The sequence below is a fragment of the Candidatus Poriferisocius sp. genome (assembly GCF_965202595.1).
In the GTDB taxonomy this organism is placed as follows: domain Bacteria; phylum Actinomycetota; class Acidimicrobiia; order Acidimicrobiales; family Bin134; genus Poriferisocius.
In genome coordinates, this window is sequence record NZ_CBDBBH010000001.1 from 1 (window position 1) to 57,671 (window position 57,671).

General features: G+C 64.8%; 46 protein-coding genes (1 of these 46 running past the window's edge). 5 read left to right on the forward strand and 41 right to left on the reverse strand.

Annotated features, from left to right (window positions below):
- The 10 genes from ACOGXC_RS00005 to ACOGXC_RS00050 all read right to left on the reverse strand — a co-directional run.
- On the reverse strand, positions 1–3,570 hold a 3,570-nt coding region (locus ACOGXC_RS00005), incomplete at its 3' end, for a hypothetical protein (RefSeq protein ID WP_419917437.1).
- Between the two features lie 3 nt (positions 3,571–3,573).
- Positions 3,574–8,928, reverse strand: coding sequence for a hypothetical protein (locus ACOGXC_RS00010; protein ID WP_419917438.1), 5,355 nt, complete (start codon positions 8,926–8,928; stop codon positions 3,574–3,576).
- Positions 8,928–9,293, reverse strand: coding sequence for a hypothetical protein (locus tag ACOGXC_RS00015; RefSeq protein WP_419917439.1), 366 nt, complete (start codon positions 9,291–9,293; stop codon positions 8,928–8,930). Before ACOGXC_RS00015 ends, ACOGXC_RS00010 begins: the two co-directional genes overlap by 1 nt.
- 47 nt (positions 9,294–9,340) lie before the next feature.
- Positions 9,341–24,202, reverse strand: a complete 14,862-nt coding sequence (locus tag ACOGXC_RS00020) for an Eco57I restriction-modification methylase domain-containing protein (protein WP_419917440.1) — start codon at positions 24,200–24,202, stop codon at positions 9,341–9,343.
- 123 nt (positions 24,203–24,325) lie between these two features.
- Positions 24,326–25,912 carry a hypothetical protein gene (locus ACOGXC_RS00025; RefSeq protein WP_419917441.1) on the reverse strand — a complete coding sequence of 529 codons (1,587 nt, stop codon included), beginning with the start codon at positions 25,910–25,912 and terminating at the stop codon, positions 24,326–24,328.
- Positions 25,913–25,914: 2 nt separating this feature from the next.
- Positions 25,915–26,154, reverse strand: coding sequence for a hypothetical protein (locus ACOGXC_RS00030; protein WP_419917442.1), 240 nt, complete (start codon positions 26,152–26,154; stop codon positions 25,915–25,917).
- Positions 26,155–26,156: 2 nt separating this feature from the next.
- Positions 26,157–27,767 carry a tail fiber domain-containing protein gene (locus ACOGXC_RS00035; RefSeq protein ID WP_419917443.1) on the reverse strand — a complete coding sequence of 537 codons (1,611 nt, stop codon included), beginning with the start codon at positions 27,765–27,767 and terminating at the stop codon, positions 26,157–26,159.
- Positions 27,768–27,811: 44 nt separating this feature from the next.
- Positions 27,812–28,384, reverse strand: coding sequence for a 2OG-Fe(II) oxygenase (locus ACOGXC_RS00040; protein ID WP_419917444.1), 573 nt, complete (start codon positions 28,382–28,384; stop codon positions 27,812–27,814).
- Complete coding sequence (locus tag ACOGXC_RS00045) at positions 28,384–28,716, reverse strand: hypothetical protein (RefSeq protein WP_419917445.1); 333 nt, start codon at positions 28,714–28,716, stop codon at positions 28,384–28,386. Before ACOGXC_RS00045 ends, ACOGXC_RS00040 begins: the two co-directional genes overlap by 1 nt.
- Positions 28,709–29,059 (reverse strand): hypothetical protein, encoded by a 351-nt coding sequence (locus ACOGXC_RS00050; RefSeq protein WP_419917446.1) that lies wholly within the window; start codon positions 29,057–29,059, stop codon positions 28,709–28,711. The genes ACOGXC_RS00045 and ACOGXC_RS00050 overlap by 8 nt, the downstream gene beginning before the upstream one ends.
- Before the next feature lie 69 nt (positions 29,060–29,128).
- Between ACOGXC_RS00050 and ACOGXC_RS00055 the strand changes: the two genes are divergently transcribed.
- On the forward strand, positions 29,129–29,503 hold the full coding sequence (locus ACOGXC_RS00055) for a hypothetical protein (RefSeq protein WP_419917447.1): 375 nt from the start codon (positions 29,129–29,131) through the stop codon (positions 29,501–29,503).
- Here the strand turns inward: ACOGXC_RS00055 and ACOGXC_RS00060 are convergent.
- The 24 genes from ACOGXC_RS00060 to ACOGXC_RS00175 all read right to left on the reverse strand — a co-directional run bounded on the left by ACOGXC_RS00060 (position 29,473) and on the right by ACOGXC_RS00175 (position 51,779).
- A complete protein-coding gene (locus tag ACOGXC_RS00060; protein WP_419917448.1) occupies positions 29,473–30,039 on the reverse strand; it encodes a hypothetical protein in 567 nt (188 codons plus the stop codon). The genes ACOGXC_RS00055 and ACOGXC_RS00060 overlap by 31 nt on opposite strands.
- Complete coding sequence (locus tag ACOGXC_RS00065) at positions 30,036–30,278, reverse strand: hypothetical protein (RefSeq protein ID WP_419917449.1); 243 nt, start codon at positions 30,276–30,278, stop codon at positions 30,036–30,038. Before ACOGXC_RS00065 ends, ACOGXC_RS00060 begins: the two co-directional genes overlap by 4 nt.
- A gap of 13 nt (positions 30,279–30,291) precedes the next feature.
- A complete protein-coding gene (locus ACOGXC_RS00070; RefSeq protein WP_419917450.1) occupies positions 30,292–31,062 on the reverse strand; it encodes a hypothetical protein in 771 nt (256 codons plus the stop codon).
- Positions 31,063–31,755, reverse strand: a complete 693-nt coding sequence (locus ACOGXC_RS00075; RefSeq protein WP_419917451.1) for an SDR family oxidoreductase — start codon at positions 31,753–31,755, stop codon at positions 31,063–31,065. It lies immediately after the preceding gene.
- A 10-nt stretch (positions 31,756–31,765) separates the two neighbouring features.
- Positions 31,766–32,152, reverse strand: coding sequence for a fibronectin type III domain-containing protein (locus ACOGXC_RS00080; protein ID WP_419917452.1), 387 nt, complete (start codon positions 32,150–32,152; stop codon positions 31,766–31,768).
- Entirely contained in the window at positions 32,109–32,303 is a 195-nt protein-coding gene (locus ACOGXC_RS00085; protein ID WP_419917453.1) for a hypothetical protein, read from the reverse strand. Before ACOGXC_RS00085 ends, ACOGXC_RS00080 begins: the two co-directional genes overlap by 44 nt.
- Positions 32,304–32,313: 10 nt before the next feature.
- Positions 32,314–35,217: a fibronectin type III domain-containing protein gene (locus tag ACOGXC_RS00090; protein WP_419917454.1), complete on the reverse strand. Its 2,904-nt coding sequence runs from the start codon at positions 35,215–35,217 to the stop codon at positions 32,314–32,316.
- Between the two features lie 9 nt (positions 35,218–35,226).
- Complete coding sequence (locus tag ACOGXC_RS00095) at positions 35,227–37,098, reverse strand: putative Ig domain-containing protein (protein ID WP_419917455.1); 1,872 nt, start codon at positions 37,096–37,098, stop codon at positions 35,227–35,229.
- Between the two features lie 6 nt (positions 37,099–37,104).
- The gene (locus tag ACOGXC_RS00100; RefSeq protein ID WP_419917456.1) at positions 37,105–37,743 is read right to left on the reverse strand and encodes a hypothetical protein; all 639 of its coding nucleotides are present in this window, start codon (positions 37,741–37,743) and stop codon (positions 37,105–37,107) included.
- The gene (locus ACOGXC_RS00105) at positions 37,743–38,444 is read right to left on the reverse strand and encodes a DUF6682 family protein (protein WP_419917457.1); all 702 of its coding nucleotides are present in this window, start codon (positions 38,442–38,444) and stop codon (positions 37,743–37,745) included. Before ACOGXC_RS00105 ends, ACOGXC_RS00100 begins: the two co-directional genes overlap by 1 nt.
- A 6-nt stretch (positions 38,445–38,450) precedes the next feature.
- Positions 38,451–38,729 carry a hypothetical protein gene (locus tag ACOGXC_RS00110; protein ID WP_419917458.1) on the reverse strand — a complete coding sequence of 93 codons (279 nt, stop codon included), beginning with the start codon at positions 38,727–38,729 and terminating at the stop codon, positions 38,451–38,453.
- Positions 38,726–39,577: a helix-hairpin-helix domain-containing protein gene (locus tag ACOGXC_RS00115; protein WP_419917459.1), complete on the reverse strand. Its 852-nt coding sequence runs from the start codon at positions 39,575–39,577 to the stop codon at positions 38,726–38,728. Before ACOGXC_RS00115 ends, ACOGXC_RS00110 begins: the two co-directional genes overlap by 4 nt.
- A gap of 21 nt (positions 39,578–39,598) precedes the next feature.
- Positions 39,599–40,111: a hypothetical protein gene (locus ACOGXC_RS00120; protein ID WP_419917460.1), complete on the reverse strand. Its 513-nt coding sequence runs from the start codon at positions 40,109–40,111 to the stop codon at positions 39,599–39,601.
- Positions 40,112–40,139: 28 nt separating this feature from the next.
- Positions 40,140–40,307, reverse strand: coding sequence for a hypothetical protein (locus tag ACOGXC_RS00125; RefSeq protein ID WP_419917461.1), 168 nt, complete (start codon positions 40,305–40,307; stop codon positions 40,140–40,142).
- 62 nt (positions 40,308–40,369) lie between these two features.
- Positions 40,370–41,653 carry a DUF4043 family protein gene (locus ACOGXC_RS00130; RefSeq protein WP_419917462.1) on the reverse strand — a complete coding sequence of 428 codons (1,284 nt, stop codon included), beginning with the start codon at positions 41,651–41,653 and terminating at the stop codon, positions 40,370–40,372.
- Positions 41,654–41,656: 3 nt separating this feature from the next.
- Entirely contained in the window at positions 41,657–42,754 is a 1,098-nt protein-coding gene (locus ACOGXC_RS00135; protein ID WP_419917463.1) for a hypothetical protein, read from the reverse strand.
- Positions 42,755–42,806: 52 nt separating this feature from the next.
- Entirely contained in the window at positions 42,807–44,993 is a 2,187-nt protein-coding gene (locus ACOGXC_RS00140; RefSeq protein WP_419917464.1) for a hypothetical protein, read from the reverse strand.
- On the reverse strand, positions 44,994–46,493 hold the full coding sequence (locus ACOGXC_RS00145; protein WP_419917465.1) for a terminase large subunit domain-containing protein: 1,500 nt from the start codon (positions 46,491–46,493) through the stop codon (positions 44,994–44,996).
- Complete coding sequence (locus ACOGXC_RS00150) at positions 46,490–46,897, reverse strand: hypothetical protein (RefSeq protein WP_419917466.1); 408 nt, start codon at positions 46,895–46,897, stop codon at positions 46,490–46,492. The genes ACOGXC_RS00145 and ACOGXC_RS00150 overlap by 4 nt, the downstream gene beginning before the upstream one ends.
- An 8-nt stretch (positions 46,898–46,905) precedes the next feature.
- Positions 46,906–47,868: a hypothetical protein gene (locus ACOGXC_RS00155; RefSeq protein WP_419917467.1), complete on the reverse strand. Its 963-nt coding sequence runs from the start codon at positions 47,866–47,868 to the stop codon at positions 46,906–46,908.
- On the reverse strand, positions 47,868–50,036 hold the full coding sequence (locus ACOGXC_RS00160) for a hypothetical protein (protein WP_419917468.1): 2,169 nt from the start codon (positions 50,034–50,036) through the stop codon (positions 47,868–47,870). Before ACOGXC_RS00160 ends, ACOGXC_RS00155 begins: the two co-directional genes overlap by 1 nt.
- On the reverse strand, positions 50,036–50,824 hold the full coding sequence (locus ACOGXC_RS00165) for a hypothetical protein (RefSeq protein ID WP_419917469.1): 789 nt from the start codon (positions 50,822–50,824) through the stop codon (positions 50,036–50,038). The genes ACOGXC_RS00160 and ACOGXC_RS00165 overlap by 1 nt, the downstream gene beginning before the upstream one ends.
- Positions 50,825–50,835: 11 nt before the next feature.
- Complete coding sequence (locus tag ACOGXC_RS00170) at positions 50,836–51,555, reverse strand: PD-(D/E)XK nuclease family protein (RefSeq protein WP_419917470.1); 720 nt, start codon at positions 51,553–51,555, stop codon at positions 50,836–50,838.
- Entirely contained in the window at positions 51,555–51,779 is a 225-nt protein-coding gene (locus tag ACOGXC_RS00175; RefSeq protein WP_419917471.1) for a hypothetical protein, read from the reverse strand. Before ACOGXC_RS00175 ends, ACOGXC_RS00170 begins: the two co-directional genes overlap by 1 nt.
- A 120-nt stretch (positions 51,780–51,899) precedes the next feature.
- Between ACOGXC_RS00175 and ACOGXC_RS00180 the strand changes: the two genes are divergently transcribed.
- From ACOGXC_RS00180 to ACOGXC_RS00195, 4 genes are all read left to right on the forward strand, one after another.
- Entirely contained in the window at positions 51,900–52,079 is a 180-nt protein-coding gene (locus tag ACOGXC_RS00180) for a hypothetical protein (RefSeq protein WP_419917472.1), read from the forward strand.
- Between the two features lie 101 nt (positions 52,080–52,180).
- Positions 52,181–52,369 (forward strand): hypothetical protein, encoded by a 189-nt coding sequence (locus ACOGXC_RS00185; protein ID WP_419917473.1) that lies wholly within the window; start codon positions 52,181–52,183, stop codon positions 52,367–52,369.
- Positions 52,370–52,387: 18 nt separating this feature from the next.
- Complete coding sequence (locus tag ACOGXC_RS00190; RefSeq protein ID WP_419917474.1) at positions 52,388–53,428, forward strand: hypothetical protein; 1,041 nt, start codon at positions 52,388–52,390, stop codon at positions 53,426–53,428.
- 188 nt (positions 53,429–53,616) lie between these two features.
- Positions 53,617–54,231 (forward strand): crossover junction endodeoxyribonuclease RuvC, encoded by a 615-nt coding sequence (locus ACOGXC_RS00195; RefSeq protein WP_419917475.1) that lies wholly within the window; start codon positions 53,617–53,619, stop codon positions 54,229–54,231.
- Positions 54,232–54,384: 153 nt separating this feature from the next.
- On the opposite strand, the gene ACOGXC_RS00200 is transcribed toward ACOGXC_RS00195, so the two are convergent.
- The 7 genes from ACOGXC_RS00200 to ACOGXC_RS00230 all read right to left on the reverse strand — a co-directional run.
- Positions 54,385–54,819 (reverse strand): DUF6197 family protein, encoded by a 435-nt coding sequence (locus tag ACOGXC_RS00200; RefSeq protein WP_419917476.1) that lies wholly within the window; start codon positions 54,817–54,819, stop codon positions 54,385–54,387.
- 189 nt (positions 54,820–55,008) lie between these two features.
- The gene (locus tag ACOGXC_RS00205; RefSeq protein WP_419917477.1) at positions 55,009–55,593 is read right to left on the reverse strand and encodes a hypothetical protein; all 585 of its coding nucleotides are present in this window, start codon (positions 55,591–55,593) and stop codon (positions 55,009–55,011) included.
- 57 nt (positions 55,594–55,650) lie between these two features.
- Positions 55,651–56,004, reverse strand: coding sequence for a DUF6197 family protein (locus ACOGXC_RS00210; protein ID WP_419917478.1), 354 nt, complete (start codon positions 56,002–56,004; stop codon positions 55,651–55,653).
- Between the two features lie 11 nt (positions 56,005–56,015).
- Positions 56,016–56,441, reverse strand: coding sequence for a DUF6197 family protein (locus ACOGXC_RS00215; protein WP_419917479.1), 426 nt, complete (start codon positions 56,439–56,441; stop codon positions 56,016–56,018).
- 118 nt (positions 56,442–56,559) lie between these two features.
- Positions 56,560–56,742, reverse strand: coding sequence for a hypothetical protein (locus ACOGXC_RS00220; RefSeq protein WP_419917480.1), 183 nt, complete (start codon positions 56,740–56,742; stop codon positions 56,560–56,562).
- A gap of 67 nt (positions 56,743–56,809) precedes the next feature.
- Positions 56,810–57,565, reverse strand: a complete 756-nt coding sequence (locus ACOGXC_RS00225; RefSeq protein WP_419917481.1) for a hypothetical protein — start codon at positions 57,563–57,565, stop codon at positions 56,810–56,812.
- Between the two features lie 64 nt (positions 57,566–57,629).
- Positions 57,630–57,671: the end of a hypothetical protein gene (locus ACOGXC_RS00230; protein ID WP_419917482.1), read on the reverse strand. It continues 381 nt past the right edge of the window; 42 of the gene's 423 nt are visible here — the last part of the coding sequence; its start codon lies beyond the right edge, outside the window; the stop codon is at positions 57,630–57,632.

Here is a 57,671-nt window from a genome sequence, read left to right on the forward strand (position 1 = left end):
AATGACCTTTGAGTGAGAATCGGTCTGGTAGTCGATCGTGATCGTGACTGAGCCGCTCGGAAAGTTCTCAGTCAATATTTCGTCGTCTGGACTGACCGCGATCAGGCGAAGCTTCAGCTTGTCTCGTGTCAGAGACCCGAACACTCCTTGCTGGAACCGATAGGAATAGGTGTTGAATGGGTGCAGAATAAAGTTCTCATTTCCATTCTTATAGATGTTGCTCCACACCCCTTCAAGGTTCTGATACTGCCAGCGCAAGCGGGCATTGGCGAGGTTGATATGGATGTCGCTGATCGTAACGAGAAGGTCCGTGCTGTCTCCCCACCAGCCCATGAAGTTCCCGCTGGCATCATGCAGTTCCGTGATGCCGGTCTCGGAGTCGAGCGGGACATACACATTGTAATCCGCGTAGGCGTCCACATACGCGCCGCGAGCCGCGCCGAGGCTGTTGGTAAGCCTGATCTGCCCCCAGAACTCGTCGATCGTCTCGCCCGGCGCGAGGCCGATGGGATACCGTCGCGAGATCTCGAAGCCGTAGGGCTCGTTGACCGTGAGCGATGGCTTCCAGCGCTGCCACGCGAAGTTGTCAGGAAACTTGAATCGGAACCGCAGTTCGAGTGGGTAATACGGATTGGCTTGATGATAGAAGTTCAGCAGGTCAGCACCATTGGGCACATCGATGGCGTAGGGCTCGACATTAGCTCCGTTCATACGAAGGACATATTCAGCATCGTGGCTCCTGATGGCGATCTCGCCGAACTTCTCGAACTCCTCCGTGAATCGCGGCCCAGGATCGTCCCATCGATTGCCGGCTGTGTCTTCATTACTCGCCGATAGGCGGATTTGCACCTGCCTTTTGCCATCGGATACATCAACATCGAAGTCCATCAGGTAGCCAGCTTCTAGAATGCGAGAGTTCCTCTTGAACTCTTGCCCCTGCCTGGAGTTGATTGCGATCCCGAAGTTGTCACCCGACTTTGACACATGCTCCGCACCGAAGGTAATGACCTCCTGATACTGGACATCGAGGTCCTCGTCCTTGAGGTGCCCGATGGTGGTAAGCGGAACAAAGCGTCCATCCAGCGTGTCAAGGTGATGCCTGGCGTAAAGCGTCTCGTTCGTGAAGCCGCTGTTCCCTATGAAGGCAGGCGTGAACCAGCCTCTATCCAGCTTGTCCCCCTCATTGGGAATCCCATACACGGGCCTGAGCGCAGTATGAATGTTCGGCTCTGCCTCGGTCGGTGCCGGCACCCCGTGCTGCCAGGTGAAGTTGTCTGGATACGGCAGAATGATATCGACGACAAAGGCGAGATTGCCTTCGGCGGCGTCAACCGCGTCAAGGAACTCGAAAATCAAATCCCGCTGCGTGGTGCTTTGCGGGCTCGCCGTGTAAGGCGTCTGCGTGTCACCGTGGAACGGGATTGAGAGGAACCGGTTCTCCCAATAGATCTCTACCCTTCCATACTGCCCGAAGCTGTCAATCAGCGAAGCGGACTGACTGCGGTCTGCCGTGTTCTGAGCCGAGGACACATAGAGAGTGGCGATGCCACGATTGGCACCTGAGTCATGGATCGAAAACTCCCAGAAGAACAGGCCCTCGCCGAATCCATCATTCAGCGCGGGGCGGTCCCGGCCCTGCGGTGCGATGATCAGATCGGCGGTGTTGTTCGCCTTGAAGGCTGACTTCGCGGCGGTGAAGTGAAATCGCTGGTAGATCTGTTCATCGTAAAGATGGGCATCGCGAAAGCCCCAGGAATCCTGCGGGTAAAGTGAGACAGGAAGGTCGCGAGACTTATACCGGCAGAAGATCTGCTCGAAGCCTCCACCCGCCGAGGGAGAGACGATCTCGAAGATCTCCAGCTTGAGCCCCGCCGCGTCGGGGATGGCGCTGTTCAGAACGCTAAGCTGGTCATTGTCATTGTAGTGAAGGGTGACCTTGCTGGTCTTCGCGTCGTTGAAATTGACCTGGATATTGCGCCAGCTTTCAGGCCCGAAGAGAACATTGGTCTCGTCAAACGCCACGCCGTTCACGCTGCCGACAACCTTGAAGCCGAGCACCTCGGGGGCGCGTGGAGTCATCCCCAACTCGATCCTCGATCTGACCGAAGACAGGCTGTAATGCGCAGTAATCTCGGGGCGAGGACCGATCGTCCAACTCGCGTTGTCGAGCGTTTGCTCAAGGTCGTCTAGCTCGGCGACCTTCAGTCCCTTCGGATTGCTGACCCGCGAGTAGTACGGGGGGTCAACGGCCTCCGCGACGTAATCATGAATGGCCTTGGGAGCGTAATGGCGAGGCAGGGCATCGGGATCACCCTTCCGCAGATCCTCCACCGTTCCCGCGTCCTGCCACTCCAGCGTCTCCCACGCCGTGCCGAGCAGCATCTTGTTCTCGCCGGCCTCGCTTGGCGTGTCGAAGAGCTCGAAGAAATGATGCGTCTGCGGGGAAGCCATCGTGTACCACGACCAGTCGGTGCCAGACCAGACAACCTGTAGGGCCGTGCGCCGGTCATTGATGTCGTGATTGCGGAGGCCGTCGGCGACCGAGAAGATGCTGGCCGGGTTGCCGTCGGACAGGTTCATCGCCACGAAGTCGATCTTGTCGCTCGAGGTCAACCCCGATGTCGGCAGGTTCAACCGCCCGTTGGCGGAGCCGATATACCAGACAAACTTGCCGTGATACGCCCGCGCCTGAGCCGCATCCAGCGTCGTCGTCTCGGTGAGGATTTCCACGTCCGAATGATCGAGGAAGCCACTGATCTTCGATGCCGGGATCGTGGGAAGACTGGCGAGCGGAATGGTCGCCACGCTGCCGACGGTGTTCTCGGTCGCGTCCACCAGCAGGAACTGGTTGGCCCGACCCTCGAACGAGTTGAAGGTATCCGTCAGGCCGGTGAACGTGGTGGACCCCGGCGACTGGCCGCTAAGCCCCCCGGAACGCATCCGGTAGATGCGGAACTGGGGTTCGTCCCACACGACAAAGGCCTGTTCCCCACTGTTTTCCAGGGTCAACTGGTGGGTCGTTGCAACCCCCCTGCGATTGCCAACGATCGTGACGTTCTGGTCGCCGGTCTTCGCGTTCATCACGACGCAGCGGAAGTTCGTGCCGCTCGTCGGTGCCGGCAGGGTGATCGTGGACGCCGAATCGCCCGTAACCTGCAACGTGCGGTCGTTCAGGCCGGGCAGTTCCGATGCGGTGTAGGTCTTGGTGGCGTCGCTGATGGCGGGTTGTTCGGCGATCCACGGGATGCCCGCCCAGCTTCCGGTGGTCGTGTAGCGGTAGAACCGGCGCTGATCCTCCGTGACGGCCCATGCCATCCGGTGGCTGGTCTCTCCTCCTGCCTCGAACGTGGTGCCCTCGAACATGGCGATCTTCTGCATGAAGATGCCACTGCCAACTGGTCCGTTCGTGTGCGATGCCCCGTAGATGTAGACGCCGGGAAGGACATCGGTGTTCACGTCGTAGTCGGCATCGGTGCGCGGCATGGGCCACGCTTCCTGACCGAGGATGCGAAGAACGGTTTCGTCGATTACCGCCGCGTGGCGGGTGGAAAAGGGAGTGAAGGCAACCATGGACTAGCTCACTGCTCGTTCAACGGTGAAGATGATGCCGCCCGAGACGTTGGAGCGGGCGCGAAGCGTCGAGACCAGATACTCGTAATCGGTGCCGCCGATCTCGACGGTGCCCCGCCGGTATCCGGAGGTCTGATCCACACCTCCGGCCAGAAGCTTGGACATGTCCCGGACTGCGGCCGGTTGCACAAAGACCAGGTAGCGCTGACCGGACCAGGTAAGGGGCATGGAGATCTGCTGCGAACCTTCGGAGGCGGGAATGTCCACTGCGGTCAACCCCTCCAGGCTCGTGGGGGCGGCGGCTGTAATGGCCCCGAAGTGGAGATCGTGGTCGGCGTGTGGCGTGAACGTGCCGCCCGTCAGGGCCCCCACGTAGTCTGCGAGCATCTTGGCGCTCCATCCTCTGATTGCGGTGTCGGTGCCGGCCGCCAGCAGGGCCGCCGTGCCGGGGACTGCCCCGCCGGCCTTGGCGAGGTAAAGCTTGATGACGTGGCCTTGCGGGTTGCCGGCAGTGTCAACCTTGTCAAGCCACATGGCCGAACGGGTGTTCTCGACGGCGTAGAGAACCTGAATGCGGCCTCCGCCGATCTGGAGATAGCCGCCTTCGCCGCCGGGGGTGCCGCTGGCCGCACTCCCCCACGGCATGAAGACCTCGTCGACCTCGTCGCCGCTCGCGTTCTCGGCCACGGCCCAGATGCCGGTCGTGTCGGTGTAGGGGCGAAGCTCGGGAACAACCACGGTCTCGGTGGAGACGCTGAACCCGGTGAGCGCCGTGTCCTTGGTCCAGCGGGCCCCGTTGAGCGTTCCGCTGCCTGTCTGGCTCGGCAGGCTGTTCGACGTGAACACGATCTCGCCGCGAGAGTTGCCGTCGTCCGTATCGGGGGCGCCGAGCTCTTCCTTGAGCGTCTCGCCGGTGATGTACTTCAGCGGGTCGTTCGTGGAATCCTCGTCGGCGAGGAAGATCCGGGCGTTGTCCGGCAGGCTGTCGATCTCGACGTTGATGCGGTCCCGCAGGTTCGAGATCTCGGAGAACTCCCAGCGGTTCGCCCCGCCGTCCCAGATGATGGCCGCCCCGGTTCCGGCCCCGCGCAGGACCGTGTCGGCCCCGTGGAGGTTCTGGATGTTGCCGCCGGTCAGGGTGACGGTGCCGGAGCCGACTCGCGAGTGGTTCCAGACGTTGAAGGTTACGTTGTCGCCCGCGCTCAGTGCCGGCAGGGTGATCGACATGTTGAGCGGGGCGTAGCAGTAGATTGTCTTGCCGTGCAGGTCCCGCGCTCCTGAGGCGAGGTAGACCGTGCTGCTGGTCAGGACGCTGGCAGGATTAAGGAATTCACTAAGAAAATCAAGGGTTGTGAAACCCAGTTGGCCGTCATCTCCAGAATCGGTAAAATAGAAACGTAGATTGCTCTGTTCACTCGCACTCAGATCGGAAGCGGTTTTCTGCCCACCAATAGTCAGATTAACCAGCGCTGAACGAAAAAATTGTCCTACCTCCATAAATACATTCGGGTCACCCGATGTTAGTTCATCCGACAGGAGCAGACGGTCGGTACTGGAAACGGAATCAATCCTCGTCGTCACATCGTCATGCAGGTCAAACGTGCTGGCACTGCCGAACAGCGTTTTCAGCGTTCCAATGGTGGTGTGCTTGAGCGGGTCGTTGGTCTCGCTTTCGTCGGTCAGGAAGATCCGGTCGCTGTCGTTGATGCCGGCCCTGGCCAGCGCCGTCATGGCGTTCGTCCGCAGCGTGCTGATGATCCATGCGGCGAGCGTCTGGAGCGTGGCGAAGCGGTTGGGGTCGCCGGCCACGTTCTCGTCGGACACGAGCACCCGGTCCTGCGTGGCGAGGGCCGTGACCTCGGTGGTCACGTCGTCGTGCAGGTCAAAGCCGCTGCCCCCGCCGCTGCTGGCGAAGACGGTTTTCAGGTCGCTGATCGTGGCGTGTTTGAGATTGCCTGAGTCGGACTCGTCCGTCAGGAACATCCGGTCGGCGTCAGCAATGCTGCCGGAGGCCAGGCGGGTGGCGAAAAAGCTTCTGAGTTGGCTGTAGACGTAAGAGAGGAAGTTTCCTACCGTCGCATAGGCATTCGGGTCTCCGCTCGCGCTTTCATCGCTGAACAGCATCCGGTCAGTACCTGCAAACGAATTGCTCGCCAACTCAAGCGATACATCGTCGTGGAGATCGAAGTCGCCGCTGCCTCCGCCGCCCGATGGCAGGGTGAGATCAAGCGTCGTATCGTCTTCGCGAGTGAGCGTCAGCGTGTTGCTGGCGATGGCCGCACCCTTGAACAGGCTCTCGATGTTGTCCGAGGAGATGACCTGTGCGCCGTCGCGGATCGAGATAAGGGAGCCGTTTGCGACATCGGTAAACGCACGAGGAAGGTCAATTGAGAGACCCCAATAATTGCTACTCGTCCGCGTTAGCCTGTTAATTCTCGCTCCGACATAAAGTATGTCGTTGATATAGAGATCTCTCGTTTGTCCAACTGCTGTGCCAAAGCGGTTTCTTTCTGCCTCAGTCAAAAAAGAAAAACTAAGCACTGGGGTAGCAGCGTTCCTCGCGTCCAGAACGATGGCTGTAAGACTGTTAGGCGGCACGGTCTGCCCGCCAGAAGTAAGACGATTGCGGCTGACCAATTGAGTGCCCGGCATGTCGTCGCCCTGCGTGGGCGTCCGGGCGGTGAAGGTCAGCGTGTTCCCACTATCATCGTGTGTGATGGTGAGGTAGTCGCCTGCGCGAACGAACCCAGCAACAAGGTCGCGGACCTGCTCCTGCGTCAGCCCGCCGCCTCCGCTACTGCCCGCCGCCGCGATAGTGAGAGTGTTCGCAGTGTCGTTGTGCGTCAGGGTGATATTGTCACCCTCGGTAAGGAAGGCGGCTATGGTGTCCCTGATGAACTCGGCGTCGGAGGTGACTGTGAGAGTTCCGGCGTCATCGTCATAAACGCCGTTGATCCCGTTCCCCCAGCGGAATAGCGCGGCAACAGCATCCTGCACAGCTTCCAAATTAAGCCCAATTGCAGAAGCCAGAATGGAGACGGTAAGCGTGCCCGCACTGTCGTTGTAGACAATATCGATTCCGGTTCCGCTTCTGATGAAGTTTGAGACCTTGTCCTGAAGCTGCTCGTCGGTAAGTCTGCCCCCACCTCCAGCCGGCGCATCAATCGCAGCCCAAGCCCCGCTTTCCTCCCCGAGGATCTTCCCGCTAACCGGCGCCGGCAGGGCCCGCGCCACCTTCAACGGGCTGGCCGTGGTGCCCAGCCCCGTCAGCGTCGCATCGGACGTGACCTGCTCCAGCCCGGCCACGTCCGCAACACCAAGCCCGCTGATGCCGACCCATTCAAGATCAAGATCACGAGTAGCAAGGTCCCAATCACCTGCCGCAACGGAACCCTGGTTCTCGAACGGGAACGCTCCCTCACGCAGGTTGAAGAACACATCCTGGGCGCCAGTGGGAAGGCTGGCGAAGACATCAAAAGCGGAAGGGTTCACCCCCGCGTACGTCGCAATCGGGTGATCCAGCTCATTCACATCGCCGAAGAAATCAACCGGCAGGTATCTGGTTCCTCCAATCGTGATCTGGTCGGTTGTCTGAAAGCCGGTTACTGGAATGGTTTCACTGATTGTTTCAACCCCGTTGCCAACATCGGCATCGGTCGTCCAATTGATATACCACTGCTCCGCTGCGGGTCGCCCGGCTCTCCTGTAAGCCGCCAGGAACCGGTCACGCAATGTGCGATTGGCTCTGCTGGCTATCCACATCACGCGGAGAATGATGGCATTGTCGCCGGTGACAATGCGAGCATTGCCAGGGCTGATCGGTTGCACAACACCGCCGATTGTGGCTCCAAAGGCGCGCTCGATGCTGCGAGCCGCCACCCGCTCCACACTCTCGACATTGGCAAACTCGCCCGTGCTCAGCTTCTTGAGCACGATGCGATCGTTCGCGGGGGCGGCTGCGATCTTCGTGGCCAAAGCGGCCGCGGAAGCTGCCGCAGTCGGGTCAGTGGACTTCGCTGGGAACTGGATGTAATACCGCTCGGTCCCTTTGACGATCCCCGCAGTTGCGCGAATGTCCGTTATCTCGGTCGCATCATCGAAAACCGTCTCATCGTCATAGCCCCGCTCGTGCAGATACTGCGCGACCATCGAGGGCGGCGAGGCATTCGGCGAGACAAGGCGAATGAAGTGCAAGCTGTCAGCAAGATAGTCATCAACCCAAGCGACATTTGCGCGATCGTTCGCGTGCGCGTCACGCTTGGCTACGGCAGTTTCGCTGCCATCCGCGATAAACGTGTTGGGCTCCGGCCCGAGGCGGAACGAGTCGTGTTCGTGATCCTCGTCGGCCCCGCCGCCTGAGCCGCCGCTCTCGATCCACGAGTGTGACTGGTCGCGATCGGCGAGCTTCCAGGCACCGGCGGCGAGCCGGGACTCCACGGCCACCGTGCCCTGCGGGCCCATCACGAAATAGAGTCTGCTGCTCGTGATCTGCCGGGCGCTGATGTCGAAGTTGGTGATGTCGCCGAAGCCGTGCGAGTAGGACGCACTCGCCAGCACGATGCGATAGTAGAAGTGGCTGCCGAGGAGGATCTCCCGCGTCATCGACTCGATGTTGTATCCCACGGAAGTTCCGTCGGGAGCGGTGAACGAGAGCACCCACGGGTGACTTTCCTGAACCTCGTTGAAGGCATTGACCGTGTTGCCGATGCGCTCGGAGTCGATGTTGATCCCCCCGTCGGGGAGGATCACGACCAGCCGGCCGCCAACGTCGGTGATTTCGGGATTGTGATTGTTGTTCTGCGGGGCCCGCCCGATCGTGAACCCGTCGAAGGTCTGCCCCCAGATCGAGGACGGCAGCCTCGTGTCGAACCGGCGGGCGTCCTCGATCACCTGCCTGACCGTGTTCGCGCCTTTCGTGAACTCGATGTACGGCGGGTCGAAGCGGCGAATCCCCTGCCGGACCTTGTCGATCACCCGGTCAATCGAGGTGATATTCAGCGGGATCGTCTGGTAGATGTCCTTGCCGAGCTCCGGGTTCTCGCCGCCAGTCAGCGAGACGGCATCGAGCAACGTGCGCGAGGCATCCCCGGTCGGCAGGAAGTCGTCCCACTCGATATCGATGGCCTCGTCGTAGGCCGAGAACACGAACAGGTTGTTGGTGGTGTCCTCAAGGATCAGGACGGTGTTGACGCTGTCCTGATAGGGCCGGAGCCAGCCCGGCCCGGCGCTGCCGGCCTGCTGGTCGCGCAGCAACCTCGCCGCTTCGAGACTCTCGGCCCGGAAATAGTTCGGTGCCGGGCCCAGGCGAATCGCCCGGCCCTGGTCAGACCCTCTGCGGGCAAACCCCCCGGCCGGCATCAGGACAGATCCACGGTGAACTTGGCGGCCGAGGACACCACGACATCGACCGAATGGCCGGTATTGCGGAACCGCAGCCGCTCCTGACGGTATTCCTCGGCCCCGTCAGAAGGCTGCGTCACCGGCGATATCAGGTCGGGCACCCAATACCCGCCGTCTTTGGCCAGCGAATGTTCGACATCGACGGAGTAGACGTTCTCGGCGACATTGGCCGGGGTGATCGTCCATGAGACCCCGCCGTCCCCCCATGGGACGGAAGCCATGCGCTTGGCGGCAAACCTGATCGTGGCGGTTTCATTGTCATCCAGCCGGATGACGCGGATATCCAGGCCCTGGGAGCCTGACAACTGATTGACGGTCGCCAAGTTTCGCCCCTGCGAAATGCCGGGCCGAAATCCATACTAGCAGCAAACTATCTCGGGTTGAAAATCTCTTGTGCCCGGTCTCTGGTCTCCATCATCCCCTCAAGAGCCCGTTTCGTCCGGTCCTCGTAGACCCTCCGGCTGATCCGGTTCCTCGAATGATCGAGGGCGGCCTGCCGGGCCTTCGAGCGCCAGCCCTGCAACTCCCGCTCGATGTCGAACATCCGGTAGGTGCGCTGCGAATCGAGGTCGAACGGGTAGACCTTCGGGCCGAAGGAGCGCACCGCCGCCACCGGGAGCGAATACTCCCGCCCGAACATGTCGGTCTCGTCGGAACCGGCCTGAATGAGGCGCTTCTGGTCCCACGAACCGGGGATCCAGAAGGCGTTGGGCATGGTGGAGCGCCAGATGTAGCCGAAGTTCTTCTCGAACTGCTCCCTCGCCGTGTCCGACGGCTCGCTGATCGGCTGGTCGATGAAGGTCTGGCGGTTGAACATGACCTCGAACGCCGTGGTGATCGGCCCTGACACCATCAGCCATTCCGGCATCGCCCCGGTCGGCCCCTTGTCGAAGTCCATCATGCCGCCGCCGGGCAGCACCCGGGTCAGGTTGATGTAGATCGGGTCCCCGTCCGACTTGAAGGGAGTGCGGAACATCTTGGGCAGCCCGGCCCAGGTGTAGCCCTTGTCGCGGTCGGACATGGCCGCCCGTTCGCGCCGCTCGAGCTCGGTCTGCTCGAACGGGTTGGCCACCCGCAGCCAGTCCACACCCTCTTCCTCGTCGTCCATCTCGTAGGCCAGCGCTTGCAGCACGTAGCCGATGGTGAAGATCTTGGCGAGCTTCCACGGCTTCTGCGTGACCGCCTTGAGCCATTGCGGCACAAAGGCGTAGGTGTAGGCGAGGAAGGGCAGGACCGTCCGGCGCAAGGCGTTCGGCCACGGGGCCCGGATGTCGTAGTTCAGGAAGCGGTTGATGGCGTTGGTGGCGGCCTCCTCCCGGTTGGCCCCCCGGTTCCGGTCGCGCATGTAGCTCATGAGCCGGAACGCCTCGTCCTCCCACCGGTAGGCCCGCTGCATCCCCCGGTCGAGGCGCTGGAACACCTCGAACACCCGCCGGCCGGGGCTCCGCTTGATCTCCTCGGAGGCTTCGACCTCCTGCACGATCTTGTCGATGATGTTGTCGAGGTCGCCGCGATTGAGTTCCGTCCGGACGTAGCCGCCGTCGAACACCCCGTCCTGCACGGCTTCCTGATACATCTGGCCGCGCTTGGCGAACTCGAACAGGCCGCGCTTGATGTCGCCCCACGTGAGGTCGTAGAGCTCGGCGAGGATCACGTTGCCCATCGTGTTGTTGAAGTGGACGCCGGGCGACCGCGTGGTCTTGTTCTTCTTCCACTCCCGGAGCATCCAGGCCCACACCCCCGGCCGCTGCATCCGGTCGAGCTCGTTCAGGTCGCGCCAGATGGACGCCTTGACGTAGCCGCCGGCGAGGGCCCCCCACCGCTTCGCCGCACTCTTCGGGATCTTCGAGTCGGGAACCTTCACCCAGTCGGCATTGGCCACGTTGCCGCCCATGCGGGTGATCTCGGCCGCGTCGATCACCATGCCGGAGGCCGGCTCCTTCTGCGAGAACCACGCCGGGTTGTCGGCGATGTCCTCGAAGAAACGCCCGGTGGCGATGTCGTGCGCCAGCAACTCGTAGGTCTTGATGAGGTTGTAGCGGGCGTCGCGGATCTCGCCCATCTCCAGCCGCTCGTTCTCGGTGTAGTCGCGCCACAGGTAGGTCTTCCCGCCCTTGCCCTGCGGGTGCTTCTCGTGGCGCAACTCCCATGTGCCCCGGCTGACCCATCCGGTGACCGGGATCTCGATTCGGGTTTCGACCCCGACCGGCCTGTAGATGCGCTTCGAGACGCGCCCGGACGGGGCGATCTTGTCGAAGATCTCCCACTGGCTGGCGCGGGCGGCCGTCCGCTTGAACTGCCGGGGCACGTGCTTGAGGAGTCGCTTCATTTCGACGCGGTGCCGCCGGCCCCGCTGCATCAGTTCGTCGCCCCGCAGCGCCCGGCGCCGGCCCTGCGCCCGGCGCCGCCCCCACTTGACCATGGGCGGGGCGTCAAACTCGTATTTGCGGTAGGACCGGTGCAGGTATTTGCCGAGGTTGCGGAGATACGCATCCTTCGGCAGCAGGCCCATGTCCACCAGTTCGGCCCCGTAGGCGTCGAGCTTCTCGCGGATCGGCTTCGCCATGCGCGACAGGCGGCCCTCGTTCAGTTCCTTGCCTTCGAGCACCTCCTGCAAGGACCGGGCCTCCTCCATCCGCAGCCCCTCCTCGGAGAGGGATTCGAGGAAGCGGACAAGCTCCTGCGTGATCTCGTAGGTGTCCGAGAACTTGCGGCGTTCGCGGGCGATGAACTCCTTCGGGGTGCCAAAGCGGTTCAGGATGTTGAACCGGGCGGTCTGGAGGTAGGGATCCACCCACCGGAAGGAACCCTTGGGGTCCGGCCGCCATTCGCGCACGATCCGGTGCGCGAGCTTGCCTGCGGGTTTGGACAGGCGCAGGTTGCCGTCGGCGCCGATGCCCCCGAACGGGAGCGTCATGAGTCGGAACACGCTCTCGATCGGGCGGGCGAGGTCGATGTAGCGGGGCGGCTTCTTCGGGGCCGGTGCGGCGGCGGCGGGTTCGGGTCCGGGTTCGTCCTGGAGCGAGTAGCGCACCTTCTTCTTCACCCGCACGTCGCGGTCGTCAAAGATCACGTAGCCCCGGTCGTTGCTGCCCGGTTCCACCCCCGTGGTCCCCCGGACCCCTTCGGCCAGCAACGCTGCCGATGCCTGCTCGGCCGCCTGCTCGGGCGTCCCGTCGAACACCCCCTCGATCTGCTGCGCCTCGGTCAACTCGTGGTAGAGGTCCTGCCCGGTGCCCTTCCGGTTCTGCGACAGCTTCCGCCACGCCTTCTGCACCACTTCCGACTGCTCGTCGAACGACTTGTTCCAGTCGAGCAACTCGCCAACCTTGGGGGCAAGCTCGGCGGTGATGGTCTCGCCCTGCGGCTTGACCTCCATCTTGATGTCGCCCCTGACCAGCAGGGAAGCGAACGTCCGCGCCCCGGACGCCACGGCCGCCGACCCCTCCAGTTCTCGATACGCCTTGGCGTTGTCACGGATGACCTTGGCGAGGAACGACGGGCGGCGGGCGGCGGGCGTGGCGAGCAGCGCTTCCTCGGTGTTCAGCACCGCCGAGGTCAGGAGCTCGGACAACGACCCGGCCTGATCCGGATAACGCTTCGCCATGATGGCCTTGGCAATGCCGTCGAGGGACCGGAAGGGGTTGCCCCGGAAGGTGAACGTCACGTTCTCCAGATCCTCGTCAAAGGCGCGTTCGGCCAGCATCTGGCGGCGGAAGTAGTCCGCCATCGCCTTCTTCGAGGTGAACTGCATCCCCCAACCCTTGGCGTCGCCCTGGGGGCTGTCCATGGTGCCTAGCTGGTGCGGGGCGCCGTGGTGCGCCTCGATCTTGTAGTGGACCTTCCGTTTCTTGATGGTGATGTCATCGGAGGTGAAGACGATGTAGTTTTTGCCATTATCGTCGTAGACGAGGCCGCGCACCCCCTCGTCCAGCAACGCCATCGATGCCAGCCTTTTTCCGTCTTTGGGAGGATCATTGAGGAAGGAAGCGGCGAGCTGCTGATACATCATGTCGCCGATGGCGCGCATCTGCGTTCCGGGATAGACCTGTGTATTGAGCCTGCCCTGTTTCTCGAACTTCCTCAGGGCTTTCTTGACGATCTCAGGCTGATACTCGAACCGCTTGTCCAAATGCATCATTTCATTTTCGTCCGGAGCCAGTTCCACCTCGTAGACGGCTCCCTTCGGTTCTCTCCCCTTGATCCAGATGGTCCCGTCATCGAGTCTCTCTTTCAGTATCTTCAGCAGCGGCAGGACACCATCTTTTTCCTCGTTCGTATCCAGGGTATACCTTGCAATGTCATCCCTCAGGCCCTCCATGTAGGAGAGAATCCCGGCTTGCGGATTCTCCGGAGCGGCCTCGAAGATGGTGAACAGGGCGTATCCCAACTCTATCTCGACGCCGCGTTTGAACTTCCGATCCTTTTTCAGATCGTCCGCAAGCTCGGTCTCGACCAGCCACTCCGAAAACGCTCTGAAGTCCCCCTCGAATCCTTTGGCCTCGAACGTCAGGAACTTGACTTCGATGTCTCCCGAATCCCGTCGGTCCTGCCTGAACAGGCCGGCCCACTTGTCGGCGATCTCCTTCAGGGAGCCGAAATACATTCCCCATCCGTACACCTGCATCCCGGTGCCGCTGCCGATCCACTCCATGGAGAATTTGTCGAAGATGTGCGGGGAGTAGTGCCAGCCGCCGATGGCGTAGCGGATGTCGGGGTTGCCGCGATCGAAGCTGCCGGCGTTGCCGATGGCCGATTTGATCTGCTCCGGGCGGAAGGCGACGTAGGCCCGTGGACCCCTGGCAGGATCGACAATGAACCCGTCGTGCCCTTCGGCCATCGCCTTTTTGATCTCTCTGTATTCGACGTGCGGCGACCAACCCTTCTTCCGGATGTGTTTCGGATTCTGGATCGAAAGGTAGACCGGCATGATGTTCGGACCGGCCGCCCCCCTGCCCCTCCCGAATTCGGCAAACCGGCCGGCGATATCCGCGCTCACTGAGAAATAGAACCCGTCCCATTGCTGTTTCATGAACACCGAGTGGTCCGACCCGGTGCCGTGGAAGACGACGAGCGGCATGTTGTTTTCATCGACAATCTTGCTGTCGGCGAACCATTCGAGGAAGTTCCAGTCCCGGTCCGGGATGATCCCGGTCGCCCGCGCCAGTGCGAGCAACGCCTCGCCGTTCTTGATCCGCTGCGGGTTGCTCCGGATATCCGCATGGGGATCGTCGCGCTGCGCCATCTCGTTCGCCCGATCCGTCGTCGAACGCATCCGCTTCTCCGCCCGGCGCAGAATCGCGCGGATGTCATCGTGCGAGATCGGAATCCGGAAGCCGAGAGAACGGAGGAAGCGGCGGATGGCGGCGTAGATCCTCGTAACCAGAGGATCCTTGAGGTCGCTCTCGGCCAGCTTGGCGATCATCTCCTCGGCCAGAATGTCCTGCGACGCGCCCGGATACTTCCGGAGGACTTCCTCGTAGACCTCCCGGAACCCCTTCTTCTCCCGTGACTTCCAGACCTCGGCCAGCAACGGGCCGAAATCGTCGCCCATCATGTCCTGCATCGACCAGTGGCCGGCGGCCTCGTGCATCAGCGTCTTCTTGAGCGCGGTCACGCTCGAATGCGCGTTCGAGAACAGATACACCGTGCCATCGTGCAGGAGGCCGGCGATCACCCGGCCGGGCGGCGGCGGGTCGATGTCGGCCAGAACTGCCGGCGGCAGGTCCTCCCAGGACTCGAAGATCCTGACCTCCGGGGAGACGGACGGGTCCCAGTTCTGAATGAGGCGGGCGACGGCCTGACTCGCCTTGGCCAGCGGCAGGGGCTTCGTCGGCGCATCGGCGCGTTTCTCTCGGGTGCCCAACCCCTCGTTGACCACATCCTCCATGACGCTCGTGCGGCGTTGCGGGGTCCGGCTTCTGCCCCGCTTGTCCTCGATCCGGCGGGTCAGGACATCGGTGCCCCACTCGTCCACCTTGACCACTTCGGTCACCACGGCCCGCCAGGTCTTGCCCTTGCGGGTCTTGACCTCGATGGTGTCGCCGACCTTGACGGGGTTGGCGGGGTCCCCGATCGGGGTTCGTACGCCATCGTCCCACGTGGTGCTTTCCCTCGCATCCGCCGTCTGGACGGTGGCGCCCCATTCGCCCCTGATCTTCTTCGGGCGGGCGGGGCGGATGGTGGCCGCCGGTTCGGCTGCGGCCGGTTCGGCGGGGGTCTCGGCGGGGGCGGGGGCCGTCGTTACGGTCTGCACCGGCAGCACGGCGTCGCGCCTGCTCCCCAGGGCGGCGAGCGGGCTTTCCGGCTCGGGTTCGGGCTCTGGCTCGGGCTCCGGGGCGGGTGCCAGACGCTCGCGGTGTTCCTGCTCGATCTGCTGGAGAACATTCGTCAGAACCTGATTGTTCTGTGCGATCTCCTCTTCGACCGTCGGCCCCTCCTCCTTCTGCGGCCCGAACCGGCTTTCGATCTCCGCCTGCCGGGCGGCCTCTTGCTGCCGCTCGCGTTCGGCGCTCTCGGTCCTGAGGGTGTTCCGGAGGTCCTGTTCCTGCGTCCGCTTCGCCGTCAGTTCGTCCTGCTTCGGGAACGGCTTCTTGCCTTCCGTCGCCTGCTTTTGAAGATCGGCGATCTGCGCCTTCGCCTTGTCGATATCGCTTTGCAGTGAAGCAACGTAATCAGCCATCCCCCGGAGACTCGGCTCGATCGAGGGCAACGGGCTCTTGAGCTCCCTGTAGCCCTCGTCCTGCATGTTTTTCCAGTCGTCAGCCGTGTCGAACCAGATACCGTCCTTGAGTTCCATGCCGGGGGCGGTCAGAGCTAATCTGGTCGTATCTTTCGGAAAGGTCATATCGAGACCGGCGATCTTCCCGACAAGTTCGTGTCTTTGCATGCCTGCTTCTGCCCGCTTCCTTCTGACTTCTGCGGTGATCCTCTCTAGCTGCTTGTTGGCCTCGCTCCGCTTGGTGACCGTGAGCGGCTTCCGGTCTTCGGTCCATTTCTCGTCGATCGTCATGCTGAACTTGTCGCCGGAAATGTCTTCCCGAGCTTCGTTGAGCCGCCCGTATCTCTCTATGGTTCTTTTGTCGTAGGCCATGTCCCGCTCCAGACTCTTGACGTTCGCCGAGAGGCCCTGGAACTGCTGCTCGTGGCGCACCTTCTCGCCTTCGAGCTTCCGGATATCCCGTTTCAGTTGATTGAGTTCCTCCAGCCGGGGGTCGCCGGAAATGATGGCCTTGGCCTTGTCGTAGTACTCGTCCATGGAGATGTCCTCCATGGTGCGGCTGTCCTGATCCTTCCAGAAGCTGTGGATGAACTTGCCCTTGGTGGCCATCATCTGGAACATCTGCTCGTCGAAGGATTCCTCCGTGGCGTAGTCGAAGACGGCGACCTCCGGGTTCCAGTTGCCCTGACGCACCCCCCGGCCGAGGCGCTGTTCATCGATGGCCGGGAACCACAAGGCATCGAGGTTGTGGATGGCCGTGAGCCTCGATTGCACGTTGACGCCGGTGCCGAGGGTCTCCGGGTGGCCCATCAGGATGCGGATCTTGCCCTCGTTCATGTCGTTGAACAGGCGCTGGCGCTGCGTTGAGTTCTTGTAGTCGTTGATGAAGGCGATCTCGTTGCCCGGAATCTTCCGCTGTTCGAGCGCCGCCCGGATCCAGCGCACGACCGAGAAGTCGCCCCTGATCCCCAGCGTCACGAACACAAGCTGCGTTCCGGGCCCCCGCATGAAGGGCTCCTTCTCGTAGACCCCGGCCTGATGGTCCGGGCGGTAGAACGGCTGGTCCCTGGTGGCCTTCCACTCCTCGTAGATGCCGTCGATCATGCGGTTGAGCTTGGTGGTCGGGTCGTTGGGCGCGGACGCATCGATCAGGCGCATGTCGATAGCCGCCTTGCGGCCGTCGTTGATGATCGTGAGCATGATGTCGTCGCCCGGCTCGGGCGGACCTCTCCGGGCCTCGACGGCGGCGATCCGGTCTTCCAGCACCCGGCGGTAGGCCCGCTGGCCGTCATTCAGCTTGTGGAGGGTCAGTTGGCGGTCGCCGCCCCTGAGGGCCGGGCGCACAACCTCCTGCGCCAGTTGATCGGGGCCGATGTAGTCGATGACCTCCAGCGCCATGATCTTGAGCTCGGGAAGGTTCACGAACTCCACGAAACGCCGGACCGTCTTGTAGTGGCCGGCGGCGTTGCGTTCGTCGATGTCGGCCGTGACGCCGAACAGGGATGACCACGAATCGAACGACTGGATCCCCATCCGCTCCATGGTGGCTTCTTGCAGATACCTGGAGACGTTGTAGATCTCGCCCATCGTGTTCACGACGGGGGTGCCGGAAGCGAACACGACGCCCCGAGTCGGGTTCAGCGTCCGCATGTAGCGGATCTTCCGGTACATGTCCTTGGCGCGGCCGGAGGCGTCGGACGCGATCCCCTTCACATCCTGCGTCGTGACCAGACCGAGCTTCCGGAATACGTGGGCCTCGTCCACGAACAGGTAATCGACCCCCATTTCCTCGAACGTGAAGACCTGATCGGAATCCTCCATCTGCTGTTGCTGACGCTCGATCTTCTCGATTTCGCGCTGCACTTGCGCCCGCTTGTGGCGGGGGGCCTTCTCCTCCTTGAGTTGAACCAGCGCCTCCCTCAGTTGGAGGATCTCCTCCAGCATCAATTGACCGGCGAACTCGACGCTGAGCGGGATCTTGCCGAACGCTTCGTGGGTGAGGATCACGGCATCGAGGGTGCTGTCCAGACCCACGGCGGCCACGAACCGGCGGCGGTTGTCGCCCTGAATCCTTTTCTCGTCGGCCACGGAAATGTTGGCCGCCGGGTAAAGCTGCTGGAACTCGAGGGCGAACTGACGCAACACCGCCTTCGGCACAACAATCATCGGCTTGGACGCGAGGCCGAGCCGCCGGAGCTCCATGACGGCCCCGATCATCGAGGAGGTCTTGCCCGCCCCGACCGCGTGGGCCATGTAGGTGTTGCCGGACTGCACGATCCGGGCAATGACCGATTTCTGGTAGGACCGCCACTCGAAGTCGGTGCGCTTGCCCGGCGTGACGATGTGGTCGCCCGAGTACTTCTTCGTGACCGTGCGGCGGAACAGACGGTTGTAGATCTCCGCCGCTTCCTGCCGGAACGCGGTCTGCCCCTCCCACCACGACTTGAACTCGGCCATGATGGCGTCGTACTGCGCCCGGGAGGCAGCGGTCGCAACGGTGTCCTGCTGCTTCTTCCCGTCCCCGATATCCACGTAGACCTTCGGGGGAGGTTTCATGTTGACGGCGTGCTCGAACAGGGCGTGGGCCGGGACCGCCGTGTGACCTTCCTCGTAGCGGGCCGACCACTGGGTGTCGGCTCGCGCCGAGGTGTAGGCATCGACGGCCCGAAGCTGCTTCCGGCCGGTCGGAATCCCGACCTTCACGCGGTCCAGTCCGAGGTGGCGGCCGAACGCTTCGATCATCTTGGCAGGCAACCACTTGGCCCCGACGCCGATCACGATCTCGGAAGGCACCAGATCGACCGGTATGACCTTTTCCAGCGCCTTGACGTTGCGCTCGAAGCTGGGATTTTCCTTGGCCTTCTCCATGGCGTTTTCGAGCTTCGTCTTCACGTCCCCGGACAGGTAGTCTTCGGCGGACACGAACCGGCCGGGGGTCAGGGGCAACTCGAACACGTCGTCGCCCAACTCGGCGACGGTCTCCTCGATCGTCTTCCCGTAGACCTTGGCGACCTCTTCCAGATCGAACGACCCCTTCTCGATCATCACCTTGAACACGGCGTCCTTGGCGTTCCGGATCTCCGGTTCCGGCAGGCCGCCGATGATGTTGACCGTGAACAGGGGCCCCTTCTCGAACTCGGTCTCCTCCTCGTTGACCTTCTCCAGCGCCGCCAGCCGGAAGTATTCGGGGTCCTCGGAGAACGGATCGAGGTTCGGGTACTTCCGGATCTCGATGTCGGGCAGGTCGTCGGGGTGGAGGCTGCCCTCCCGGAACGGGTGGTCCACCCGGCCCCGTTGCCGCTGGCGTTCGTGGTCCTCACGGGCTTCCCGGCGAAGCTGGGCCCGTTGGGTGACCTTCAGGTCGTAGAAGCCCGGCGGGGGTGTGAAGTCGCCCTCGTCCCACGGTTCACCCTGTAGCCGGGCGTTCTCTCGCTCGCGTTCCCGTGCGCTCTCCTGCTGGATGATCGTCGGGCGGCGGTAGGTGCGGATGACCTTGCCGACCGGCCCGTATTGCTTGCGGAAGGCGTCGTAGAGCCGGCCGAGTTCCTTGCGGGCCTTGTCGCCGGCCTTGTCGTCGCGGGCGACGTTGGCCTTCATGACCTCGCGCAGGGCGTTCCGGAGGCCGATCAGGTCACGGATCAGGGGCTGGTTCTTCTTGGTGATCTTCGGAACGACCCCGTGGCCTTCCACCACCTGCCGAATGACCCCGTCCTCGCCGATGTAGTACGAGAGCTCCTTCTCGGCCCCGGTCTCCAGTTCCTCGACGGAGGCGGTGTCCTCGGGCCGGTCCGGGGTCGGGTTCCACACGTCCTTCGGGAACCGCTGCAAGGTGTTCCGCATCTGGGTGGCGAGGTCGCGGCCCTCGATGGCCTTCACGCCATACCGGTTCGGGATCAGGGGATCGAACAGCCCCTCGATGCCGAGCACCATGTTCGCGTTACGCAAGAAGTAACGATTCAGGGCCGTCGGGATGAGCTTGGGGGTCTCGTGGAGTTTCCTGCCGACCGTGCTTTCGAGCTCGACGTTCCGGGTTTGCACCCATTCACGGTTGCCGGGCTGCTCTCCCTCGCGGCGCTTGCGCAGCACGATGATGTCGGTCGTGACCTGCGTGTTGGACGCCTCGGCGAACGCGCCCGCCTTGCCCCCCGGCAGGCGGATGGCCCCGATCAGGTCAGCCTGGTCGGCGAAGTATTCCCGAGCCTTGGTGCCGACCTTGTTCATCGTCCCGGCCGAGGTCACGAACATGAGGATGCCGCCGGGCTTCAGCGCATCGAGCGTCTTGGCGAAGAAGAAGTCGTGCAGCAGGAACCGCTTCGAGGCGTAATCCGGGTCGTTGCCGACCACGATGTTGGCGAACGGCGGGTTGCCGATGGCGAAGTCGTAGTGCTCCTTCCGGACCTTGCGCTTGGCGAAGTCGTCGTGGTGGATCGTGTAGTTCGGGTAGATCAGCCGGGAGATCCTCGCCGAGATACTGTCCATCTCGATGCCGGTGTAGGAGGTCTTCTTGTCGTCGGCGATGGAGTCCGGCATGTAGCCGGCGAACAGGCCGATGCCGGAACCCGGTTCGAGGATGCGCCCGCCGGCGACGCCAAGCCGTTCGGCCAGCATCCACATGTGCCTGATGACGGCCTCGGACGTGTAGTGCGAGTACTGGATCGAGCGTTCGGCCTGCCGGTATTCGTCCGGGTCCATCATTTCTTCGAGCAGCCGGCCGATGGTCTCGTAGCCCTTGGCGAAGTTGCCGGTGGTGTCGCGGAAGGCTCCCTTGAGCCCGCCCCACCCGGTGTAGAGGGACAGCTTCCTCTGCTCTTCCGGGGTGGCGTGTCGGCCTTCCGACTCGATCCGGTAGGCGAGTGCCAGCGCCTCGGTGTTGTCCCTGGCCTTCTGGAGCGGGGAGCGTCCTTCCTGTAGCGGATCCTCCTCGTTCGCTAGGCGGAGATTATCCGGCTTGGATCCTCGTCGATCGGGTCCACGCGCGTCAGGTCCTCGATCGGGAGTTCCTTTCCCGGATACTCCAGAAGTCGTTCGAGAGCCAGATCCCGAGCGCGAACCTGGGCGTTTAGGTCGGGGTTCTGATACGGGTTCTCCCCCAGGTTCCACTTCAGGATCTTCAGGGCCTCGTTCACCTGGTTGTTCGCCATCTGGTTCAGTTCCCCGGTCTTCTGGAGCTTCCTCAGGAGCCTCGGGTTCTCGTCCGCCATCGTCTCGATCAGCATCGACTTCATCTGGGGTTTGCTCGGGAGCATCGGTTCCGGTCTCCTGTAGTTGGTCGATCTCGGCCGCGGGGGTCATGCCGCTGGCGTCGAATCCGGGGTAGTAGCGGGCGCCCTCGTACCAGGACCGGAGAAACGGCTGCACCGCCTCGCCGATCTGTTCGGTCATCACCTTCGAGTATTCGGAGAACCCGAGGGTGCCGGCCTCAAGGTGGTAGACGGCGAGCGTGACGCCGGCTTGCAGGACCTCGGGCGGAATCCCGACCTGGCCAGGCTCGGCGTCGGGTGCCTCGTCCTCGTCAATGATCGAGTAGCGAACCGGCTTGTCTGATTTCGGCTGCTTGTTGAAGTGCTGCCGCAGGACCTCCAGGGCCTTCTCGGCGGCATCCTCTTTGACGACCTTGTTCTTCTTTCCGTAGTCTGCGGGCCGCTTGGGGGCCTTGGCCTCCGGCTTGGGCTCCGGAGTTTTCGGTTCCTTTGGCTCCGGGGCCTTCGGCTCCTTCGGCTTCCGTTTCTCGGCATCGCGCCGTTGCTGTTCGTCGGCCCGGCGCTGCGTCTCCCCCTTCGAGGGGTCGATCATGATGATGGTCGTGCCGTCCGACCCGGTGGACGTGGTGATCCCGGTGTCGGCCTTCGGGGCTTCGGGTTCGGGGGCCGGTCCCGGTGCGGGTTCAGGCTTCTTCGCGGCCGGCTTCGGCTTCGGCTTCGGGCGGGGCTTCGGCTTGGGTTTGGGCTTCGGTGCGGGCTCCGGCGTGGTCCTGATAAGCGCTGCTTCGGAAGCCGAAGGCGTGAAGCCGCTAGTGACCAACTCCATCATCAGAGCGACGGGCTCGCCGTCCTTCACGGCAAACAGGCCCGTTCTTTCGTCGCCCACACGCCGCCATTCAAGGTTCTTGCCGAAGCGCTTGATGATCCTCCGATAGAACTGTTCGTTGTAGGCCTTTCCGTCGTCGAACCGCACCATCATGATCTTGGGATCGAACGGATGCTGACGGACCATCACCGGCCGGACCTGCGGCAGAGTGTTCACGTCATCCGGGATGAGGCGCGTCCATTCGTCAGGAAGGTCGAGCTTCTTCTCGTGCCCTTCCGGGATTGGCCCGCGCATGATTAGCTGGTGGGTGCCGGACCACAGGTTCCCGTCCTTGTCTGTTCCGGCCAGAACGTCACCGGGCATGTATCCCGGCCGCTCGGAATGGAGCTTCTTCAGTTTCCCCTTGGGCTTGTACTGATCGAGCGGGACGCCTTCCTTGATGTCGGGTTGCGCCGTTGGGGCGGGTGCCGGGGCGGGTTCAGGCTCGGCAGTCGGGGTAGGCGCAGGTTCGGGTTCAGGTTCGGGCGCGGGAGTCGGTGCGGGGGCCGGTGGCTTGAAATACTCGCTGTATGGCTTGGTCTTGTCTCCCGTGGCCAGCCATTCCTTGAACTCCGGAACCGTCAGAAGCGAGATGGTCGCGCCTCGCTCCTTGCCCCGCAGGTCAGAGAATCCAGCCTCGTAGATCCGCTGGGCCTCGGACGTAGACCCCGCCCCGATGATGGCCTTGTGCTCGTCGAACTCGCGGGTGTCGGGGTCCACCTGGTCAATCAGGAACACCCGTTCGTAGTCGGGATCGTCGTCGGCGACGTAGATGTCCACCTGATCCCCGTCGGCCCCTTCCGTCCGGCGGACGTAGCCGTAGTGCGCCGGCATTTCGACCGACCACTCTGTGCCGTCCTTGCCCGTGCCCGTGCGCCGGGACCCCTTCGGGTTCTCGATGCTGATATCGAGACCCTGGATCTTGACGTGGCCTTTCTGGTAGTTCCCCGCCTCTTTCTGGGCGTCACTCGGCTCCGGGATGTCGTTGGTCGGGGAGACGGCGGCCTTGTCGGCCTCGACCTTGACTTCCTCGGGCGTCGGAACCTTGGGTTCCTTGCGGTCCTCGGGTTCCGTGGCGGTCGCCGGGATGTCCGGCACGGGCGCGGCGGGTTCCTCGAACTCGGCCTCGGCTTCCGGCTGTTCGGGCGGCAACTCGCCGAAGTCGTCTTCGGGGTCCGGTTCGGGAGCCGTCTCGGCGGGCGCGGCGGGCGCGGGTGCGGGTGCGGGCAACTCCTCCTTGGCCTGCCGGATTGCCCGGTCCCACAGCGCATCGTCCGTAACGGCGGGCGGGTTGGGCTGGTCCTGCTGGAGAAGCTGCCGGACGCGCTGTTCCTGCTCCGGCGTGAGCTCCGCCATCTTCTCGGCGATCGGCCGGCGGTCCACCTGCCCTTCCATCCGCTCGATGTCTTCCGGATCGGGCTGGTAGCGGGGTGCGGGTTCCGTCTCGGGGCCGGTCCCGACCGGCGGCACGACACCCGGCGGCGGGGCGGCGGTCTCCGGCGGGGCCTGCGGCGGCGGGGCACCCGGAGGCGGCGGGGCCTTCTCGCGCTTGTTGCGCTGCACGACGGCACCGACGCCGCCGACCACGCCACCGGTCAGGGCGGCGGCCGCACCTTCCTCCAGCACGTTCGCAAGGCGTTCCTCGATGTCGCGCTTGCCGGTCAGATCGGCGGCCGTGTACTCCCGCACGACCCCCTGTAGCATTTCGGTGACACCCTCGACGGTGGCACCATGCACCATCCGCTTGCCGATGTAGGACAGCAGCGCCTGTTTCGGCTTGCGAATCGGCCCTTGCAAGATCTTGAACAGGCCGAGGGTGTCCAGTCCGGCCATGAGCGGGGAGATCATCCCGGCGGCCTTCGCCGCTCTCGGCTGATCCACCCCTTCCTGCCGGAACTGCTCGAACGCCTCCCCTTCCAGCACGGATTCGTTGGCGGTGAACGCCCCGGCCACCCCGCCGACCATGGCACCGGGCTTCCCGCCGACCGCTCCGCCGGCCACCGCACCCACACCGCCGCCGACAATCGGCATGGCGATGCTGCCGAGACCCTGCCCCAGGGCCCCGGCGGACCACCGCGCCAGCGTGTCCAGATCCTCGACCGAAGGCATGGAAGCCGGTTCGCCGAGGTTCAGCCCCTCGCCCCACTTCTTGATGCGCACCCCGAAGTCGTGCATGGCCTTCGACTGGAAGCGCTGGCCCTTGGACTGGATGCCGGCCCCGAGCATCTGGATGTTCTGCGGACCGAGCGAGTAGATCAGGGAGTCCACGAACTCCCGGCCGTAGCCCTTGTCGGGGGTCGGGGTCGGACTCGTCGGTTCCAGCGATTCGATCGGCCCCAGTTCCGACAATCCCGGCAGCTTCCGAACCGTCCCCCGGTCCGGCCGGCCGAGGCGCACACTGGCCAGCCCGGCGAGCTCCCGCGCCCCACGCCGAAGCGGGTCCACACCAGTTATCGGGGGGAGGCCGTCAGCCACTTGTCAATCCGCCTGCCATTCTGTTACGATTCTGTCGTCTCCTATGGGGGGTAGACACGGGGCGGCCGTCGCACCACGGCCGCCCCACTTTTTTCAGAACCCGCTGCCCCACATTTCGGGCACCGCCCGAGTCGGACGGCGCTGCGGCGGCGGGGCCTGACCGGGCAAGCCGCCAAGTCCCCCCCGGTGATCCCCCCGGATGGTTTCACCCGGAGTGGTCGGGATCAGGCCGGGCATGACGGGCGAGCCCTGGCGCATGGCTTCGGCGGCCTCGTCGCGCACGGATTCTTCCTCGGGGGTGCGTTCACGCGATTCCGGCACGAACTCGTCCTTCGGCCGCTCGGGCGGGGCTTCGGGAGCCTGCCTCTCGGCGGGCTTCCCGTCTGCGGTGATGCCGGTCTCTTCGGGTTTCGCTTCCTCGAACGGGAACCCGATCTCCTTCATCACTTCGACCAGCACTTCGTTGCGCTCTCGCCACGACTTGGCGTCGCGGTGCTTCTTCGCCAGTTCCCCGTCGCCCGTGAGGAGGTCGCGGGCGTGAGTCATGGCCGTCCGGATCTGGGCCTCGTCGAAGCCCATGGACAGGGCCTCGTTGCCGACCTTGTTCAGCGCGGTCAGCGTCTCCTTGTCCGGGTCGGACAGGTCGGCGAACATGCCGCCGCCCATCAGATCCTGGGCGAAGCCGGAGATGAAGTCCGACTCCACGGGTTCCATGGGAGCATTGCCGAGTTCGGTCACATCCCCGGTGGCCGTATCGAGCCTGATGATGCTGTCCCCGACCACTTGCACCTTGAACCGGCCTTTCTCCATCTTTTCCGGGCCCCCGCCCATGCCGGCGTAGTGCTCCAGCATCCGGAACACGACTTCGGCGTTGTCGCTCACAACCTCGTCGTCCCCGTCCGGGGTGCCCTTGGCGGTCATCGGCCCGACGGAGTCGGTCTTCTTGTTGTAGATCTTCACGGCCAGTTCCGGGCCGTTCGGTCCGTCCACCAGTTCCACCCCGACCGGGATGCGGTGCTTCTCCAGCCCGTAGAGCTTCTGGTAGAGCGGCCGGTTCTCCTCGATTGACCGGTTCATGGCCGGAATGGCCTGCCCGAGGTTGGCCATGTCCCCGCCGGTCGCGGCGATGACCTCTCGCGCCGACCGGGACAGGGCCGCCTGCTCCTTCCCGGTCAGCCGGTCCTCGACGTTCATGGCGTGTTGTTCGCCGGCGATCCGGGTGTTCATCTGCGTGGCCGCCAGACCTGCCTGACCCTGCGCCATGGCGAGAGGGTGCCGTTCGGCCTCATGCGCCGTCGCCTGCTGCGTCCGTGCCAGTTGCGCCTGCGCCTGTTCCAGGGTCAGGTTGGCGGCCTCTTCATGCCGCTTCCATGTCACAAACCGTCCCGGATCCGCTTCTTCCGCCAGCATCGGGTTCTCGCGGGCCATCCGGTCGAAACTTTGGGCGGTGCGCCGTTCGTTCTCCTGCTGAAGTGCATTCGCCGTCTGCATGTCGCCAAATCCCATGGCCAGTTCCTGCGCCGCTGCCAGGTCGCCGGCGTCAACGGCCTGCTTCAAGCCTTCCTTGTATTGCTCCATCTTCTTCTGCGCGTCGATCTGCTGCTTGAGTCGCCACATCGTGAGCGTGTTCGACATGCCGCCCATCAAACCTTCGGTGAAGGCACCCCAGTCTGCGGCCATGGCTAGATTCCCGGAACCTCGAAGTTCTTGCGGCGGCGGCGACGGCGGCGGGCGGCGATGTCGGGCGTGTCGTCGTCACCGTCTGGAGTCGACGGCGAGGGGACGGCGGTGTCCGCACCGTCCGCCGCTTCCGCCGCCTCTCCCGCCTTCCTGGCATCCATCGCGTTCTTCAACTGGTACATCGTGAGCGTATTCGACATGCCGCCCTGCAAGCCTTTCATGAAGGCACCCCAGTCAGCCATGGTCAGATCCTTTCCTGCATAAGGTCTCGAAGAACCCCGCCGTAATCGACGTAGTTGATGCCGTTTTCGTCGTGGTAGACGTGCTCGGGCATGACCTTGTGGACCTCATCAGCCATGAGGCCCGTGTATTTCGTGCCGGGTTCATCGATGTACTCGAACTCGTAGACGGTCAGATCGTCCGGCAGTTCGCCGATTGGTTTGATCTCACGCTTCAGGCGGCGGTCAGAGCCGAGTGCAAAGGCCAGACCCAACATCCCGATGGCGGTTCCCGCCGCACTGTATTTCCCGGAAGTCCTCGCCGCCGACACCCCCTTGTCGGCGGCGTACTTGTTCATCCGTTCGTCAGCGGCGATGCCCTCGCGCTCCAACTCCGCCCCGAGCAGATCCTTGTGCAGCCCGCCGTACATGGAACCGGCAAGCCCCGTGTTCCGCATGGCCTCGCTGCCGACGCCGAGCATCTGGTCGTGCAGGCCGGCATACAGGCCGCTGGTGGCCCCCACACCGCGCATGGCCTCGCTGCCGACGCCGCGCCACAGATTGAGCGCCGACAGCCGGTTGGCCATCGAGCTCTGCTGCGCCTGTGCGATGGTGCCGATGGATGCCCTTGACGCTCCGAGACCGGCCCCCAGGGCGGAGAGTCCCCCCGCCCGGGCAGCGATGCCCCGGCCCCGGTGCCCGAGGGCGGCTTCGCGCAGGGCGATGCCCCGATTGAGAACCCCCGTCCGGGCCCCCGTCATGGCCCCGGCCGTGTCGCCGGCCTGACCGAGCGCCAGCGAACGCATGGCCCCGGCGAACTTCCCGGAACCCGGTCTCATGCCGTAGCGGCCAAGCATGTTCATCAGCCCGGCCCGCTGCCGGCCGTAAGATTGCGCTACATCCGAAGCCGCCCGGCCTTCCTCCATGGCAATCCGGCCTGCCGAGTCGTATTCGTCGGCTTCCTTCGAGAAGCGGTCGATGGCCCCGGAGTACTTGTCGATCCGGCCCTGCATGTCGCGGACCCGGCCGAAGTAGCCGTCCAGTTCGCGCCCGTGCCTCGCCAGTTCCCGGTCGAAGCGCTTGATGGCGCGGGCATCGGCTTCCTCGGCCGCCGGAACGAGCCGCTCCATCCCCGGTTGGGCGTGTTTCTTGTAGGCGTCCCACTGGTCGCGGGAGATTGCCCCGTATTCCTTGGCGCGGTCCTCGGCCTCGCCCAGCAGGCGGCCCTGGGCGTCCTTGTAGGTCTTCCACTGGTCCTCGGCCAGACCGGCAAACTTCTTGATGCCGGCCTCGGCATCGGACAGGTACTTGTCCTGCCGGGACCTCTTGTCGTCGGCCCGCTTCTCGGCAGCGGTCTTTTCCTCTTCCTCGCTAGATTTCTTGCCCTGGTATTTCGGGTTCCGTATCGTTACGTATTCATAACCTTGCCGAGGGTCCGAACCCCTCATCACCTTTTTGGTGATGAATTCGGGTTCGCCGGAGGAGTCCTTGCCGCCGCCCTTGATATTTTTGCCAATCCCTTCGCCAGCCATTTCTTTGGCGACGAGCCCTTTGCTCCGGATAGTCTTTTTGGTAGCGTCAGCGGCCTTTTTGAAACCGGCTTCGAGGCCCTTCCCTGCTAGATCCCCAAGAAACATTATCATGGCGCATCACCCGACATCAGGGTGGGCCAGACTCAATCCTAGCAAATCCCCCCGATTGTTCCACGTGAAACAATCGACCGGTAGTTGATCTGCATCACGTACCGGTCGGATTGCGGCGGCCGGACCCGGTGCAGGGTCTTCCAGTGCACCAGCACCATCCTGCCCGCCAACTGCGGACACAGCACGTTCTCGCCTCCGCCGAGGGGCATGATTTCGACTTCCCCGCCCTCGCGCACGGTGTTCAGGGCGATGATGGCAGTCGCGTGCATGTTGTCGCATCCGTCATCGTCCATGTGCCAGTCCAGTCCGTCCCACGGCGGGCGGTGGTAGATCTGTGCGGCCACCGGGACCATTTCGTTCTGGCGCATCAGGCTGCCGGCGAGGAAGACGGCCCGATCGGCAATCGGGGCTATCAACTGGTAGACCTCGGGGAACAGGTGCTCGCCGATCTCGTCGATCCGGATGCCCCCGGTATGGGGGTGTTTCGGGATCAGACCCTTGCGGAACAGGCCGAGGCTCCGGAGCCTCTCCGTCAACATCGTGAAGTCGTCGCGTTCGGCCTCCGTCAGGAAGTCGGTCCAGATGGCGAAGCCTTCCGAGACCGGCGGCACTAGTCGGCAATCCGGCGCGTGGTCAGCTTCACCCCCGTGAACAGCCGCCGGAACGGCTTCGACAGGGTGAACAGGACGCCGGGAGCCTCGACCTTGCCGACCGAGGCCGCCGGTCCGCACCGGCAGAATTCGTCCCGGACGCATTGCCCGTCCACACGGGAGAGTTGCACCGCCGCGAGGAAGTCCTCGCCGTTGTCCGTGTAGCGGCCTTCGGCGGTGTAGCCGTCGGTGTCCACCGATACCAGCCGGCCGGCGCGAAGGATCAGGATGCAGTATTCGTCGTATTCCGGCATGTGGCCGAGATAGACGCCATCCGGGACGGGTTCAGGCATCGGCAGACAGGGGCACCGAGACCCGGCGGGCGATCCTGACTTCCGGCTCGTAGCGGTTCTTCTCGACCGTGACCTTGATGGAATCGTCGAAGACCGTCCCGGACATGATGACCGGTCGCGGCGCCGCTTCCGAATCATCGCCCGCCGTGACGAACCGGCAGAAACCGGCACCGGAGAACCGGTTGTTGACGGGGTTGTGGCGGTAGTAGCCCTCCCATGCCTCGCCGTTCGAGTCGATGAAGAAGAACCGCCCGTTGCGCAGCAGCAACACGCCGCGCCAGTCGTCCTCGGTTGGCCGCCGCGAGACGTACACGCCGGCCAGGTTCGTAGTAGTTTCCGTCATGGTGTGGGCCCCTGTGAGAGGAACATGAACGGTATACCAGAATGCCTGACCAAGGAAGATTGCCTCCGGGTGCGCTCGCACGTGTGGGGCCTCGACCATCTTGATGCCACGTGGGACCGCGACCTCGATGTCCGACGGCCCCTCGTCATGCGGTTGCGCGAGGACGACCAGACGTGGCTGTTCGACAAGGTGAACCCCCGTATCGGGGTCGCCGAGCTCGTGTTCTTCGAACAGACCAAGTTCACGCCTGACAACCAACTCCCGCTGACGGGCTACAACTCCACGCTGCTACTGAGCGATACGGGGGAGTTCGTGGTTGACACGTCCGCCGGGGCGTATCTGCACATGGAGCAGGGAACCCTGTGCTGGCACGGGGAGACGCCGCTCTGGCCGAAGCTCACGTGGGGGGTGCGCTACGTACTGCTCGGGGTCGGCCGGTCCTGAGTGAACGTCTCGGGCCGGTAATACAGGTGGGCGAGGACGATGCGGTTGCCCTCGAAGGCCGGCCGTTCGTGCAGCAGCCGGGCACCCTCATAGAGGGTGAAGGTCCCCGGATTGAGCGCAATCTCGTCCTCCAGGTTCCGGAGACGCACGGACAGGTCCAGCGTCCGGATGTGCCACGGCGCATCGGCATCGAGCGTCAGGACCAGACAGAACATCTGCGCCGGGTAGCGGTCGATGTGCGCCTCGACCCTCGCCCCCTTGTGGTAGAGCATCGGGCCGTGCATTTCGGTCGCAATGACCGGCTCCCCGACCGCCTGCGAGACCATCGGCACCAGTTCGTCGTGCAGATGGCGGACCGGGGCCCAGGCGACCTGAACCCCCGGCCCCCGCGCGAGGTCGCTCTCCCTCAGGCTGGCGATGCGGGGTTCAGCCGAGGCCGGCTGCGACCAGATGCCGGTTTCGATGTAGCACGGTATCCACGTCCGTCCCGCCACCTGCGCAGCATCACGGGCGCGAATCATCATTTCGGTTTTCAAACCCGCACCTGTTCGGTCGTGAGCGTCTCGTCGGAGTCGGGTCCGCCAACGTAAATCCGGTTTTCCCGCCGGCGCGGCGACGTGAGAACCAGAGTCACCAGCCGGCCGCCGGTGGCGAACGTGTGGCGGATGGCGGCCGGGCGGATGCGGATCCGCAGCGGGAACAGCCACCGGGCCCGGACGCTCCCCGGCGTGTGAACGAGCTCCGTGGCCAGTCCCCACAGCACGATCGAGAACATGTCGTGCCTGTGGTCATGCCAGGTCGTAAGGTCGCTCGGCTGCGAGTTGATGACGTGGAAGCCGATGGCCCACCCGTTCGGGAGTTTCAGGACCATGCGCCGGAGTGTCGGTGACCCTTTCACGGAGAACACCTTGTGTTCGGTCAGCCAGCCGGTCCCATTCCGCCTGCCTTCTTTCGACATTCTTCCGGTCCTCCGGCGTCATCACGTCGTAATAATAGAGGTAGAGATGGACGGCGGTGACCGTCATGTTCCCGTCGTATTCGATCCCGTAGGCCCAATAATCGCTGCACCGTTCGGGGATGATCGAGGGGACGAGGTGCGGCCAGCATTCCCGCACGGAACCCGGCCGCATTTCGCTCACGTAGATCCGCCGTGACAGCAACCGGGGCTGGTCCCACGTGTAGAGCTCCCGGATGCCTGCTTCGCAGTTCTCTCCGAACAGCACGAGGCCGGCCGGCAGGGCCGGAAGGGGGATCAGGTAATGCCGGTTGTGGTAGATGGCGGCCTGCCGGGCTTCCGGGCGAAGCTGCCAGTAGCCGGCCAGTCGTTCATCCTCGATGTGGATGTTGGCCGCATCGAGCAGGTGTTGGGGCGGGCGGCCGCGCATTTCGAGGCGGAGCGGACCTTCCTGAATGGCATCGGGCAGGCCGGGCAGGGGTCCGCCCCACGCTTCCGTGGCGGCGTGGATGCGGCCGAGGTCGCAATCCGGCTGGCCGATGACGTGCCGGTGCAGCTTCTCCGTGGCCTTGCCGACCCGGACCCACTGGCTTTCGTCGAACATCTACCAGTCGAGGGGGTCGCCGTTGATGTCAATCAGGGTGGTGCACTCTTCCGGGGTGAAGGCCAGATGATTCATCAGGGTCTGGCAGATGCGCACACCGGCGTCGTCGGCATGGATCGGGGCGAAGGGCCCGCCCATGCGGGTGCGCACCCAACCGGGGGAGAGAGCGATCACGTTGATGCCGTAGGGGTGGAGGTCGTGGCCCAGGGCCAGCAGGCAGGCATTGAGGGCCGCCCGCCCGGCCCGGTAGGCGTACAGGCCGCCGTGCAGCCCCTCGTGGCGGGACTGGTTCGTCAGGGCAAGGTCGGACGTGAGCGAGACGTAGAGGCTCCCCCACAGCATCTTCTCGCGGGCGGCGTTGGCGAGAAACACCGCGCCCATGGCGGTCGTGGCCAGATGCTGGAACCACCATGTGGGGTTCTGGTGCGCCGTCTCCAGCGCCTCGAGATCGGGCAGGGGGGCGAGGCCGGCGCAGTTCAGCACGATCGAGAGGTTGTCGGGGATGCGTTCCGGGTCCGGGGTCTCCACGTCGAGGGTGACCGGCACGATCTTCGGGTTGCCGATCTCCTCGATCTTCTGCACGGCGATGGGGGTGTGGCACCCGGCGAAGACCTCGTAGCCCTTCCTCGCGAAGGCGCGGGCGGAGGCTGAGCCGATGCCGCCGGACGCACCGGCTATGAGGATGCGGGGCATGGGCCAGTCCCTATGTTCCCGCCAACGATGATACCGAAGTTACGGTTGGCAGCGAATTGGTTCTGGAGTCTCGACCGGTACCGTCGTTAGCATGGACCCAGATGTAATATCGGGTGCCCGGCGTCAATCCGGTCAGCGTTACGTTCCGGGCCGTGATACCTTGTCTGGCCCCTCTGGTGCTGGGAACGAGGAAATTGTTGGTGGTGTCGTAGTACACGTCGTAATTGTCCGCGCCAGTGTAGCCATCCCAGGTCACCCGGATTGCGCCCCTTCCGGAGGGTTGTGCCTGTATCCCGCTGACAAAGCCGTTTACGTCGAACGTGGGGTCAGGATTTGAAGGCGTGGTGCCGGGATCAGGCGTCGTCACCGGTGTCGGGGCCGGTTGCCCCCCCCCCATTCCCTTCCAGTGCGACTATCCGCTCCGTCAGCGCCCGGTTCTCCTCGGCAATCGACCCCATCCGCTGGAGCAGCGTCTCCAGAAACCGTTGCAGGTCGGCGTTGTCCACACGGGGGATCGGCAGCCCGTAGCGCGGCGTCCTTCGGGTCATGAGCGGCCAGTCAACCCAAGTCGATAATGTTTGAGATCAGGATCGGGTCAGAATACGCCGACACCCCATGCGTATTCCGTGCCCGGACCTGAATCCAGTAGCCGTTCGCCCAAAGGCCGCGGGGGTTGACGAACGACGTGGCCGTGATGCCGGTGTGATCCGGCGAGGTGTTGTCCCCCAGATAGCTTGCTGCGGTGTCGTAGTTGATCTCGTAGGTGTCCGCACGGGGCACGGCATCCCAACTCAGGGTGCGAGTACCGACATCGTAGGCCACGTTGGCCGGCACACCCGGCGGGGTGTCCGGGTCAGCTATCGTCGAGGTGGCGAGGACCGGGCTGAGTGCGCTGGAGCCGCCGGCGTTGATGGCGAGGTAGGCGACCCAGTAGTTCGTCGATTCGGTCAGACCGGTGATCGTGGCTTCCGTCCCGGTCACCGTCACGTACGGATCTGAGGTGTTGACGGTCGCATCGGTCGAGTAATAGACCCGGTAGCTGGTCGCCGTGGCGACTGCACCGATCGTGACTGTCAGGGAATCTGACACTCGCGCCGAGACGGTCGGGGCGGCGGCCGGCGTCGCCGGTGCCGGGATCTGCGGCGTCGCGGTCGCGAGAACCGGGCTTAGCCCGCCCTCCCCGGCGGTGTTGAACGCCGAATACGCCACCCAGTAGTTCGTGTTGGCGTCAAGGCCGGAGATCGTGGCGCTGGTGCCCGTCACCGTCACGGAATCATCGATCGCCACTTCGACGGTGGCATCGGTCGAGTAGTAGACCTTGTAGCCCGTCGCCCCCAGGACCGCATCAAAGTTGATGGTCAGGGAATCTGACGTTTGGGCAGAGGTCGTCGGGGCGGCGGGCGGCGTGGCAGGGGCAGCCAGCACGGCCGGGCGCGGGGGAAGCTGGTAGTTGATCGAGAAATACCCGCCGGAGAGGATGCCGTTGACGGTGAAGACATCCCCTTCCTCCACCTCGATTTCGTCGCGGCTCAGGTTCTTCGTGCCGTTGAAGTCGAATCCCGCCAGCGTGTTCTGGTTGCGCTCGTGGATGGCGTTTGCCTTGAACCAATCGACCCACACCGCCGTGACCTCGGCGGGCACGGTCCAGGAATCGCCCATCACGGTGATGACTTCCTTGCCGGCGAGGGACGTGCGCAACTCGAACTCGATCTCCGAAGCATAGGTTCCCACCCCGTCGGAACTGTGACGGTCGGCCCAGGCGGCGGTCCCGGTCATCGGGGTGTCGTGATTGCTCGGCAGGAAGTTGTATTCCTCGTTCCCGTCCGCATCGGCCACCGCCGGCGAAGCGAAGGGAATCTCTACCGTATCGTTGTTGACGGTCACCCGGATGATCCCGCCGGCCTCGAACTCCGGCGACAGGTTCTGCCCATTGGAACCCCTCTGGTTCCGCTTCTCGCCAATCTGGACTTCGACGAAACCCGCCGTGATGGTGGCGTGAGCCGTGGTGTAGATGCGAATCCGGGTGATGAACCGGTCGTCCTCGCCCTCGTAATGGGCGGCGTGTTCAAGCTGGTTGTTGTTGTTGGGTTCGATGGTGACGGACGTGGTGCCGGGGAAATAGCGGTTGGCCGGCACGTCGATCGTCTGCGAGATCACGTTGATGGCGTCCCGGTCCGGAACGGCCAGGCTTTCCACGGCCACACCGGGATTCCCGATGTCGTAGCCGATCATCTGCTTCATCAGCCCGATCTGGACCTCGAAGACCTCGGAGGTTCCGACAACCTCGTATTCCCAATCGGAAAACAGGCCGATCCCGGCCGGCAGGCGGAACGGGTGACGGTCCTGAACCAGAGTCTCGTAGACCAGGGAGTAGTCCCCGTAGAGCCGCAGCCCTACCGGATATTCATCGGCCGTGACCTGTGCCGCAGAGAACGTCCTCGCCGGGCCCGGATACGGCCGCGACAGCCATTGCATCGTGCGGATGCGGTCATCCTGGAAGACATCGGTGCTCCACTCGCCGACACGATTGTCCTGATCCAGCAGGTAGACCTTGTCCTCGCCGGCATCGCGGAACAGGGCCTTGACCCCCGGCTCCCTGATGCGCACCACGCCGTCCACGTCCGGGCCGAACGCCAGCCCCCCTTCGGGGGTGAACGCCATGTAGATGCCGTCGTGGTAGGCCGCCAGAAACTGTTCGGGGTTCAGCGCCTTCCAGTCCGCCCGTTCGTAGTAGGGCGTCGAAATGAAGGACCCGCCGCCGGGCCCCACCAGCACGAGCCCTTCCGGGGAGGCGAACACGACACCCTGCCTGGCCACGTAGGAGAACGACCGCTTGGCCACGCAGGATTGCTCGAACTCCATCCTCGCCGGCACGATCTCCGACGGGTGGGTCCCGGACATGATGTAGGGGCGGCCCTCGGTGCCCACGACCAGGTTCAGCCCGAAGTTGCCCATTCCCACAATGTCATCATCGACGGTCTGGATGTAGGTCCGGGGCCAGGCGTGAGGCTGGTAGGGCTCGCTGAAATACACGTCCCGGCCATCGAACCCCGCAATCACGCCGTTGGGCAGCGTGACGATCCCTTTCAGCCCTTCCGGCGGCGGATCCCAGTCGATCGAGACCAGTTCCTCGCCAAGCTGCGACGTGAGAACCGCATCGTCGTATTCGTCGAGGGTCAGCGGAATCGTCGCCAGCAACCGGAAGGTCGTCGTGCCGGCCGTGCCCGTGGCCGAACGGTAGATCCGCTTGCGGTTGATCGAACCGTAGCCGGACGGCGCTACCGATGGCGTCCTGATCCGCACCGGGCGGATCTGCCCTTCCGTGTTGAACTCTCGCGTGACCGGGGCAGTCGGCGGGGCCGGCGGACCCTCCTCTTCGAGGTCCGTCAGGAACGTGTAGGTGTAGACGTGCGTCTCGGCAACCTTGTCACCGTCTGCCGTGAAGGTCGGGAGAGAGGACATGATCCAGCCCTAGTAGGGGTCGTTTACCCATGATGACCATGACGAAACCCCGTGGGCGTTTCGGGCACGTACCCTGACGGCTTCCCAAAATGGTCTGCCGGAACGACCAGCCAGTGGGCCAGAATATGAAAGTCCAGAGCCGGCATTCACGGTGAGGTAACGGTATATGGTCCGAGATCCACCGGTAGCCCTCGATGGTTGAGTCCGGTAAGAATAATTAAACTCGAGCTCGTAGGTTGTCGCTCGGGCAGCGGCTGCCCACTGCACGATATTGCGTGACCAGCTAAGCCCGGTCGGCGTGAGCGGGGGCGTCGTTGGCTCCGGCTCGGGGTCCGGTTCCCGGTAGGTGCGCTGGATGGCCGGTGCCCAATCCGACGTTCTGGATGCGTCACTGCTGTCCTTGGCGCGGACGCTCCACCACGTTCCGGAAGTGCTTATTCGTGCAGTGTCAAAACTCGTCCCGGTATTATCGGAAAAATCGGCATAGCTTTGGGCGTCCGCACCAGATTGCGTGAACGAGTATTTGATGTCGTAGTGCGTCGCACCGGGAACGGAGCTCCAGCGCAATGCCTGTTCGTTGAAGTTCAGACCCGTAGGTGTGGCGAGTTTCACCAGATAGGTCCGCTCGACGGCGGGGGCCCAGGCCGAACGACCGGCGCTGTTCACCGCCCGCACCGACCACCAGGCTGAAATTGCGGCTGAGCGGATACTCGTATCGAAGGTCGTTCGTGTCCGGTTACCGAAATCAGGGTACGATTGCGCGTTGGCACTGGCTTCCGAATAACTGTATTTGATGTCGTAGCTCGTCGCCCCCTGCGAAGCGTTCCATTGCAGTTCGCGCTGATTGAACCGCAGACCGGTCGGGACGGGGGGAATCTCCGGATCATCCGGCTCTTCATCCGGCTCGTCCGGATCAGGGTCGGGTTGCTCGTCCTCCGTCATCTGGAAGCTGTCTGACCAGGGGCTCGGGCCCGCCCCGTTCACCGCCCGGACGGCAACCCATCTGTACGACCGTATGTTGAAGCTGGTCGCCGTGATGCCGGTGAAGTCGTAACGGTCCTGGGCCTGGAGTGCGGAGCGGGTCGTATGCCACTTGATCTGGTAGCTCGTCGCCCCCTGCACGGCGTTCCATGACAGGATCGTGCCCTCGTGACCCAGTCCGGCCGGCGCATTCGGCCGCACCGCCGCCCGTTCCGACACCACGTAGTTGATGCACCGACTCGTGCCCTGATACCCAGAAGCGCTCGCGCCGTAATCGAACGCACCGCTCGCTGTCCGAAGCGGGGTGCCCGTGATCCGGCGCGTGGAAGGGTTGAAGAACAGCCCCGGCGGCAGCCCCGACACCGTGTAGGACAGGCTCGGGCTTCCTTCCGAGACCGTGGCCGCCGGCAGTTGCTCGTTGACGTACTGCCCAATCCGCCACGACCTCGACCCGATGACCGGGATGGTGATGACCTTGAGCGGAATCCGGAGCGGGGCCGGGGTCAACTCGGCCGGGCCGGTCGGGGCCGGAACCCCGAGCCGACGCGACGGGGGCACACCGGGGGACTTGAACCCCTGCGCAACGATGATCTCTCGGGTCGTGTGGCGCGGGTATCCGTCGCCGGTCCAGATCACCCGCTGAATGTCGTCTCCCGTGACCGGGGCCGGGGCAACATCCACGTCCTTCGCCCAGGCGAACCACTCGAAGTCCGAATAGCGGTAGATGGCAATCGTTCCGAGCGGGAACTCCTCGACGCCTTCAATCCTCCGCAGATGCGGGATCGGGCGGATGGACCCCCGGTCGATCCAGCAGTCGGCAGCAATCTGCGCCGCCGTATCCGGCAGCAGCCTCGGCGACACCTTCGGGATCATCCCGAGAAACTTGTTGTGCCCGAGCATGGATTTTCACACGAACGCGATGGGTTCGGTTTCGAGCGGCTGCCTCGACCCCTTGCGGGCCTTGGCAATCGTCGCCTCGGACACCCTCGCCTGATACTTGCCCCGGAAGATCCCCGCCAGTGCGGGGTCCGTCCATTCCTTGTTGGCGAGGCTCAGGAGCTCGAAGATGCAGTAATCGGCGATGCCCTCGCCCCACAGTTCCGACATCCAGTCGGGCACCGCCGACGCCGTGCTCAGGTTCTCCAGCACCGCATCCACGTGCAGCGTCATGGCCTGGCTGATCGTGCGCGGCTCCAGCACCAGATCCCTCGTCGGAATGTCGTAGCTCCATTCCTCGTTGGGCAGGTCCTCGGGCTCCATGTTCGGGTCGATGGCGTAGCGCACTCTCGAGATCGAGTTCAGATACGACCCCGCCGGCAGCACGAAGTCGGTCACCCCGACAGTGCGCGACGGAACCTCGATCCGGAACCGCAGCATCGGGTTGGCCGGAGGCTGCAAGTCCACCTTGCCGACGTTCACGTCCCACACCTTGGTGTCCTGACAGAACTGCTTGGCCGCCCGCTTGAGATACGTCGCCATCAGCGGGTCGGACACCCCGCTCACGTGCGCCCGGACGGTCGGGTAGAGGTCGGACAGCGCACCCATCAGCGCCGCCTCCCCCGCCCGTACGAGCCCCGGTCCTGCGCCGTCGTGACTTCCTGCGTCACCACGATGTCGGACTCGTTCTCGTCGGCCCGGCCGAGCAGCAGCGTCATGAACCGCTCGAAATACAGGTTGGCGACTTCCGGGGTATGCCCCTGCACCGGCATGTCCTTGAGGAACGCACAGTGCATCACGTAGCTGTGCAGGGTCGGGATGTAGATTTCATCGAGGGCCATGGTGTCCGTGGCCGAATCGATGTCGTCGGGCACCTTCGAGTAGATGAGTTCGACCTGCCCCTGCCCCGCCGCCGGCTGCGGCGGGGAGACGTAGAAGGTCTTCCGCGCCCGCACGTCGTAGTTGAAGTTGGCCACCACGGCCGCCGGGTCCTGCGTGGTCCACGAACGGTCGATATCGAGGTCGCCGCGAGCGGCCGAACCGATGGCGGGGCCGGGCGTCGTGCCGTCGGTTCCCATGTTCCGGGTGATGGTGAGCAGGGTGAAGCCGTCCGCCGGGATGGTCTGGCGCACCCCGGCAACCAGCTTCACGGTATCGATGATCGGGTTGGCTTCGGGCCTTAGCAGGACGGTCGCCCGTTGGGCGTCGCTGATGTATTCGAGCAGTTCATCGATCGGCCACCGTGAGTTGGACGGGTCGTTCAACCCACGGGCGGCCCGATCGATGAGGACCTGGGCCTGAAAGGCCATCTACGGTCAGCCGGCCAGGTTCGGACCTAGAGGCTCCGTGAGGTCCGGTGTCTTCAGTTTGGGTGCCGGGGTCGGGTCCACCAACCCGGCGTGCTGGCCCATGAGCCGGGACACGGCCACGAAGTCGGCCTTCGCATCCACTTCCGTGGCGAAACCGGCCTGGATCCCGTCCTTCTCGGCTTTCTTGGTGCCCGGGGCACCATGACGGGCCCTGAGCGACCCGTCCTCGCGGAAACGCCAATACCAACGGCCCTTCCGCTCGAAGGTTTCCACTGTCGTCGTCATTTCTTGCTCCTTGCAAGCTCCTGCGGGGTTGGCAATCCGGTGAGGCCGGCAGAGGCAGGCTGTTTTGGCCCACTATCCCCGCCGCCTGCCAGCCTCGCCGGATTGCCCACGAGGTCACGGGCGGCATCGCGCCAGCCCCTGACCTTCGGTTCTGCGTGTCCCACCACCTTGATGCCGCCGGCGACCTTCGCCAGTGCAGCGTCTTCGAGGCTGGCCATGTCCAGCACACTCGACACCCCGACCGCCGCCAGTTGCACGGCCATCTTGGGGCCGATGCCGCTGATCGTCGTCAGCGGCTTCTGCGCTGCCTCCGGCAACGGTTCCGGGTCGGGCTCGGGTTCCGGGTCGGGTTCCGGTGCGGGCGGCGGTTCCAGTGCGGCGACCCCGAGGAGCTTGGCCGAGATCGTCTGCACGTCCGCCCCTGACAGCTTCACCACCCGTTCCAGTTCCGCCACCGACTTCAGCACCGTGTTGATGTGCCCGACCAGATCATCCCTCGACCAGTTGTCCTTGACCATCATGCCGAGCCGCTCTTCCGAGAAATCGACCAGACAGGCGCGAGTCGCCTCGCGCCCCCTGACTTCATCCCCGTTCTTCTCGGTGACGATCAGCACATCGATCGGGTCGCCCTCCTCCGGGTTCTCGACCACACCCTCGCCGGCCGCCTGCTGCCGGTCCTTCTCGGGGTGCAGGACTTCCTTGAAGAGGTTGGGGAAGCTCGAAAGCAGCTTATGAGCTCTTTCCTCGTCCCTGACGATCTGAACGTCGCCGGTTCCGTGCCAGATGGTGTTGGTGCCGAGCAGGCGGTCGCGGTGAAAGTCACCCGGTCCGACGTACTGGATGCGCATGACAAACCCTCCTGGCAGCCTCTAGAGGTTGCCGGTGTATTCGTAATCGATGTAGAAGCGGACCCCGAACTGCGCCCCGGCGGCAATCGCGTTGACGACCGTCGCCGTGAGATACACGTTCGGCTGGTTGACGATCAGCGGAGCGTGGCGGGTTCCGTAACCGGTGGCGGAGGCAGGGTCGCCGATGCTTCTGACCGTTTCGGCGTCAGCGAGGGAGAGATCTGCGAAAAAGAAATCCGCATCGTCCGCCCAGGTTCCGGCGCCGACCTGTTCGTGGCCGACATCGAGCACGTCTCCCGACGCCGCCACATCGTAGACAAGGGCGGCAATTTCGTGGATCGTGGCTCCCTCCGGAAACTTCCAGAGGTAGATCAGGTCGTTCGCCGCCCAGGCTTTGGTGGCGCGGTCCGCACCGGAAAAAGCCGCCAGCGGAACGATGTCGCTGTTCAGGGTGACGATCTTGCGGGAGAGATTCCCGTCCGGGCCGGCGTAATCCCGCTCCAGACGCAATCCCGGGTTGAGAAACTTCGGCATTTGCTGCTCCTAGGTTGGAGAGGGGAGGCTAATCCTCCCCTTCTCCCTGTTCAGTGGGCTCGGGGTCCGGCCAGCGGCGCTTGTGCGCCGCCAGCATGGCATCGGCCGCCCGCACGACTTTCGCGGTTTCATTGGCTGTCGAACGGATATAGACGGGGTTCGTCTGGGGGTAACTGAGGAAAATGTCCCGCGTCACGTGCGGCAAAGCCGCACGTGCATAGCGAGTCCACAGCTTCTCGTCGCGAGACGGCTTAGTCGTCACGAGGTGAGATTCCCCCGGAGGGTCTCCCCGGCCCCCGAGTATGGATCAGGCGCGTAGCTGTCAATGACCGCGCACCCGAAGTCCGTCAGCTTGTTGTCCGAACCCTCGAAACGGAACTTCGCCATCCCGTCCATCGTCCGGGCTGACACTTCCAGCGTGTTCTTGTGGTCCAGAAGCTCCTCGTTCCACATCAGCGGCAGCGAGTCCATGCCCTTCGGCGTCCCGTCGCCTTCGATGTAGGCCAGAGCCTGACCGCCGATCAGAATCGCCCGATGCACGATCGAGGTATCGGCACCCACCGCCGAGGTCGTGACCGCACCCGTATCGGAGTCCGTGGTCCTGACATTCGTTCCGGCCCGGAACTCGATCGGACGCGGCATCTGCTTGATGAGCAGCCGGTTCCAGAGACCCGGATCGTCGTTGAACAGCGGGTGATTGCCCGCCTTCCCGGCCCGCACCCTCGCATCGGCCTGATACTGCCGCCATCCGGTCCTTGACCGGTTGGCCTGCGTCACGAGGTAGTGCCACTGCCATTCCGACACCATCAGGCACCAGATCGACTGCTGCATCCCGTCAAGCTTGATCGGGGCCGGCGGATACGGCATCGACCGGAGCTTGGCGGACAGCACGTCGAGGTCTTCCAGCGTCAGCGGATCGGCGGCGGTCAGCGCCGCCACATTCGCCTTGCCCCCGGCCATGAAGTGTCGGTTCGAGGTCGGCGGCTGCACCGGGTTAATCATGATGTCGTTGAACTCGCCGTGCGAGTCCAGCGGCACCGCCCAATCCTCGTCCATGGCGTCGCCCCGCTGACCGCCCATGTGGACAAGAATCCGCTGGTCGTTCAGCCGTCCGAAGTACTTCCCGAGCTCGGCCTTGGCCGTCATCCGGAGGTTGATCGAAGTCCGCTTCTGGCTCATGCGCGAACCGGGCTTCACCGCCTTCCGGGTCTGGTTGATGATCGCCTCCATCTCGGTGAGCTGGAGGTTGTCGCCCCGGCCTTCGAGTTGGCGGTCGCCCATGGTCGGCAGCCCACCCAGGGTCTTCACCATGTCGCACGTCACGCGGTCGCCGCGACCCTTCGAGAGGTCGGCAATCCGCACGATCGGCATGTCCGGCGTGGTCTGCTGCTTTTCAATCTTGGCGCGGGTGTTGAACTGCGACGGCTTCTTGCCAGCCATCATGCGGTTGAACACGCAATTGCGCTCCGTTTCGGCGAGCAGCATCACCGAAAACATCTTGATCGCCTGCGGTGAGGCGGTCGAAACAACAGTGTCGGCCAAGGCCTATTCCTCCAGGAGCTTGGCCGCCGCTTTCTCCATGGCGCCCATGGACAGCCTGCCGCTGTCAAAGGCGTCCCGCAATTCCCCCGCGCCCATGCTTTCAAGGCGTTCGGGGAGCGCGTCCGGCGTGGCCCCACCCGTGATATCCGAGATCGTCTGGAGTCCCGTGCTCGCCTTGGCCCTGGCGTCTTTCGCCGCCAATTCCCTGGCAATCTGTTCGTCCGACTTCCCGGCGTTGTCTGTTTGCGCGGGTGGAGACCCAGGCGAGGGTGCGCCGCCGCTCGCCTTCACCATTCTTGCAACCTCGGCGAATCTCTCCGGCTGAGGTCGATCCTTCCATTCCGGGCTCTTCATCAGGGCCTGGTCGATGGAAGTTGCGAGATTCCATGCTGCGGGCGACCTTGATTCGTCGCCCTCGTAGAACGCCACGGCGTCCTGCTGCCACTGCTTCAGTTCCGGCAAGGCGTCCACATCGGCCTGATTGCGGGAAGCAGCATCGATGACTTCATCCCTCTCTGACCGGGCCCGTGCGAGCTCGGCTTCACGTTCGCTGTCGATCTCGGCGAGTCGGGCCTTCTTCGCCGCATCCAGCGCCTCGCGCATTTCTTCGGCCGCCTCCGGCCCGTAGTTCTCCTCGAACTCGGCCAGCTTCTTGGCATCGGCGGCGTTCAGCTTTTCGACGGCGGCAACCTTGTCCTTGATCTTCTCCGAGATTTCCTCCCGGATCTTCGTCTCGGACGAACGCACCGCCTCTTCGCGTTCCATTTCCATGAGCCGCTGCTGTGCGGCGTCACGTTCCTGCCGGGCCTGTTCCAGTTCGGTCAGTTCGGGAGTTTTTTCTCCCTCGTCAGCTTTCTTGTCGTCCGTGCCGGCTTCCGCACCTTCCGCTTCGGGCGCGGCTTTCTGTCCTTCCTGACCTTCTGCTTCACCGTCCTCGGCCCCCACTACCTCGTTCCATTTCGCAATGGGGACGCCCTCGGCCTCGGCGGCTGCGTTCCTCGCCAGCGTCCGTTCAACCTCGTCGTCGTACAGATCGACGATCGAAGTCTCGTACGAGTTGATCTTCTCGATCGTTTCCTGGTCGAGTGAGACCTTTTCCATCTTCGGGGTAACCGGGGGCCGGCCCTATTGTCGGAAGAAACGCACGGGATTGTCAATCCCCGCTTTTCTTCTTCGCCTCGGAAGCCTTCTTGGCGTCGGCCTGATTGGCCGCCGAAGCCAGTCTCGCCGACGCCTCGATGGTCTTGGCGCGGGTCTCCATTTCCTTCCGGTCCTGTTCGTCGCGGAGCACATCGACCTGCGCCAGTTCGCTGATCGTCTTGGCCTCGGTGAGATCGGTGTCCGCCCCGGCGGCCTTGTCGGCCCTCGCCTTGTCGTGCGCCGCCTTGGCCTGCGTCGCCATCAGTTCGGCCTCGGTAATCATCATCTGCAACTGCTCCATGCGCTGTTGCAGTTCCTGCTGGCGCTGCTGGTTCTCGATCATGGCCTGCCGCTTCTGCGGATCCTTCGGCTCCGGCCCGTAGCCGGTGAGCTCCCGAATCCGTTCCAGCATTTCCTCGCTCTCGGGCAGCGCCGCCGCCCGCACCACGAGGTCCATCATCACCGCCTGCATTTCCGGCGGCATCGACTTGATGATCTCGGTCAGTTGCTGGAACTTCTGTTGCAGGTAGGTCACCGAAGCCGGCGTCTCGCCCAGGGCAATCCGGGTGTGCGCCATCACCACGTCGTTGTCGCGCAGCCCGTCGGCGCGCATCCGGTTCAGCACGATCTTGTGGCGCTTGCCGTCGCCCTGCATGTCGGTGTCCACGCCCACATCGTTCAGGTCCATCGTGTCATCGACGATGTAGTCGAACAGCCGCTCGGCGGCCCGGAGCTTCGCGTTGCGGTAGTTGTCCACGATGATGCCGAGCACCTGCGTCGTCTGCTCGACCAGGGTCTCGATGGCCACCCCGGACCGGCCGGCCTCGATGGTCCGGCCCATGAACTCCGGGTGCAGGCCGGTCACCTCGAACAGGTTGACCTTGGCCTCCTGCAACAACTGGAACGTCACCGAGCTCTTGTCGGTCGTCGGGAGCTCCTGCAACCCGACCTCGCCCCGCCGGTCCGCCCGGAGCACGACAAAGGCGTTCAGCTTGTTCAGTTCCCGCTTCGTCATGGCCGGGTCATCGACCGCATCATCGTCGACGATGTAGCGGCGGTTGGCGGTGTCGAACAGCATCCTCGTGTGCCTCGCGTTCAACGCCTTCTGCGCCGATATCATCCTCGCCACCAGCCCGTACGGGGACCCGTCGTTGTCCTTGCGGTAGCCCACCATCGGGATGTAGTGCGGCTTGTTGTTGGGCAGCGGGTGGTCCTCCAGCCGAATCGGCCCGAGGTAGAACGCCTGCCGCAACTCGGCGGTCACCCCCCGCTGATGGCGGGCCAGACCCCGGCGCAGGGCCTCGACATGGATCGGGTGTTCGCGGTCGAACGCCATCACCCGCCCGTCGCGCGTCCGCAGCGTCTCGGCAATCCTCGGCACCGTGTAGAGAATCTCGTAGAGACAGACGCGCCCCCGGCCGGGGTGCCGCCACTCGTCCTCCTCCAGCGTCCACCGGAACTCCTGTTCGAGCGAGTGCGCCAGTTCCTCGTGGATGTCCACGTCCCCGAGCGTCCCCCACTCGGTCGTCCAGCCGTCGGCGAACCCCGTGACCGCCCCCTCGATCTCCTTGCGGTGCTGCGGCATGTGGCGCACCAGATCGTCGCGGTCCAGCCAGCGCCGCCGGAGCATGTAGCGGGCATCGGAATAATCGTGGTTCCGGGCGCGATAGTCGTAGAAGCACTCGCGCCACGGCACCAGACCCACCCGGTAGGGATACCCGTAGGGGTCCGGGTTCCGGCTGACCTCCATCGTCGCCAGGCCCATCTGCACCTGCCGCTTGAAGCCGTGGCCGATCATCTGGTTGAAGCGGGTCATCCGCAGGGCTTCCTTGAACTTCACGTTCAGCCCCATGGCGGCCTCGTAGGACTCCTCGGTCTCGGGGATGCAGTTCAGGTCCGCCCGCGTGATGGTCTCCCACCCGGCGACGGCATCGATGGTCGGGGCGGTCACGTTGATGATGACCGGCGCCATGCCGAACTGCTTCATCTTCATCAGGATTTCGCGGTCAAGCTGATCGCCGTCGTAGAACGCCATGGCGAGTTCGGCTTCCTTGCGCCACTCCGGCTCCAGCCGGGTCTCCCACATGAAGCGGTAAAGCTGCTCTCTGGAGTAGGAACCGTCGCGCTGCGGGTCGATGTCGTGATCGACCGGCGGCATGAAGTCCGCCCCTCGGGTCAGTTGCCGGCTTTCGTTCTGCATCTAGAAACCCACTTCCCAGTGCGGATCGTCCTTGTCTTCGTGGACCTTCTTCTTTCCGGTGTGGGCGAAACGGAGCATCATGATACCGTATCGGGTGGCGTCCATGAGATCGTCGTTTTTCTTCACGATCTCGAGCTTGCCCGAAGGCGTCGCCTTGCGGTGGTAGGTGCGCATTTCCTCGAACCACAGGTTGCAGTTGGCGAACACCCGGAAGCGGCCGTGTTCCATCCGGTCGTGGATCTCGAGGATGCCCCGCTCGACCGACAGGACCGACTGCATCGGGGCGTGGCCGGACTGGCCCCTGGTCTTCCGCCGCTCCCCCTTGAACTGGGCATAGGTCGGGAGCGTCACCATCCCTTCCGACCGGAACATGTCGGCAATCTGCGACCCCGTGGACTTCTCCGACTGGACTCCGTCCCTCGGCCACGCCCACTTGATCGACCGGCCCCAGTTCCTGAGCCGGATCCAGTGTTCGGCCGGCAGCTTCGCCTTCTCCCGGTATTCCCGGACCACGTAGACGACATCGCCCTCGACATCGTGGGCCAGCAGCACCGCCCCGGTCGGGTGCGCACTCTCGGTCGAACCGCCGAAGTCGATGCACCCGAGCAGGCGGAAGTGCTCCGGGATCGAGAACGGCGGCACCTCGATCGTCTCCCTCGCAAACGGGTAGATGGTGCCGGAACCGAGCGCCGGTTCGCCGTAGATCCTCGCCCGGCGTTCGTGCGCCGGCCACGACCGGATCTCCGAATCCCGTTCCTCGTCGGTCAGGTGGTGCGCGTCGTAGATCGTCATCGACGTGGTGTGGCGGCGCGACTTCTCCTCTGGCTCGGGGTCCTTGAGATACAGGTTCACGACCTCGGAATACCCCTGCAACGGGGTGAACGTCATGATCGTCCGGCCCTGCACGGCAATCGTCCGCGCCAGACCCTCCTGATAGATCATCCACGGCGGTTCCTCGTCGAACCACACGAGGTTGACCGGCGGGCCCTGCCACGCCTCGCGCTTCTGCGCGTAGTTCCGGAACTTGAGCATCGACAGCCCGCCGGTCACGTGGCGGACCATGTAGAACTCGTAGGCGTCGGCGATGCCCCCCGACCGGCCGTAGATGCCGGTGAGACACCGTTCCGGGATCATCCCGGTCCCGACTTCCCGGGGCCGGCCGAGCAGCACCCGCTGCGGGTTGTCCCGTGTGCTCTCGGCCGTCTCGCCCGAGGCCCAGCAGACGATCGGGGCCGGGTAGCGGTGCCCGAGCCAGTGGTCGGGGTATTCCCCGGTCAGGTGCATGGCGACCTCGGCCCCGGCCGAGAACGTCTTCCCGTTCTGGTTGCCGGCCTTGAGCAGCCGGTTCCGCCGGTAGCGCCCGGCGATGTGGAACAGAAGCTGCTTCGGGTAGGCCCGGTAGTCCTGCAACTGATCCGTCTTGAGATACGAATCGAGGGCCCCGGTCAGGATCTTCCGGGTGCTGTCCGACAGGCCGTTCAGCCAGCGGAAGTCCTTCATCCGGCCTTGGCCATCAGGTCAAGATGTTCCTTGAGCACCAGCAGTTCGTCCCTCGGCAGGCCGCGCAGCGCCTCGCGCAGGGGGTTGTCCACCACGTCTTCGTTGCGGTGCAGCCCCTTGAGCCGCGCCAGTTGCTCCGACACCCTCGCCTTGTCCACCCATTTCACGTTGAACATGCCGGTCTTGTGGTTGGTCGTGAGGGCGGTGATGGCGTTGGCCTCGTTGTCCGACCACTGGTCCGGCGGGATCGGCGTCGGCGGCGACACCCCCGGTTCGTAGATGCGCCGGATATCGGCCGAGAGGACGCCCTGCAACCGTTCGGCCAGGGCGTCGATCTCCTGTTTCGACTGGCTCCCGGCCTCGCCGGCGAAGATGTCGTCGATGTCGCGGTCGGTGGTGGGCATGGCGGCCGTTACTCCCGGATGGCCCGCTCCAGCATATCCCTCCGGCCGAGCCCCCGCTCGATTTTCGCGCGCCGCATTTCCTCCGGCCCGGCTTCCCACAGGGCGGCCGCCTCGTCCCAGGACAGGTCTTCGGCCTTCACCCCGTAGGCGTCGAACAGCAGTTGCAGGCCCCGGCGCTGCGCCGGCAGGAACCGGAGATTGCCGCCGCCGATCAGGTGGAAGATCTCCTCCGCGGCCTTGTCCCCGATGTTGGGGCCGTGCAGTTCCCGGATCGCATCGAGTTCCAGCTTCGGTTTTCGATCGGCCCACGGGCCCGCCCGGCGGTCGGTGCCGTAGTCGGGGTCGATCATGGCGAGCCGCAGGGTGCGGACGATCAGCCGGCGCGACACGGGCTGCATCCTGATGCATTCCGGCCGGGGGGAATGGATCTTCCTCCACGCCACGGGCACCAGGTCGTGCAGCCGCCCCCGCCGCCATACGGGAATCTTCTTCGTCTTCGACGAATTGGAGCTCCAGACCGACCGGGCAAGATCGAGCAGGGCGTCGTCATCCAGTTCGAGAAACGCCTCGTCCCACGTCGCCGGCTTCCACCATCCGGACGGGCCGTAGACCCGCTTCGCCTCGGCGTCGGCCTCGGCTTCGGACGCTCCGAACACCGCCTGACCGATCTGCTGGCCCGAGAACTGGTGCCGGGCGTCGCCCTTGCACAGCATGTACGGGAACATTTCCTCGGCCGTGCCGGCCCCGCCCTCGACCAGCGCCCGGATGCGCTTCTTGGCGAAGATCATGCGGTGGCGAAGCTGGAAGCTCAGGTGGCAGGCCATGTATTCCGACACGGCCATGATGAGCCCCTGCTTGCGGCCCGGCTTCCACGGGTAGCGGTCCTCTGCCGTCGGTTCCGGGGCCGAAGTGGTGCACCGCCACAGCCGGACGGTGCCGTAGGTCTGCCACTTCGGCCCCTTGGGTTCCACTATTCGGTCTCGGTCCAGAGCACGGCCATGTGGTATTCGTCGGCCATGACCTCGGCCGCATCCAGATACCCCTTCCGCTGGTCGAGGCCGATCACGTCGGCCCCGTCGATGATCGCCACCGGCGACTTCGCCACCGCCGCCAGTCCGAGCCGGCAGGCGGTTTCGGCCCACCACCGTTCGGCGTTGCTCGCCGCCTCGACCGGCAGCCCGTTCACCAGAATCCGCCGTTCGGCGGTGTCGATCCGGACTTGCGGCAGCCACGAACCGGCCGAAATGACGGTCCGGGCCACGATTTCCATGGCCTCCTGCATGACGGCCTCGCCCTCATACAGCTTCCTCGCCTGAATCCCCTTGTCCGGCGACAGGATGGTCCGCACCCGGTCCCACTGCAAGGCTTCTTCCTGCGCTCTCGCCGCCTCCTCGTAGGCATGGCGCACCCGGACCGCTTCGGCCGCCTCGCGCTGCACGTCGGCGGCAATCAGCTTGCGGCGCGACGCCTCGGCGCACTCGGCGTCCGACGGGGCTTCCGGCAGTCCGGATTCGATCTGCTTCTCGGCCTCCTCGATCCGGCCCTGCAACCGGCCGATATTCTCGACCGCCTCGCGCCGGAAGGTGGCGGCGGAGACCACCTTTTCCAGCCTCGAACCGACCTCCCGGAACTCCCGTTCGGCCCGTCCGTAGGCGTCCGTCCGGCGGCTGATCTCCTCGCGCCACCGGGCAATCGCCTCGCCGGGTGATTCCTCCGCCTCGTCGGCCTTCGCCTCCAGATTCGCGATTTCGTCCAGCATGTCCTGAATGCCCGGCGGGGTGGCGTCGTCGTTTTCGGCGTCCGCCAGTTCGCTCCGGGCCTCGTCCAGCGACTCCTCGCAATGCTCGCGCCGGCGTTGGGCCGAATCCAGTCGGGAGCGCAGCTTCTCGAGGCTCTGGGCGCGGCGCTTCTCGTTCAGGGCCGGCGGCAGGCCCTGACCGCAGGTCTCGCACGTGAGGTCGGCGGATTCCAGCAGGAGCATCGACTTCTTCAGGTCCGCCACCTTCTGTTCGGCCTCCTCCAGCCGGTTTTCGCCGTCATCGACCCGGCCCCGCAGCGTCCGGACATGTTCTCTCTGCCACCTCTCGTTGCGGGCGCGGGTGTCCTGCACCCGCCGGCGGAGCTCGGCGGCCCTCGCAGCGTCGCGTTCGGCCGCTTCTCCGGCCTGCCGCGCCCGCTCCATGGCCGTCTTGCCCTCCCGGACGCCCTGTTCGGCCTCGTCGCGGGCGGCCTCGGCCTGCCTGAACTCGGTGCGCAGGGCTTCGACCTCGCCGCCATCCTTCTTCCGCTGTGCCTCCTGCGCCGTCTCCAGTTCCATCCGCAGTCCGGAGATCCGGACCAGTTCGGCCTCGTGATCCTGCCGCACCCTTTCGGCGTTCCGGACCTGTTCATCGAGCCGGGCGGCTTCCGCCGCCAGCAGCCGTTCGGCCTCGGTCGCGTCGTGCAGGCGTTCCTCCAGTTCGGCGAGGCCCCGGCCCTCCAGTTCGGCCGTCCACCCCTTCGGGCGCCACTTGGCGGCAATCGCCGACCCGTAGGTGCGCCGCTCGCCGTCGGCCGCCGAGGCCACATCGGCCCATCTGGCCTTGGCCTCCCGGCACTGCGTGTCGGCCACCGCCCACGCCGATTCGAAGCCCTTCTGCACGGCGTCGCGGTCGGCGTCGGCAGGGATGGCCTGTTTCGCCAGCCTCGCCGCCGTGACCTGATCGGTCGCGGTTTCCAGTTCGGCCGCCAGTTCGGCCGCCGTGACCGGTTCCGGCAGGATGGCATCGAGCCAGCGCCGCGACGCCGCCCGGCGGGTGCCGCCGAGCAGGGGCTGGCCGAAGCGCAGCACCGCCTCGGGCACTTCCGGGGCGTTCCCGGCCGTGACGAAGGTTGCGGACGCCGGTTCCCACGTCACCGACCACGTATCGTCGGACACCACCGCCCGGCACTCCTCTCCGGCCGCCTCCTTGCGGACGTAGAGGCCGTTCCTCGGGGCCAGCCCGAGCGGGTCGGCCACCCTCGACAGACACGCCGCCAGACACGCCGAGAGCGTCGTCTTGCCGGCGGCGTTCGGCCGGCGCACGACCTGCACCCGGCCCGGTTCCAGTTCCACGGTCCCGGTTTCGAGACCGCGCACGTTCGTGACTTCCAGCTTCATCACTCGAGCCCCCACGGGGGTTCGGCCGCACCGACGGCCCCGTCGCGGGCCTGCCGGTCAGCCTCGGCCGCCCGCTTCTGCGCCTCTTCCCATTCCTTCTCGTCCGGGTCGATCGTCCCGGCCCCGACGAAGGCGCCCTCGTCGGATTCGATCGGTTCGACCTCGACCACTTCCTCGCCGCCGTCGCGCTGGCGGACATCGGCCACGCCCATCCCGAACAGCACATCGGCGAACAGGCCCCTCGCCAGCTTGCCCGTGGCCCTCGCCACCAGCATGTCGGCGAGGTTCTGTTTCCACGCCAGATTGTCCTTGCCGGTCCGGGTCTTCTTCATGTGGGCGTACTGGCTTTCCCTGACCACCACCTTCATGGCGTCGCCGTTGTCGGCCCGCACACCCGTCGCCACGGCCCCCGGTTCGGTCGCCCCGGTGCGCTGGCCGTCCTTGTCCACCACCGGCACCATCACCGGCTTCACGGTCAGCGACCGGCACACCGGCGAGGCGAGGATGATGGCGCGTTGCAGGTTGGCCGACACGTACGGCTGCCCCTCGACGATCCAGATTCCCCTCGCCGCCGTCATGGGCCCGATTCCGAGCTCCAGACCCGACAGGATGATCCCGGCCATCTTGCCCTGTTCCTTGTCGTCCTTGCCGAGCAACTGGCAGGCCAGTTCGCCCATCTTCATGGCCTCGTCCAGATTGGCCGGCCACATCGGCTCCGGCCGGTGCACCTGCACGTTCTGCTGCGGCCGCACCGCCAACTGGCGCTGCTGCTTCACCTTGTCCGTCATGGTTTCTCCTTTCACGGGGTGTAGGTTTCGGGCGGCAGACGAAACTCCTCCGCCCGTCCGGCCCGGCACGTCTCGACCGGGCACGTTTCGCACTGCCACGACGGGACCGGGTGATGAAGCCCGAACCACGCCTGCGCCAGCGATTCCACGATCACTTCCATTTCCTCCGCATCGTAGCGTTTCGCCACCGGGACCGACCCGTCCCTCGGCACGTACAGCAGCCAGCCGGTCACGTCCGCTTCACCCGCCGCCGCCGCCGTCATCGCCAGTTGCATCACATCCGCCGGCCGCTGCTTGCCGGTTTTCAGTTCGGCCACGCACAGGCGCCGTTCGCCGTTCCGCCACGTCAGGTCGGCCCGCGCCCGGACCTCCAGTTCGCCGGCGGCTACCGGCCATTCCAGCGGGTGTTCGGTCTGTTCCTCCACCCGCTTCGGAGCCCCGCCCGAGACGTGATCGAGCAGGTCCTCGGCCAGCCGGGCGCACCGTTCGGACTGCCGCACCGCCGTGCGCAGGTCCGGCGTGACCTTGTCCCACCGGACCGGCCGGCCGCCGGGGGCCGCCGCAAACGCCTCCGCCGGCGGGTCGTAGAGCCAGCGCCGGTGCGTGAACTCGCCGACCAGTTGCGCCGCCGTCATCACCGGATCACGCACCGGCCGGTTCCGGATCAGCCATTGCGCCCGGCGGGCACACGCCAGAATCTCGCCCGCCCTCGACGCCTCCAGACGCAGCATCAGCGCTTCCTCCGGACGTACGGCGTCCCGCACACCGCCTCTTCGCGCAACGGCTTCACCCGGTCTTCCGCCGTCCAGAACCGCCAGGCCCCCCTCGGGGCCTTTACCGCCATCTTCTCGCCATCCCCGACCTTCACCAGCTTCGCATACATCCCGGCGGTGTGCTCGAAGCCCAGGCTCTCGACCACCGGATACGCCTCGCCGTCCACCACGATCTTCGCCATGCTTGCCTCTCCCCGGTTGCGGGGGCGGCGGGCCCGAACGCACATGCAGCCCGCCGCCTTGCCACCATCCTAGCAGTTATTGTATCCTGTGCAACCCCATCAACAACCCAAGGAAAAATCATGACCAGCAACACGCCGGGTTTCATGACCTTCTCGATCCACGTCCCCATCGCCTTCGAGCGCGAAATCTCGAAGATCGCCAAGCGCGAGTTCCGCTCGCGCTCGCAGCAGGTCGCCCTCATCTTCCGCGACTGGCTCAACGAGCACCACCCCGAAGCCGAAGCCGAGAACGCCGAATGATGGCTTGCCAGACCCTGGCGTATTCCGTAATATCTGGCATTCTTTAGTCGCCTGCGGATGAAACCAGCATCCACGGGCGACGCTTTCATGCGGAGAACCCGATGCCCAAGGAAACCCGATCCAAGATCACCGTCAGCCTTCCGAACGACCTCCTCGAGAAACTCGAAGAGGAAGTCTCGTTCTGGGAGCGCACCCGTTCCGGCCAACTCACGCACATCCTCCGGCTCCGCTACACCGACGACGCCGGCCGCCAGCAATACCGCCTCGATTGTCAGGAAATGCCCGAATAACCGGACGGAACCCCGCCCATGTCCTCCAAACGCATCCGGTCCGTCTATCAGGATCTGTTCTCCGACCACGCCTTCACGTCCGTATCGCTCCCCGCCCGCCTGCTCTGGATCGGCATCCTGACCCAGTGCGACGATCAGGGCGTGTTCGCATGGCGGCCGCGCCAACTCCGCGCCCGCATCCTCCCCGTGGAACCCGAACTCGACATCGACGCTCTCCTCGACGAACTCCTCGGGGCCGACATGATCCGACGCTTCGACGCCGAAGACCTCCCGTTCGGCGCCGTCCGCAACTTCCGCGTCTACCAGAAACCCCGACGGGAATACCACGCCGACAGACTGCCCGAATCCCTCCAGAACTACGTGTTCGGCAACCCGTCTCTTAACGGCACTAAGAGCACGTCTCTTAACTCAACTAAGAGACCTCCTCTTAACGGCACTAAGAGCACGTCTCTTAACCGAGTTAGAGCCCGCGCTGACCCAGCGCACGCGCGCGCGCGCGCGGCTGGTACTACTACGAGTACCTGTACTCGAATACCGGATACGGTTAGTACTGATTCACCAAAGAAAGAATCAGTACAAAAAAACACTCACAACGTGCGCGCACGTACGCGCGAGGAAACCTCCCACCGGACTACCCGACGCGCCGTTCGCAAGATTTCTGATGAAGCCTTTGAGGCGATAAAATCCGCCTACCCCAAACGCGAAGGCTCCCAACCCTGGGCCCGCGCCCGACAATCCATCAACGCCCGCTGCAACGCCGGAGCCAAACCCAAGGACCTGCTCGATGCCACCAAACGCTACGCCGACTACTGCCAGGCCAAGGGCTGGACCGCCACCACCTTCGTCATGCAGGCCGTCCGCTTCTTCGGTCCCAACCTCGAATACGAGGCCGACTGGAAACTCGCCGAACACAACCCCGACAACCCCTCCGTCTCCGAAGCCACGCAGAAAATGCGCGATGCACACTTCGGCGGACTCTCCCCACACGACTTCTTCAACCTCTCCCCCGCCCAACAGGCCGAAGCACGATCTCGCGCGAGGGGCGGGGAACCAGACTGACGTGGGGTTGCATGGGACCCGTTGGGATGGAAAACGCAAATCGGAATCCCCCCCTGGCCGATCGGTGGCAGATGGTCCCATGCGGCGGATTCGGGTCGAGAGGGGCAGGCGTCCGATAACTGCCCCTTGTCGGTCGTTTGGGTCGAGCCGCCGGGCGGCTCGGGCTGGCCGGTCGGCGGCGGCGTCCGATGCGCTCTGATCGAGCCGCCGGGGTCGAGCCGCCGGTCGTCGTCCCGAGGAGCGGGCTGGTCATCGGGGTCGATCCATCGCTGACCCGGACGGGGTGGGCGGTCGTCGATCCCGTGCCCCTCGATGGCCGCTACGGGCTGGTCCGGGTGGGGTCGATCCGCACGTCGCCGGCGGCCGCTCTCCCCGACCGGCTGGCCTGCCTGGTCGCCGGGGTTGTGGGTGCTGCCGAGGACGCCTGCCGGGCGGTCGTCGAGGAGTCGGTCGTGGGCGGCCATCGTGGGCTGCGGTCGGCGCTCCTGCTCGCTCAGGCACGGGGGGCGATCGTGGCGGGTCTGACGATGGCGGGCCTGTCCGTCGCCGGCATCTCGCCGACGACGGTGAAGCGGGTCGTGGCGGGGCATGGGCACGCCCCGAAGGGGGACGTGGCGGCTGCCGTGCGGGGTCTGATCGGTTTCCGCGCTGGACGGGTCCGGGGCCGATCCAGCGCGGAAGGCGGCCTGCCGGCGAACCGGGATCAGTGGGATGCGGTGGCGGTCGCTCTGACGGCGATTTTGGGCGAATCCGGGGCAATCGGGGCGGATGGACGGTCGGGGGCCGGAAAAAAACGCCCGTAGCGGGCCTCTAAGGGGCATCGGCGGGGTCGGGTGGTATCCGACTACCCCCGAGAATCGGCGGCGGCTGACGGGCCGGAAAACAGGCCTAGCGACGAAAAAGGCCGGCCGGGTGTGATCCCGGCCGGCCTGTGGGGGCCGTGACTGTGGGGCGGTCTAGCAGGCGTGGGTCAGGAGGATGTCCTCGGCACGGTCGAGAGCGGCCGAGACATCGCTCCATGAGCGGGTCGAGGCATCGTTCCACTCGGCGATGTTGGACACCGTGGATGCCACGGGGTGGGCCATGACCCACCCCGAGGAGATGGCCTCTGCGAGCGCCGATCGGGCGGCGATGACGGCCGGGTGCTGCGAATCGGATGAGACGTAGATGCAGGCGGCCGCATCGATGGCGCCGGTCAGGCACCATGCGCAGGCATCGGGGTCGTCGGGCTGCAGGCTCTCGCCGTGCTCGGAGAGAGCGAGGGCGAACTGACACCATGCGGAGGGGGATCCGAGGATGTCTCGTGCCTCCTCCACAATCGTGATGGCCTCGGCGACGGTGGGCTGCGGGCAGGTGCGCAGGTCCACGTGGGTGGGAGTGGATCGGGTCATGGGATTGTCTCCGTAGGGGGCCGGTCAGGATCGACCGGTCCGGGCACTATATCACGGGACGATGCGGAACGCAAATCGGGGCCGGCGGGCGTCCACTGGGACGCCGGGGTGGGCATGTGGAGGGCAGAGAAAAGGCCCCCGGGACGGTGTGTCCCGGGGGCCGTGAGGGCCGTCGATGGGCGGGCAGATCTACCCCCCGAGATTGCGGACCGCATCGATGAGCGGCTGGCGCCGGGGTTCGTCGTCGCCGCAACGCTCGCCGTCGGGGTAGAGGACTATGAGCTCGCCGGCCACCGAGAGGACGCTCCATCCGGACTCGAAGTACCAGCGGCGGGATGGCTCGTGGGAGTAGGTCCGGTGGGTCACCGTGCCGGCCGGGGTCGAGACCGGTCCGTAGATCTCCCGGACTTCCGCCGTCGGGGACACCATGTGGGCGTCCTCACGGTCGGTCGTCTCGGCGTCATCGGGGTCGGCAGAGAGGAAGGCGGCCGTCATCATGTCCTCGGCAGACCGGAGTGCAATCTCGCTCAAGCCGTCGAAATCACAGGCCGGGCACCACAGCTCGTAGAGATCTCCGGGGCCTTCTATGGTCGGAAAATCCATGCACTCCTGTGCGGTGGCGCGGCGGCAGCCGCAGTCCGCACCTTGGTCGCAACCCACCCATGCTGCGTGGAGTGCGGCGATGGTGTCGTGGCGGCGGGATCGGGGGCCGGCTCGGGTGTTGGCCGGTGTCGGTGTCGGTGTCGGTGTCGGTGTCGGTGTCGGTGTGGTCATGGGTGTCTCCTGTCCATGCGGTCCGGGGTGGACCGGGGGCACTATATCACGGGACAGCTAGCCGTCAAGCTCCTCGATGGCACGGTCGAGGGCGGCCAGCACGTCGTTGCGGGTGCGGCCGTCGGTGTCATTCCAGACAGTGAGGCAGACGCGGTAGCCGGTGCCGGTCTCGATCCCGGCGTTGAGGAGTATGGCCTCGATCAGGGCCTCTCTGGCCAGATGCCTCTGCCATCCGTGCTGGTCAGAATCGCTGGTCATGCCGCTCGTTAAGTCGAGAGCTCCGGTCAGGCTCCATCGACACGCCAAATTGGACCATGGAGATTTCAGGATGCCGTCGCTGTCGGCGGCCAGCTTGCCCTGTATCCACGCGCCGGGACGCTCGGCCAGCAGATCCCGTGCCCGCGTCAGCACTTCCGCGGCCGTCATCGGTCGTCCCCGAGGCTGGCAAGGCGGCCGTGTCCGGCCAGATCGATGGCGCGGTCGAGAGCTTGCACGACCTCGTATTTGTTCCGACCCGGCGCGTCGTTGAAGCCCGTGAGTCCGCCGTACGGTGTCCGGTCAGTGGGGGGATTCGTGGCGTAAACCGCGTAATACGCGAGCACGAACACGGCGTCCCAACTCTGTGCCTGCGGGTGCGGGCCGCGCAACTCGCAAGCGGCCTTGAGGGCGCCGGTCAAGCAGAAGGAACAGGCCTCGGAAGAGGCAAGATCGACGGGTCTCCGCTCGCTGTCACGCGCCCACGCTCCCGTGGTCCAGCCGCGTTGGATGCGCCGTCTGGCGTCGGCGAGGATCACGGCCGCTTCCCAACGGTCGGCCTCGTGGATCTGTGAGATGGTCTTGATTCGCATTTGGGGTCTCCTTGTGGGGGGGGGGAACCCGGCGGCAGTGGTACTGTGAGGCTTTGCTCGCAAGCCGCCGGGGGGCAGGGGTCGGGACAGGATCGACCGGCTGCCCAATGGGAGTGTATCAGAGCCTGCCGGCGGCCAGCAGCTCCTCGGCGCGGTCGTGCGCCATTGGCAGATGGCAGCCCACGTCGTCGGGGCAGCCGTCGCTGTCCGGGTCGTGGCACAGGCACAGCAAGCGGCCGTCGTGGCGGAGCCAGTCGCGCCCGCTGTTGATCCCGATCTCGGGGGTGTGGTTGATCTTCATTGCTTGTCCTCCGGGGGTGTTGCGGGGGCGGGCGACCGTACAACGCCCGCCCCCGCGTTGGGTGTGCCTACGAAACCTCGCAGGGCATGAGGATGGCGCGGCCGTTGGGGCAGCTTTCCGTCTCCCAAACCGATGCGCCTTTCGGGTCTCGGTTGGGCGATACGTAAATCCGCTCCCGATCGGGCGACCGCAGCATCAGCCCCCACACGAACCGGGCATCGACCGGGCGATTCCCCTTGTGGAACTCGATGGTGGTGCGGGGCTTGCCGTCGCCGACCCACTGGTGCCAGCCGCATTCGGACAGCTTGACCTCGCGCCGCTCCATGAGATCGTCCGGCTTTGGCCAGACACGCTCGATAGACGGGTAGCCGGTCTCAAGCTTGAACGGCTCCAACCCGTCGGGCTTGACGCCAATGACCTCGAAATCGTCAATCTCAAGCTTGCGCTTGGCCTTTTCGATCCACGAGTCCTTGACCGGGGCCGCGTGAACGCGGAACCCGTCGGTGGCGATGCAGGCCCATGTGTGCCCCGGCAGACTGGTCCGGGCCGGGTTCCGCATCACGACGGTGTGCTGCAGGTGCAGCCGCGCCCCGTCGTCGCTGGCGGCTCGCTGACACCACTCGAAGGTTCCTTCGTTGACCTTCGGGTTGGGCGGCAGGACTGCCCATGCCGCCAACTGGGCAAGCGTCTGCTCGGACAGCTTGCCGTCGGCGTAGAGCTCGGCGGAAATGGACCGCTTCATCTGCGCCGGGGTGGCGCGGTCGAAGATGCCCCGCTGCACCATGTGCGCAAGCATCGTGTCAAAGGGTGGGGTGAATTTCATGGTTGTCTCCTGTTGCGGTCCGGGGGGCGGACCGGGGGGCAGTATAACGGGACAGTCGGACAGGTCAAGCATCTGCCTCCGGGTGCCGTCGGGATTGACGAACCCA

Excerpts from the sequence above, each read along its gene's own strand:
- ACOGXC_RS00225 (WP_419917481.1), bottom strand. The coding sequence starts at position 57,565 with ATGAAATTCACCCCACCCTTTGACACGATGCTTGCGCACATGGTGCAG.
- ACOGXC_RS00030 (WP_419917442.1), bottom strand. The coding sequence starts at position 26,154 with ATGGCTGACTGGGGTGCCTTCATGAAAGGCTTGCAGGGCGGCATGTCG.
- ACOGXC_RS00135 (WP_419917463.1), bottom strand. The coding sequence starts at position 42,754 with ATGGAAAAGGTCTCACTCGACCAGGAAACGATCGAGAAGATCAACTCG.
- ACOGXC_RS00180 (WP_419917472.1), top strand. The coding sequence starts at position 51,900 with ATGACCAGCAACACGCCGGGTTTCATGACCTTCTCGATCCACGTCCCC.
- ACOGXC_RS00140 (WP_419917464.1), bottom strand. The coding sequence starts at position 44,993 with ATGCAGAACGAAAGCCGGCAACTGACCCGAGGGGCGGACTTCATGCCG.
- ACOGXC_RS00075 (WP_419917451.1), bottom strand. The coding sequence starts at position 31,755 with ATGCCCCGCATCCTCATAGCCGGTGCGTCCGGCGGCATCGGCTCAGCC.
- ACOGXC_RS00175 (WP_419917471.1), bottom strand. The coding sequence starts at position 51,779 with ATGGCGAAGATCGTGGTGGACGGCGAGGCGTATCCGGTGGTCGAGAGC.
- ACOGXC_RS00095 (WP_419917455.1), bottom strand. The coding sequence starts at position 37,098 with ATGCTCGGGCACAACAAGTTTCTCGGGATGATCCCGAAGGTGTCGCCG.
- ACOGXC_RS00185 (WP_419917473.1), top strand. The coding sequence starts at position 52,181 with ATGCCCAAGGAAACCCGATCCAAGATCACCGTCAGCCTTCCGAACGAC.
- ACOGXC_RS00025 (WP_419917441.1), bottom strand. The coding sequence starts at position 25,912 with ATGGCCGCAGACTGGGGTGCCTTCACCGAAGGTTTGATGGGCGGCATG.
- ACOGXC_RS00110 (WP_419917458.1), bottom strand. The coding sequence starts at position 38,729 with ATGACGACGACAGTGGAAACCTTCGAGCGGAAGGGCCGTTGGTATTGG.
- ACOGXC_RS00195 (WP_419917475.1), top strand. The coding sequence starts at position 53,617 with ATGCGCTCTGATCGAGCCGCCGGGGTCGAGCCGCCGGTCGTCGTCCCG.
- ACOGXC_RS00145 (WP_419917465.1), bottom strand. The coding sequence starts at position 46,493 with ATGAAGGACTTCCGCTGGCTGAACGGCCTGTCGGACAGCACCCGGAAG.
- ACOGXC_RS00085 (WP_419917453.1), bottom strand. The coding sequence starts at position 32,303 with ATGACCCGAAGGACGCCGCGCTACGGGCTGCCGATCCCCCGTGTGGAC.
- ACOGXC_RS00205 (WP_419917477.1), bottom strand. The coding sequence starts at position 55,593 with ATGACCACACCGACACCGACACCGACACCGACACCGACACCGACACCG.
- ACOGXC_RS00100 (WP_419917456.1), bottom strand. The coding sequence starts at position 37,743 with ATGGGTGCGCTGTCCGACCTCTACCCGACCGTCCGGGCGCACGTGAGC.
- ACOGXC_RS00150 (WP_419917466.1), bottom strand. The coding sequence starts at position 46,897 with ATGCCCACCACCGACCGCGACATCGACGACATCTTCGCCGGCGAGGCC.
- ACOGXC_RS00045 (WP_419917445.1), bottom strand. The coding sequence starts at position 28,716 with ATGCCTGAACCCGTCCCGGATGGCGTCTATCTCGGCCACATGCCGGAA.
- ACOGXC_RS00065 (WP_419917449.1), bottom strand. The coding sequence starts at position 30,278 with ATGTTCTCGATCGTGCTGTGGGGACTGGCCACGGAGCTCGTTCACACG.
- ACOGXC_RS00090 (WP_419917454.1), bottom strand. The coding sequence starts at position 35,217 with ATGTCCTCTCTCCCGACCTTCACGGCAGACGGTGACAAGGTTGCCGAG.
- ACOGXC_RS00220 (WP_419917480.1), bottom strand. The coding sequence starts at position 56,742 with ATGAAGATCAACCACACCCCCGAGATCGGGATCAACAGCGGGCGCGAC.
- ACOGXC_RS00160 (WP_419917468.1), bottom strand. The coding sequence starts at position 50,036 with ATGAAGCTGGAAGTCACGAACGTGCGCGGTCTCGAAACCGGGACCGTG.
- ACOGXC_RS00215 (WP_419917479.1), bottom strand. The coding sequence starts at position 56,441 with ATGCGAATCAAGACCATCTCACAGATCCACGAGGCCGACCGTTGGGAA.
- ACOGXC_RS00050 (WP_419917446.1), bottom strand. The coding sequence starts at position 29,059 with ATGACGGAAACTACTACGAACCTGGCCGGCGTGTACGTCTCGCGGCGG.
- ACOGXC_RS00070 (WP_419917450.1), bottom strand. The coding sequence starts at position 31,062 with ATGTTCGACGAAAGCCAGTGGGTCCGGGTCGGCAAGGCCACGGAGAAG.
- ACOGXC_RS00200 (WP_419917476.1), bottom strand. The coding sequence starts at position 54,819 with ATGACCCGATCCACTCCCACCCACGTGGACCTGCGCACCTGCCCGCAG.
- ACOGXC_RS00165 (WP_419917469.1), bottom strand. The coding sequence starts at position 50,824 with ATGACGGACAAGGTGAAGCAGCAGCGCCAGTTGGCGGTGCGGCCGCAG.
- ACOGXC_RS00080 (WP_419917452.1), bottom strand. The coding sequence starts at position 32,152 with ATGGGGGGGGGGCAACCGGCCCCGACACCGGTGACGACGCCTGATCCC.
- ACOGXC_RS00170 (WP_419917470.1), bottom strand. The coding sequence starts at position 51,555 with ATGCTGCGTCTGGAGGCGTCGAGGGCGGGCGAGATTCTGGCGTGTGCC.
- ACOGXC_RS00105 (WP_419917457.1), bottom strand. The coding sequence starts at position 38,444 with ATGGCCTTTCAGGCCCAGGTCCTCATCGATCGGGCCGCCCGTGGGTTG.
- ACOGXC_RS00115 (WP_419917459.1), bottom strand. The coding sequence starts at position 39,577 with ATGCGCATCCAGTACGTCGGACCGGGTGACTTTCACCGCGACCGCCTG.
- ACOGXC_RS00120 (WP_419917460.1), bottom strand. The coding sequence starts at position 40,111 with ATGCCGAAGTTTCTCAACCCGGGATTGCGTCTGGAGCGGGATTACGCC.
- ACOGXC_RS00010 (WP_419917438.1), bottom strand. The coding sequence starts at position 8,928 with ATGCCGGCCGGGGGGTTTGCCCGCAGAGGGTCTGACCAGGGCCGGGCG.
- ACOGXC_RS00190 (WP_419917474.1), top strand. The coding sequence starts at position 52,388 with ATGTCCTCCAAACGCATCCGGTCCGTCTATCAGGATCTGTTCTCCGAC.
- ACOGXC_RS00035 (WP_419917443.1), bottom strand. The coding sequence starts at position 27,767 with ATGTTTCTTGGGGATCTAGCAGGGAAGGGCCTCGAAGCCGGTTTCAAA.